This window comes from Caballeronia sp. Lep1P3 (assembly GCF_022879595.1).
GTDB lineage: Bacteria > Pseudomonadota > Gammaproteobacteria > Burkholderiales > Burkholderiaceae > Caballeronia.
In genome coordinates, this window is sequence record NZ_CP084268.1 from 1 (window position 1) to 56,314 (window position 56,314).

51 protein-coding genes and 3 pseudogenes (1 of these 54 cut by a window edge) are annotated in these 56,314 nt (G+C 64.7%); 34 read left to right on the forward strand and 20 right to left on the reverse strand.

Going from position 1 to position 56,314, the window contains the following annotated elements; genetic code table 11:
• Window positions 1–180: 180 nt before the first annotated feature.
• A complete protein-coding gene (locus LDZ27_RS24330; protein ID WP_244818250.1) occupies window positions 181–636 on the forward strand; it encodes a ribonuclease in 456 nt (151 codons plus the stop codon).
• Between the two features lie 160 nt (window positions 637–796).
• Here LDZ27_RS24330 and LDZ27_RS24335 read toward each other — a convergent pair whose 3' ends face one another.
• Window positions 797–1,114: a hypothetical protein gene (locus LDZ27_RS24335; protein WP_244818251.1), complete on the reverse strand. Its 318-nt coding sequence runs from the start codon at window positions 1,112–1,114 to the stop codon at window positions 797–799.
• Between the two features lie 394 nt (window positions 1,115–1,508).
• Window positions 1,509–2,426: a LysR substrate-binding domain-containing protein gene (locus LDZ27_RS24340; protein ID WP_244818252.1), complete on the reverse strand. Its 918-nt coding sequence runs from the start codon at window positions 2,424–2,426 to the stop codon at window positions 1,509–1,511.
• A 100-nt stretch (window positions 2,427–2,526) separates the two neighbouring features.
• Between LDZ27_RS24340 and LDZ27_RS24345 the strand changes: the two genes are divergently transcribed.
• From LDZ27_RS24345 to LDZ27_RS24365, 5 genes are all read left to right on the forward strand, one after another.
• Window positions 2,527–3,672, forward strand: coding sequence for an FAD-binding oxidoreductase (locus LDZ27_RS24345; RefSeq protein WP_244818253.1), 1,146 nt, complete (start codon window positions 2,527–2,529; stop codon window positions 3,670–3,672).
• Entirely contained in the window at window positions 3,656–3,958 is a 303-nt protein-coding gene (locus LDZ27_RS24350) for a (2Fe-2S)-binding protein (RefSeq protein WP_244818254.1), read from the forward strand. The genes LDZ27_RS24345 and LDZ27_RS24350 overlap by 17 nt, the downstream gene beginning before the upstream one ends.
• Entirely contained in the window at window positions 3,955–5,412 is a 1,458-nt protein-coding gene (locus LDZ27_RS24355; RefSeq protein ID WP_244818255.1) for an NAD(P)/FAD-dependent oxidoreductase, read from the forward strand. The genes LDZ27_RS24350 and LDZ27_RS24355 overlap by 4 nt, the downstream gene beginning before the upstream one ends.
• Window positions 5,413–5,464: 52 nt before the next feature.
• The gene (locus LDZ27_RS24360; protein ID WP_244818256.1) at window positions 5,465–6,259 is read left to right on the forward strand and encodes an ABC transporter substrate-binding protein; all 795 of its coding nucleotides are present in this window, start codon (window positions 5,465–5,467) and stop codon (window positions 6,257–6,259) included.
• 200 nt (window positions 6,260–6,459) lie between these two features.
• Complete coding sequence (locus LDZ27_RS24365) at window positions 6,460–7,371, forward strand: LysR family transcriptional regulator (RefSeq protein WP_244818257.1); 912 nt, start codon at window positions 6,460–6,462, stop codon at window positions 7,369–7,371.
• Window positions 7,372–7,380: 9 nt separating this feature from the next.
• On the opposite strand, the gene LDZ27_RS24370 is transcribed toward LDZ27_RS24365, so the two are convergent.
• Complete coding sequence (locus LDZ27_RS24370) at window positions 7,381–8,685, reverse strand: MFS transporter (protein WP_244818258.1); 1,305 nt, start codon at window positions 8,683–8,685, stop codon at window positions 7,381–7,383.
• Window positions 8,686–8,784: 99 nt separating this feature from the next.
• Window positions 8,785–9,594, reverse strand: a complete 810-nt coding sequence (locus tag LDZ27_RS24375) for a class II aldolase/adducin family protein (protein WP_244818259.1) — start codon at window positions 9,592–9,594, stop codon at window positions 8,785–8,787.
• A 224-nt stretch (window positions 9,595–9,818) separates the two neighbouring features.
• On the opposite strand from LDZ27_RS24375, the pseudogene LDZ27_RS24380 reads away from it, so the two are divergent.
• A pseudogene (locus LDZ27_RS24380) lies at window positions 9,819–9,986 on the forward strand (permease DsdX); the annotation flags it as partial.
• Window positions 9,987–10,272: 286 nt separating this feature from the next.
• Here the strand turns inward: LDZ27_RS24380 and LDZ27_RS24385 are convergent.
• Together LDZ27_RS24385 and LDZ27_RS24390 are read right to left on the reverse strand one after the other, a co-directional pair.
• Window positions 10,273–11,388, reverse strand: coding sequence for a PHB depolymerase family esterase (locus LDZ27_RS24385; protein WP_244818260.1), 1,116 nt, complete (start codon window positions 11,386–11,388; stop codon window positions 10,273–10,275).
• A 34-nt stretch (window positions 11,389–11,422) separates the two neighbouring features.
• Window positions 11,423–11,839: a CopG family transcriptional regulator gene (locus LDZ27_RS24390; RefSeq protein ID WP_244818261.1), complete on the reverse strand. Its 417-nt coding sequence runs from the start codon at window positions 11,837–11,839 to the stop codon at window positions 11,423–11,425.
• A gap of 452 nt (window positions 11,840–12,291) precedes the next feature.
• On the opposite strand from LDZ27_RS24390, the pseudogene LDZ27_RS24395 reads away from it, so the two are divergent.
• The 4 genes and pseudogenes from LDZ27_RS24395 to LDZ27_RS24410 form a co-directional block, all read left to right on the forward strand.
• Window positions 12,292–12,667, forward strand: a pseudogene (locus LDZ27_RS24395) (hypothetical protein); the annotation flags it as partial.
• Window positions 12,668–12,806: 139 nt separating this feature from the next.
• Window positions 12,807–13,604 (forward strand): SH3 domain-containing protein, encoded by a 798-nt coding sequence (locus tag LDZ27_RS24400; RefSeq protein WP_244818262.1) that lies wholly within the window; start codon window positions 12,807–12,809, stop codon window positions 13,602–13,604.
• A gap of 327 nt (window positions 13,605–13,931) precedes the next feature.
• Window positions 13,932–14,384 (forward strand): universal stress protein, encoded by a 453-nt coding sequence (locus tag LDZ27_RS24405; protein ID WP_244818263.1) that lies wholly within the window; start codon window positions 13,932–13,934, stop codon window positions 14,382–14,384.
• Window positions 14,385–14,436: 52 nt separating this feature from the next.
• Window positions 14,437–14,757 carry a DUF1840 domain-containing protein gene (locus LDZ27_RS24410; RefSeq protein ID WP_244818264.1) on the forward strand — a complete coding sequence of 107 codons (321 nt, stop codon included), beginning with the start codon at window positions 14,437–14,439 and terminating at the stop codon, window positions 14,755–14,757.
• A gap of 261 nt (window positions 14,758–15,018) precedes the next feature.
• Here the strand turns inward: LDZ27_RS24410 and LDZ27_RS24415 are convergent, their stop codons facing one another.
• From LDZ27_RS24415 to LDZ27_RS24430, 4 genes are all read right to left on the reverse strand, one after another.
• Window positions 15,019–16,503 (reverse strand): NAD-dependent succinate-semialdehyde dehydrogenase, encoded by a 1,485-nt coding sequence (locus tag LDZ27_RS24415; protein WP_244818265.1) that lies wholly within the window; start codon window positions 16,501–16,503, stop codon window positions 15,019–15,021.
• A 25-nt stretch (window positions 16,504–16,528) separates the two neighbouring features.
• Window positions 16,529–17,593 (reverse strand): tartrate dehydrogenase, encoded by a 1,065-nt coding sequence (locus LDZ27_RS24420; RefSeq protein ID WP_244818266.1) that lies wholly within the window; start codon window positions 17,591–17,593, stop codon window positions 16,529–16,531.
• 98 nt (window positions 17,594–17,691) lie between these two features.
• Complete coding sequence (locus LDZ27_RS24425) at window positions 17,692–18,189, reverse strand: Lrp/AsnC family transcriptional regulator (RefSeq protein ID WP_244818267.1); 498 nt, start codon at window positions 18,187–18,189, stop codon at window positions 17,692–17,694.
• A 43-nt stretch (window positions 18,190–18,232) separates the two neighbouring features.
• A complete protein-coding gene (locus tag LDZ27_RS24430) occupies window positions 18,233–19,636 on the reverse strand; it encodes an aspartate aminotransferase family protein (RefSeq protein WP_244818268.1) in 1,404 nt (467 codons plus the stop codon).
• Between the two features lie 410 nt (window positions 19,637–20,046).
• Here LDZ27_RS24430 and LDZ27_RS24435 point away from each other — a divergent pair, with 410 nt between their 5' ends.
• Window positions 20,047–21,375 carry an FAD-binding oxidoreductase gene (locus tag LDZ27_RS24435; RefSeq protein ID WP_244818269.1) on the forward strand — a complete coding sequence of 443 codons (1,329 nt, stop codon included), beginning with the start codon at window positions 20,047–20,049 and terminating at the stop codon, window positions 21,373–21,375.
• 36 nt (window positions 21,376–21,411) lie between these two features.
• Here the strand turns inward: LDZ27_RS24435 and LDZ27_RS24440 are convergent, their stop codons facing one another.
• The 4 genes from LDZ27_RS24440 to LDZ27_RS24455 are packed head-to-tail and all read right to left on the reverse strand — an operon-like array spanning window position 21,412 to window position 24,602.
• The gene (locus LDZ27_RS24440; protein WP_244818270.1) at window positions 21,412–21,756 is read right to left on the reverse strand and encodes a cupin domain-containing protein; all 345 of its coding nucleotides are present in this window, start codon (window positions 21,754–21,756) and stop codon (window positions 21,412–21,414) included.
• Window positions 21,757–21,770: 14 nt separating this feature from the next.
• Entirely contained in the window at window positions 21,771–22,754 is a 984-nt protein-coding gene (locus LDZ27_RS24445; RefSeq protein WP_244818271.1) for a M14 family metallopeptidase, read from the reverse strand.
• Window positions 22,755–22,787: 33 nt separating this feature from the next.
• Complete coding sequence (locus LDZ27_RS24450; protein WP_244818272.1) at window positions 22,788–23,711, reverse strand: glyoxylate/hydroxypyruvate reductase A; 924 nt, start codon at window positions 23,709–23,711, stop codon at window positions 22,788–22,790.
• A gap of 6 nt (window positions 23,712–23,717) precedes the next feature.
• On the reverse strand, window positions 23,718–24,602 hold the full coding sequence (locus LDZ27_RS24455; protein WP_244818273.1) for a GNAT family N-acetyltransferase: 885 nt from the start codon (window positions 24,600–24,602) through the stop codon (window positions 23,718–23,720).
• Window positions 24,603–24,830: 228 nt separating this feature from the next.
• On the opposite strand from LDZ27_RS24455, the gene LDZ27_RS24460 reads away from it, so the two are divergent.
• From LDZ27_RS24460 to LDZ27_RS24495, 8 genes are all read left to right on the forward strand, one after another.
• Window positions 24,831–25,445, forward strand: a complete 615-nt coding sequence (locus tag LDZ27_RS24460; RefSeq protein WP_244818274.1) for a cupin domain-containing protein — start codon at window positions 24,831–24,833, stop codon at window positions 25,443–25,445.
• A 352-nt stretch (window positions 25,446–25,797) separates the two neighbouring features.
• A complete protein-coding gene (locus LDZ27_RS24465) occupies window positions 25,798–27,291 on the forward strand; it encodes an aldehyde dehydrogenase (RefSeq protein WP_244818275.1) in 1,494 nt (497 codons plus the stop codon).
• Window positions 27,292–27,368: 77 nt separating this feature from the next.
• Window positions 27,369–28,037, forward strand: a complete 669-nt coding sequence (locus tag LDZ27_RS24470) for a haloacid dehalogenase type II (protein WP_244818458.1) — start codon at window positions 27,369–27,371, stop codon at window positions 28,035–28,037.
• Window positions 28,038–28,086: 49 nt separating this feature from the next.
• Window positions 28,087–29,364 carry an FAD-binding oxidoreductase gene (locus LDZ27_RS24475; protein ID WP_244818276.1) on the forward strand — a complete coding sequence of 426 codons (1,278 nt, stop codon included), beginning with the start codon at window positions 28,087–28,089 and terminating at the stop codon, window positions 29,362–29,364.
• Between the two features lie 92 nt (window positions 29,365–29,456).
• On the forward strand, window positions 29,457–30,275 hold the full coding sequence (locus LDZ27_RS24480; protein WP_244818277.1) for an ABC transporter substrate-binding protein: 819 nt from the start codon (window positions 29,457–29,459) through the stop codon (window positions 30,273–30,275).
• Between the two features lie 96 nt (window positions 30,276–30,371).
• Window positions 30,372–31,028, forward strand: coding sequence for an amino acid ABC transporter permease (locus LDZ27_RS24485; protein WP_244818278.1), 657 nt, complete (start codon window positions 30,372–30,374; stop codon window positions 31,026–31,028).
• Between the two features lie 58 nt (window positions 31,029–31,086).
• Window positions 31,087–31,863 carry an amino acid ABC transporter ATP-binding protein gene (locus LDZ27_RS24490; protein WP_244818279.1) on the forward strand — a complete coding sequence of 259 codons (777 nt, stop codon included), beginning with the start codon at window positions 31,087–31,089 and terminating at the stop codon, window positions 31,861–31,863.
• A 13-nt stretch (window positions 31,864–31,876) separates the two neighbouring features.
• Window positions 31,877–32,323: a helix-turn-helix domain-containing protein gene (locus LDZ27_RS24495; RefSeq protein WP_244818280.1), complete on the forward strand. Its 447-nt coding sequence runs from the start codon at window positions 31,877–31,879 to the stop codon at window positions 32,321–32,323.
• On the opposite strand, the gene LDZ27_RS24500 is transcribed toward LDZ27_RS24495, so the two are convergent.
• Complete coding sequence (locus LDZ27_RS24500; protein WP_244818281.1) at window positions 32,274–32,771, reverse strand: Lrp/AsnC family transcriptional regulator; 498 nt, start codon at window positions 32,769–32,771, stop codon at window positions 32,274–32,276. The genes LDZ27_RS24495 and LDZ27_RS24500 overlap by 50 nt on opposite strands.
• A gap of 460 nt (window positions 32,772–33,231) precedes the next feature.
• On the opposite strand from LDZ27_RS24500, the gene LDZ27_RS24505 reads away from it, so the two are divergent.
• The 6 genes from LDZ27_RS24505 (at window position 33,232) to LDZ27_RS24530 (ending at window position 40,968) form a co-directional block, all read left to right on the forward strand.
• Entirely contained in the window at window positions 33,232–34,812 is a 1,581-nt protein-coding gene (locus tag LDZ27_RS24505) for an ABC transporter substrate-binding protein (RefSeq protein ID WP_244818282.1), read from the forward strand.
• 66 nt (window positions 34,813–34,878) lie between these two features.
• Window positions 34,879–35,832, forward strand: a complete 954-nt coding sequence (locus LDZ27_RS24510; protein WP_244818283.1) for an ABC transporter permease — start codon at window positions 34,879–34,881, stop codon at window positions 35,830–35,832.
• Window positions 35,829–36,821, forward strand: coding sequence for an ABC transporter permease (locus LDZ27_RS24515; RefSeq protein WP_244818284.1), 993 nt, complete (start codon window positions 35,829–35,831; stop codon window positions 36,819–36,821). The genes LDZ27_RS24510 and LDZ27_RS24515 overlap by 4 nt, the downstream gene beginning before the upstream one ends.
• Window positions 36,821–38,740: an ABC transporter ATP-binding protein gene (locus LDZ27_RS24520; RefSeq protein ID WP_244818285.1), complete on the forward strand. Its 1,920-nt coding sequence runs from the start codon at window positions 36,821–36,823 to the stop codon at window positions 38,738–38,740. Before LDZ27_RS24515 ends, LDZ27_RS24520 begins: the two co-directional genes overlap by 1 nt.
• A 36-nt stretch (window positions 38,741–38,776) precedes the next feature.
• Entirely contained in the window at window positions 38,777–40,144 is a 1,368-nt protein-coding gene (locus LDZ27_RS24525; protein WP_244818286.1) for an aminotransferase, read from the forward strand.
• Window positions 40,141–40,968, forward strand: a complete 828-nt coding sequence (locus LDZ27_RS24530; RefSeq protein WP_244818287.1) for an aldo/keto reductase — start codon at window positions 40,141–40,143, stop codon at window positions 40,966–40,968. The genes LDZ27_RS24525 and LDZ27_RS24530 overlap by 4 nt, the downstream gene beginning before the upstream one ends.
• A 55-nt stretch (window positions 40,969–41,023) precedes the next feature.
• Here LDZ27_RS24530 and LDZ27_RS24535 read toward each other — a convergent pair whose 3' ends face one another.
• Both LDZ27_RS24535 and LDZ27_RS24540 read right to left on the reverse strand, forming a co-directional pair.
• A complete protein-coding gene (locus LDZ27_RS24535; RefSeq protein WP_244818288.1) occupies window positions 41,024–43,033 on the reverse strand; it encodes a hydantoinase B/oxoprolinase family protein in 2,010 nt (669 codons plus the stop codon).
• Between the two features lie 20 nt (window positions 43,034–43,053).
• Window positions 43,054–45,093, reverse strand: coding sequence for a hydantoinase/oxoprolinase family protein (locus LDZ27_RS24540; RefSeq protein ID WP_244818289.1), 2,040 nt, complete (start codon window positions 45,091–45,093; stop codon window positions 43,054–43,056).
• Between the two features lie 129 nt (window positions 45,094–45,222).
• Between LDZ27_RS24540 and LDZ27_RS24545 the strand changes: the two genes are divergently transcribed.
• Complete coding sequence (locus tag LDZ27_RS24545) at window positions 45,223–45,969, forward strand: IclR family transcriptional regulator (protein WP_244818290.1); 747 nt, start codon at window positions 45,223–45,225, stop codon at window positions 45,967–45,969.
• 137 nt (window positions 45,970–46,106) lie between these two features.
• On the opposite strand, the gene LDZ27_RS24550 is transcribed toward LDZ27_RS24545, so the two are convergent.
• A complete protein-coding gene (locus LDZ27_RS24550; protein ID WP_244818291.1) occupies window positions 46,107–46,991 on the reverse strand; it encodes a LysR substrate-binding domain-containing protein in 885 nt (294 codons plus the stop codon).
• A 183-nt stretch (window positions 46,992–47,174) separates the two neighbouring features.
• Here LDZ27_RS24550 and LDZ27_RS24555 point away from each other — a divergent pair, with 183 nt between their 5' ends.
• From LDZ27_RS24555 to LDZ27_RS24575, 5 genes are read left to right on the forward strand one after another with little or no spacing between them, the layout of a single operon-like run.
• Window positions 47,175–47,843, forward strand: coding sequence for a haloacid dehalogenase type II (locus LDZ27_RS24555; RefSeq protein ID WP_244818292.1), 669 nt, complete (start codon window positions 47,175–47,177; stop codon window positions 47,841–47,843).
• The gene (locus LDZ27_RS24560) at window positions 47,840–49,114 is read left to right on the forward strand and encodes an FAD-binding oxidoreductase (RefSeq protein ID WP_244818293.1); all 1,275 of its coding nucleotides are present in this window, start codon (window positions 47,840–47,842) and stop codon (window positions 49,112–49,114) included. Before LDZ27_RS24555 ends, LDZ27_RS24560 begins: the two co-directional genes overlap by 4 nt.
• 27 nt (window positions 49,115–49,141) lie before the next feature.
• Complete coding sequence (locus LDZ27_RS24565; RefSeq protein ID WP_244818294.1) at window positions 49,142–50,092, forward strand: ABC transporter permease; 951 nt, start codon at window positions 49,142–49,144, stop codon at window positions 50,090–50,092.
• A gap of 2 nt (window positions 50,093–50,094) precedes the next feature.
• Window positions 50,095–50,949 (forward strand): ABC transporter permease, encoded by an 855-nt coding sequence (locus LDZ27_RS24570; protein ID WP_244818295.1) that lies wholly within the window; start codon window positions 50,095–50,097, stop codon window positions 50,947–50,949.
• 3 nt (window positions 50,950–50,952) lie between these two features.
• Window positions 50,953–52,599 (forward strand): ABC transporter ATP-binding protein, encoded by a 1,647-nt coding sequence (locus tag LDZ27_RS24575; RefSeq protein ID WP_244818296.1) that lies wholly within the window; start codon window positions 50,953–50,955, stop codon window positions 52,597–52,599.
• A gap of 142 nt (window positions 52,600–52,741) precedes the next feature.
• On the opposite strand, the gene LDZ27_RS24580 is transcribed toward LDZ27_RS24575, so the two are convergent.
• Window positions 52,742–54,268, reverse strand: a complete 1,527-nt coding sequence (locus LDZ27_RS24580; protein ID WP_244818297.1) for an ABC transporter substrate-binding protein — start codon at window positions 54,266–54,268, stop codon at window positions 52,742–52,744.
• Between the two features lie 316 nt (window positions 54,269–54,584).
• Here LDZ27_RS24580 and LDZ27_RS24585 point away from each other — a divergent pair, with 316 nt between their 5' ends.
• Entirely contained in the window at window positions 54,585–55,916 is a 1,332-nt protein-coding gene (locus LDZ27_RS24585; protein ID WP_244818298.1) for an FAD-binding oxidoreductase, read from the forward strand.
• A 195-nt stretch (window positions 55,917–56,111) separates the two neighbouring features.
• Here LDZ27_RS24585 and LDZ27_RS29135 read toward each other — a convergent pair.
• A pseudogene (locus LDZ27_RS29135) lies at window positions 56,112–56,216 on the reverse strand (LysR family transcriptional regulator); the annotation flags it as partial.
• A 95-nt stretch (window positions 56,217–56,311) separates the two neighbouring features.
• Here LDZ27_RS29135 and LDZ27_RS24590 point away from each other — a divergent pair.
• Window positions 56,312–56,314: the start of an FAD-dependent oxidoreductase gene (locus tag LDZ27_RS24590; protein WP_255751469.1), read on the forward strand. It continues 2,022 nt past the right edge of the window; the window shows 3 of its 2,025 coding nt (coding positions 1–3); the start codon lies at window positions 56,312–56,314; the stop codon falls past the right edge of the window.

Consider the following 56,314-nt stretch of genomic DNA (forward strand, 5'->3'; position numbering starts at 1 on the left):
GAAGCAAGGTTATCTTCTTATGATCTTGATGTAAATAACCGTTTCCGTAATTTCTTCTAGACAATTCGCCGGTCAGAAAAAATTGCCTGACGGTGCTTTGCGTTGATTCGCCTTGCCGTTAGCGATACCCTTAAAACGTTCTTCATCGTCGGATGCTGGTCAACCCGGAGACAACGTTCCGTGAAGCGCGCCTGGGCTTTCTCCTGCTTCGTCGTCTTAAGCGCGGTCCTCGCCGGATGCGGCAAGGATGGATCGCGAAACCCAACGCAGGACGCCAGTGCATCGGCGAGTCAGGCGCCGGGGCAGGCGGGATCGGCTGCAAGCGGCGCGCTTGCGGCATCGGGGGCGTTAGGAACTGTCGCCACGGCGCAATTACCGGGGGAAGCGGCGGAAACGCTGCGTCTGATCAAAGCGGGCGGTCCATTCCCTTTCGGCGAGGACGGCGTCCTATTTCGCAACAGCGCCGTGTTGCTTCCGCAGCATCCGCGCGGTTATTACCGCGCATATACGGTCAGAACGCCCGGCTCGACGGATCGCGGCCAGCGGCGCATCGTCTGCGGTGGACCGCGCAGGCAGACAGGCGACTGCTATTACACCGACGATTACTACGTCACGTTCAAGCGCATCGCGGGGTGAGGAACGCGCGGCATTCTCTCCGCGAAGAATCCGCTATTCGATTTCTGATTAAGCGGTGATCACGCTTGCAGACACCTGAAGAAATTACGCGCTCTAGCCGCTAGCGAACATCGCCCGGTCGCAATGATGCTTGCGATCGGGCGATCGAACGCAAGCCGCGTTATTGACCGGCTGCGGGCGAAACCACGCTAGGCGTTGCGAGCGTGTTGTTGCTCTTCGGAGCGCTCGTTGCCGAGCTGGAAGTGCTATTCGTGCTACTGGGCAGGCCGGTGTTCGGCGATCTTGCGCCCATGCCGCTCTCCGAATTGGTCGTGCCCGGCGTGCCGTAGCCGCCGGTCGCACCGTTCACCTGATTGGCCGGGCTGGCCGTGCTGCCGGTGGAACCGCCGCCGTTCGAACCGCCGGCCTGTGCATAAGCGCCGCCCGATAGCGTGACTGCGGCAATGGCTGCGATCAATGCCCTAGTTGCCTTGCTCATGACTCGTCCCTCCTTGATCGGAATGGAAGATGGAAGCAGACGGTCGCCGCCTGCTTGGTCATAGCCGTTGCAAACGCCGTGCCGCGTGTCGATGAAACCATCGCATGTAATTCAATCGGGCAAGCGAATTTGCTGCGGTGTCCTTTCGATTCGTCGATACCTTAGCGTTGGCTTCCTTTATAAGCGGTGAGTCGATGCTTGAGAATGGCAGCGGCGTCATGTTTCTTGAGCGTCAATTCGAAAAAGCCGCTTCTCCGTCAGCATCACGGGCGAGCGATCTTTGAGGGTTTCAATGTGGCGACTCACAGAAATAACTTCGCCTTGGTTCGGCTTACGGCGGCGCTATGATCGATCGCATTCAGATAACCCTAGGCGTGTCAGCGACAGCCACGTATCAGCCCCGGGGTTCGGCGCCGACGAGCTTCACAAACGCTTCTCTGACATCCGCGCAGAAAGTCTCGGCGACCACGGGCATCGGCTGCGCCGCGTTAGTTACGATGTAGAAGTGGTCCTGCACCGCGGGTGCGAAGCGCTTCACGGCTACGCGCTCGCGTGCATAGGCCGCGGTGACAGGATCGATCAGTGCGACACCCGCTCCGTTTGCCACGAGCGATACGATTGCCTGCGATAACTGCGCCTCGATCACGAGATCGCGCGAGACGCCCGCCTCGACGAACACGCGGTCGATCGCGCTGCGTGCGTCGAAGCTCTGCGGATACGAGACGAAGCGTTCGCCGCGCAAATCGGCGGGACGCAAGGACGCGCGGCGCGCGAGACGATGCTTGCGCGGCACGATACACCGCATCGCTGCATTCGCGAGCCGTTCGCTCTTCACCGCTGGATGAGGAATCGGCTCGGCGATCAGCCCGACATCGCACTGGCCGGATGCGACCTTCTCGACGACCGTCGTCGCGCTATGTGCCAGCAGACTCACGTCGATGCCCTTGTGATGCTCGACGAAGCGTGCGATCACGCTCGGCAACAAGTCCAGCGCGACGGCAGGCGAACCCGCGACGCGCAGCGAGCCGCGCCGCATCGCGCGAATCTGCTGCGCCGCGAGTGCAATGCGATCCATCCCGACGAACGCGCGCTCGACTTCCTCGAAAAGTACACGCGCTTCGGCGGTCGGCAGAAGCCTGCCCTGCTGGCGGTCGAACAGCACGAAGTCGACGCGCGCCTCCAGGTCGGCGATAAGTCTGCTCACGGCGGGTTGTGAAATATGAAGCGATTCGGCGGCGCCCGTCACCGTGTGGCGCAACATCACCGCGCGAAAGGCTTCGATCTGGCGAATCTTGAGTCCGTTCGTGTCCATAACATTGGATTATAGGGGACGCACGATTTGGCATTTGACGCCGAATTTTGCCTTGCGCAAAGTCGCTTATCGATCTTCAGAGACGCGGGAAACGCTTTCGATGCAGGCTACTCAGGCCCATAACACGGCGGGCCACTTCGACGTCGTGGTGGCAGGCGGCGGACTCGTCGGCACCGCCATCGCCTACGGGATCGCGCGCGCAGGCAAGCGCGTGGCCATGTGCGACGGCGCCGACTCGGCGCATCGCGCTGCACGCGGCAACTTCGGGCTCGTGTGGGTACAGGGCAAAGGCGGACGCTGCCTGCCTTACGCGCTATGGTCGCGCGAGTCGTCGGAGCGCTGGGGCGCATTCGCGGCGCAGTTGCGGCGCGATACCGGTGTCGATGCCGGCTTCGAGAGGCCCGGCGGCGTCGAACTGTGCGAGACCGCGGAACAGCTGGATGCCGGGCGTCGACTGCTCGAATCGATCCGCGCGCAGGACGCGTCGCTCACCTATGAAGTGCTCGACATGAAGGCGCTCAAGGCGCGCGTGCCGAGCGCATCGGACGCGCTGGCCGGGGCGCTGTATTCGCCGCATGACGGCCACGCGAGCCCGCTTTACACGCTGCGCGCCATGCAGCAGGCCTTCCAGCTTCACGGCGGCGCGTATCTGCCGAACAACGAAGTCAAGGAGATTCGACCGCGTGCGGGCCGCTTCGAGATCGACACCGCGAGCGGCACGCTCGAAGCAGAACGCGTCGTGCTCGCCGCGGGTCTCGACAACGCGCGCCTTGCGCCGATGGTCGGCATGCACGCGCCCATCACGCCGTTGCGCGGTCAGATCATGGTGACCGAGCGGCTCGCGCCGTTTCTCGACTACCCGACGCTCGTCGTGCGTCAGACGCCCGAGGGCTCGGTGCTCCTCGGCGATTCGGCGGAACAGGTCGGCTTCGACGACGGCCAGACGCGCGCCGTGATGAGCGATATTGCGCGCCGCGCCCGCACCGCTTTCCCGCTGCTGGCTCATGCGCGCATCGTGCGGTCGTGGGGCGCGCTGCGCATCATGACGCCCGACGGCCTGCCGGTCTACGAGGAATCGTCGGCGCATCCGGGGGCGTTCATCGCAATCTGCCATAGCGGCGTGACCCTCGCCGCGGCTCACGCGGACGTCATCGCGCCGTGGATCGCGGGCGGCGACAAGCCCGCCATTCTTCATCCTTTCGTCGCGACACGCTTTTCGAATCCGACCGATGCCCACGCTCTTTGAACCACTTCGCACCTTGCCGGCGCGCACGATCCGCATCGACATCGACGGTCGTGAGCGGCAGGTGCCGACGCATTACTCGATCGCCGCCGCGCTGCTCGAAAGCGGCGCAGCCGCGTGCCGCACGACGCCCGTTAGCAACGCGCCGCGCGGCCCGTTCTGCATGATGGGCGTGTGCTTCGACTGCCTCGTCGAAGTCGATGGCGTGCCGAACGTGCAAGCGTGCATGACGCGCGTGCGCGACGGCATGCGCGTTCGCGCGATGGCCGGCAAGGCGAGGCTCGAATGACGCACAGCCCGACGCAAGCGAAGTGCGATCTTCTGATCGTCGGCGCGGGCCCGGCGGGCATGTCGGCGGCCATCGAGGCGCGCGCCGCGGGTCTCGATGTCGTCGTGGCCGACGAAGGCGAAGCGCCCGGCGGCCAGATCTATCGCGCGGCTGCGCAATCGCCGCTCACCGATGCGCGCGTCCTCGGTGACGACTATCTCGCGGGGCGCGCGCTCATCGAGCGTTTCAGCGCGAGCGGCGCGAAGCATCTCGCGCAATCCGTGGTCTGGCAGATCGCGTTCGAAAGCGGCGATATCGTCGCGATGCTGACGCGCCGTCCACAGGACGGCCACGGGGGTACGTTGCAGGTGACGGCGCGTGCCGTGCTCGTCGCGACCGGCGCGCAGGAACGTCCGTGGCCCGTGCGCGGATGGACGCTGCCGGGCGTGCTGGGCGTCGGTGCGGCGCAGACGCTGCTCAAGTCCTCGGGGCTCGCGCCGTCTCAGGATGCGGTGCTCGCGGGCAGCGGGCCGTTGTTGTGGCTGTTCGCATCGCAGTTGCTGCAAGCGGGGCGCCGCGTGGCCGCAATCGTCGACACGACGCCCCGCGACGCGTGGCACGCCGCGATGCCGCACGCGTTGCCCGCGTTAGCCGGCGCGGACTATCTGCTGAAAGGCCTGCGCATGATACGCACGGTGAAGGGCGCCGGCATTGCCGTGCATGGCGGCGCGAGCGCGTTCTCGATCGAGGGCGATGGCCGTGCCGAACGCGTGCGTTTCGTCGATGCGAGCGGCGCACAGCGTGTGATCGAGACGCCGCTCGTGCTGCTTCATCAGGGCGTCATTCCATCGACGCAACTGCCGCGCTCGCTCGGCTGCGCGCACGAATGGGACAAGTCGTCGGCATGCTGGCGTCCTCGCACGGATGCGCGCGGGCGCGGCAGTGTCGAGCGCGTCTGGATTGCGGGCGATGGCGCGGGCATCGGCGGCGCGAAGGCCGCGGCGCACGCGGGCACGCTCGCGGCGCTCGATATCGCGCGTGAACTGGGCATGCTGGACGCCCCATCGCGCGATGCCCGCAGCCGCCCCGCGTTGCGCGCGATGAAGCGCCACCTCGCCGTGCGTCCGCTGCTCGATGCGCTCTACACGCCGCCCGCCGCGCTGCGCCGTCCTGATGACGAGGTCGTCGTCTGCCGGTGCGAAGAGATCAGCGCGGGCGAGATTCGCCGGATCGCGGCGCTCGGCTGTCAGGGACCGAATCAGATTAAGGCGTTTTCGCGCTGCGGCATGGGCCCGTGTCAGGGCCGATGGTGCGGCACCACGGTGAGCGAGTTGATCGCGCAGGTGCAGGAACGGCCTGTCGGCGATGTCGGCTATTACCGCATCCGCGCGCCGATCAAGCCTGTCACGGTGGACGAAATCGCCGATTCCATCACGCTCGACGACGACTTCACGCGCGGTGAATTCCCGAGCTGACGCCGCACGTCCACGAACGAACGAACGACCTCAACCACACACGGAGCCCAGCATGAAAGTCCCACGCGCGAAGATGATGTTGACCGGTGCCGCACTCGCCCTGATGGCGGTCAGCACGATGGCGGCGGCCAAGGAGTGGAACACGATCCGCGTAGGCGTCGATCCCACGTATCCGCCGTTCGAATCTGTCACGAAGGACGGCGCGGTGCAAGGCTTCGACGTCGATCTCGGCAATGCGCTGTGCGCGAAGCTCAACGCGAAGTGCGTGTGGGTGCAAAGCAGTTTCGACGGCCTCATTCCCGGCCTGCAGGCGCGCAAGTTCGACGTGATCCTGTCGTCGATGGCCGCAAGCGAAAAGCGTCGCCAGCAGATCGACTTCACGGAGCGGCTGTATCGTAATCAGACGCGCCTGATCGCGAAGGACAGCGCGCATCTGCTGCCGGATGCATCGAAACTTGCGGGCAAGCGCGTGGCGGTCGAGCAGGGCACGGTGCAGGAGACGTATGCACGTGAAAAGTGGGCGGCGTCGGGCGTGGACGTGGTCGCGTATCCGAGCTACGACCAGGCGTATGCGGATCTCACCGCGGGCCGCGTCGATCCCGTGTTGATGGATGCCGTGCAAGGCAAGCTCGGATTTCTGTCGACGCCGGCGGGCAAGGGCTTCGCGTTCGCGGGCGATGTCGTGTACGACGCGAAGATCATGGGCGACGGCGACGCGGCCGGCGTGCGCAAATCGGACCCCGAACTTCGCGATGCGCTCAACGGCGCGATCGCGGACATCCTGCGCGATGGAACGTATCGCAAGATCGAGGCGAAGTACTTCGATTTCGATATGTACGGGAAGTAAGGCGTGCGCGTCATGTCGTGACGAACGCGCTGATCGGGTTGGGCAAGCGGCGCTGGAATCCGGCGCATCCGCGTCGCGCGAAATCCTGCGGCGGCCGCGAGCGCTTTGCCCGATCGAAACCCGTGCAACCCCCGATTTAGCAGCGCGCACGCGCTGGCTATGATGCTGGGTCCAATATCGCTTGCGCCGCATTGCCGCACATGAAGGATGAACGCCTCGTCGAAATGAGGATTTTCAAGGCCGTCGCGGAAACGGGCGGCTTCACCGCTGCGGCGCTCATGCTCAACCTTCAGCAGCCGTATGTCAGCCGCGCGGTCTCGACGCTCGAAAAGCGCCTCGGCGTTGCGCTGCTCAGGCGCTCGACGCGCCGTCTTCAGGTGACACAGGAAGGCCATGAGTACCTCGCGCTCTGCAAGCGGATTCTCGACGAGATCGACGCGGCCGAAGCGCAGCTCTCGCGCGCGGGTCAGCACATGACCGGCAGCATCCGGGTGACGGTGGCCACGTCCTTCGGCATGGATCAGATCGTGCCGCTCATTCCGGGCTTTCTGGAGCGCTATCCAGGGCTTCGCGTGCGCCTGTCCCTATCGGACACGCTCGCGGACGTCATTGGCGAAGGATTCGATGTCGCGATCCGGATGGGCAGCCTGCAGGACTCGAATCTCGTCAGCCGCAAACTGTGTCATCTGCAACGCGTCGTGACCGCGTCGCCTTCGTATATCGCACGGCATGGCGTCCCCTCGGCGCCGGCGGATCTCGTCAACCACAATTGCCTGATGTGGGAGCCGCCGATGGATCATTTGAACCATTGGCCGTTCGTGATCGACGACGAGCTCACGTCCATGCTCATCAGCGGCAACTTCCAGACGAGCAGCGGTGTGAGTTCCGTGTACATGTGTCTTGCTGGCGTCGGCATCACGCGCATGGCGGAGCACATGGTGCTGCCGTCGATCCGCAGCAACATGCTGGTGCCGCTTTTGACCGATTTCCAGCCGAAAGACGAAACCGCGATCTATGCGCTCTATCCGCGCGATTCGTCGCTGCATCCACGCATTCGGGCCTTCATCGATTATGTTGCGGGAAAGCTCACGCGGCCGCCGTGGGCCGCCTGAGCAGTTTCTTTACTTGTCGTCGAGCGTCTTCGGCAGGAGCATGGTCATGCCCGCGCCGAGCACAAGGAAGCCGGAGATCACGTACATCCCGACTTGCGCGTGGCCGACCAGCACATTGAGCATGCCGACCAGATAGGGTGAAACGAAACCGGCGATATTCCCGACGGAATTGATGAATGCCAGTGCCGCCGCTACCGATGCGCCGACGAAAAGACTCGTCGGCAGCGCCCAGAAGAGCGCGACGCACGAATAGATGCCCGCCGCCGCAATGGACAGACATACCGTCGTCACGATCGGCCCTGCCGAAAGCCACATGCTCGTGGCAAGTCCCACCGCGCCGATCAGCATGAACAGCGCGAAGTGCGCGCGGCGTCCCCCGGTCCGGTCGGCGCTGCGATTCGACACGTAAAGCGCGATCGCTGCCACGATGTTTGGCACCGCCGAATACAGCCCGATAGAAAGCGGGTCCATCACGCCGCTTCGCTTGATGAGCGAGGGCATCCAGAAGCCGAGCGCGTAGAGGCCCATGATGAGACAGAAGAAGATCGCGCAAAACTCCCACAGCTTCCGGTTGGCGAGAAACGCGCGCACGCTCGGATGATCGATCTTGCCTGCGTTCTCCGCGCGGATCTCGGCCAATACGTTGTGGCGCTCGTCTTCGTTGATCCATCGCGAGTACGCGGGATCGTCGTCGAGAAACGCAAGCACGACGAACGCGAGCACGACGGCCGGAATCGCTTCGATCAGAAAGAGCCATTGCCAGGCGGCCAGGTGACCGTTGCCGGAGAACGCATGCAGGATATAGCCGGAGATCGGGCCGCCGACGACGAAGGCGAGCGGTGCGCCCATCACGTAGATGGACATCGCCCGGCCGCGATAGCGGGCCGGAAACCATAGCGTGAGCAGATACATGATCGCGGGCGCGAAGCCGGCTTCGGCCGCGCCGAGCAGGAAGCGCGCAACGTAGAACTGCATCGGCGTCTTTACGAAGATCATCGTCGCCGAGATCACGCCCCACGTCAGCATGATGCGCGCGATCCATTTACGCGCGCCAACCTTGCGCATGACGAGGTTGCTCGGCACCTCGAAGAAGAAATACCCCGCGAAAAAAATACCCGAGCCGAGACCGTAGATCGCGTCATCGAAACGCAGTGCGTCCAGCATCTGCAGTTTCGCAAAGCCGACGTTGACACGATCGAGATAGGCGACCAGATAACAGACTAGCAAGAGCGGCAAAAGTCGCCAGTAGGCTCGGTAGTAAGTGCGGCTCATGTCCGTCTGTCTGACGGCTTCTTCGCCATATAGCGCGTCCATGCATGTCTCCATATAGATATTCTCGAGCGCTTTCGTGCGGCATGCGCGGGTTCGTTCCGGTCCGCGCATGCCGCCGCCGTACTTCGGAACTCCGGTGCCTCAGTCCAGGTAATCGGGCTCCTGTTCGTTGATTTCGTAGAGCATGGTCTGAAAATGCAGCCAGCTGATGAACGAGTTGCCCAGATGCCGATGGGAATACTCCGCGAACTCCGGATCGATCTCGACCGGGCGCGACTCGGTGGCGTCCATCAGCAGTTGCATCTTGCAGCAATGATCCAGCGCGATGAATGTCCACACGGCATCGTCGATGCTGTGACGGCTCGCGGTCAGCAGCCCGTGATTCTGGTGAATGATGGCCTTGTTATCGTTGAAGGCGCGTGCGATCGGATTGCCCGAGTCGTTCGCCACCGGCACCTTGCCCGCGCCGTCGCGCACGACCGCATGGCTTCCGTAGAACATGCATGCGTCCTGCGTCACGTAATCGAGCGGCTTGCCCATCGCTGCCCAGGCATCGCCGTTCACGGTATGCGCGTGGCATGAGCCGATGATGTCGGGATTCTCGGCGTGAATCGCCGAATGCAGCACATAGCCCGCGCGATTCACCGCATATTTGCCTTCGATGACCGTGCCGGAATGATCGACTAGCACCAGTTGCGATGTCTTCGTGCGCGACCACGGCACGCACATCGGATTCGTCCAGAACAGCTCGGGATGCTCGGGATCGCGCACCGTCAGATGGCCGCCGAAGCCGAAGCTGAAGCCATGACGAGCGAAGATGCGGCACGCGGCTGCCAGATGCTCCTTGCGATAGCGGCGCTCCTCGGCGGAACTCGAGAACGTCGGTTCTTGCGGAAAGATCAGCTCGTCCTGTGTCGGGCTGTAAATCGAGTCCTTGGCGTCCATCAACATCGATGCGTCTCCTCGTTGAAAGTATGAAGCGCCAGTATAGGAGCGGACTTTCGGGGGATTCAGGGGCGCGCAGGAATAGGTTTTATGCAGGCGGACATACCGCAACGCAGGCCCGCAACCTGCATCGAACGGCGGCATCGACCGACCAACCGTCCGTCACGATGAAGCAGCATGCCGACGATTCGCAGGAGCAAGCAAGCTCGCGGCTCGCGGGCACGATCGGCATGGACCACAGCGCGAAGAGCACGGCGACGTATGTGTTCTTCCAGTCGCTCAAGGATCCGATCCTGTCGCTGCTCGCAACGGTGATCTTCGCGTTCTTCGCGCCAGGCATTGAAGGGCGTCACCGCCTCGACGATATGCAGAAGATGATCAACAAGGGCATCGCGCCGCTTTCCGCGATCCTGCTGGTTCTCTGCGCGGGTGGCGGATTCAAGCAGATGCTCACGTCGATTCATCGGGAGACGATCATCGTCTCGCACATGGCGAGCTGGTACGAAAGAGGCGACGTCGATGTCGGTTGCGCGCATGGAAAGCAGTCACAGACATCAGCGCACAACCATCGCGCGACAAAACTGCAACTGCTTGAAGCGACGCGTCGTCTCTCGGGCGATCATCGCGTCGCCGTCGGAGGTGATCGGAGGGACGTCGAGGCATCCATCAATGGCGCTCGCCGTGTCAACTGCTACGACGCGGATGCTCGAGAAAAAATCGCACCATCTCGGCACTGGCGTCGGGGCCGGATGGATCGGTATAGGTCCCGCTCGATGAACCTCCGGCCCATGCATGAGGCGCGCCGTGAATTACCCATAGTTCGGCATCGACTCCGGCTGCCGACGTCATGTATCGGACCGTATGCTTCCTCACCCGGCTATCGCTGCTTGGCGCGCGAACGGGCTTCGCTTCACGCGCGTCAAACTCGCGTATCAATTCGTTGGCATTGGCGGGATGCACGGTTGCATCGGCATCGCCGTGAAAGACGATGAGCGGGCATGGCGACGCCTGCGCGCAGTGAGCATCCGCTCGCATGGATTTCTGCGCTTTGGACCTGACCTTGCCGCCGCGCATGGCCGCCAGCGCGGACGGCAGGTCGTGCGCGCATCCGACCGGCAGGCCGGAATGTACACCTGCTGCTGCGTACAGATCGGGATAGGTTTGCGCCATGATTGCCGCCATCGCACCGCCGGCCGAAAGGCCAGCAACGAAGACGCGTTTGGGATCGACGTTGTAATCCGCCATGACCTCTCTCGTGATGCCCGCGATCAACGACGGCTCGCCCCGGTCGCGCTGCTGATCGGCAGGTCTGAACCAGTTCCAGCATTTCGAGCTATTCGCGCTCTGCGGCTGGGTCGGATAAGCGACGATGAAGCCTTGCGTTTCGGCAAGCGCGTTCATTCGCGTACCGGCTGCGAAATCGTCGGCGTTCTGGGTGCAGCCATGCAGCATGACGATCAGAGGCAGGGTTTCACCGCGGTAATGACCGGGAACGTAGACCTTGTAATCACGCTGACCAGCGGCGTCGACGTAGCGCCGCACGCTGAAGTGCCCGCAATCCTGCACGTCCACTTCGGCTCGCGGCGTAGGGATGTGACGCCGGGGTTGCAGGAGGTCGGCGAGGCGCGTTGTCGTTGTGTCCGTCGTGTCGTCATGCGAGTGTGCGTGCGCAGTTGTCACGTCCGCCGGTTCGCCACGCATGGCGCGCTTGACGATCTCTGCGGCCGCAGCGGGATCGTTCCTGCGAAAGAGTGCGAATGCCTCTTTCATCGAATCCAGAAATCCTTCGTTGAGTTTCATGTTTCTTCCGTTAGCGGGAAAGGAGTCAGGCGCATTAGCGAATTCGATCCGCCAATGCGGCCTTGACCGCCGGTGATGCATGGAGCGCGCCCCGGACGACAATCGAGTCGATCGCTGCCTGCGCCAGTTCGGGTGAGACGTCCGTGGCGATGCTCGCCAGCCCTAGCACTTGAATCCTTAGACGCTGATTGGCCGCGCACGCCGCCTCGAGGTCTTGTTTCGAAAAATGCTGAAGGCCCAAGACAAGTTCACGGCGCGTCACTGTGTCTTTGACGGCCGGAGCATGAATCGACAGCTGATTGCGTATGGCCGTGCGGATGAGGTCCGTCCGATTCGAGTAAAAGCCCTCTTCGACTAGCAGATCAATCTGGCCCAAGTCGATCGGACCAAGATTAATGGTGATTTTTTCGGTTTCGCTACCTCGTGAGCGATCTGGCACTTCTTTAGCCATCTGCCTCTATCCTCCTCTTACCATCCAATGGGATGGTTATAGGCTGATTTTTCGACGACGTCAACGCTAATTCGATGGCGAGCGCGGTTACGAGGCGCTTGCTCGCCGTTCCGATGCCACCGTCCAGAACCGTCACGCGGTCGCTAGTCAATGCGCAGCCAGCGACGCTATTCGGGGCGCCAGCCTGATCCTTCTGCGAGCTGCAGCGACGCCGCGCCGTTGATAGCGAAGCCCCGCGACCGGCCATCGGCGCCATGTCGCAACCGGCAAGCGCCACGGGCATTCGCAGGACGCCTGTCCCGTCGGACACGGTTAGCACGCAGCGCCTGTGGTTCGGACAGCGCAGATTCGAAGTCATCCTGTGACGCCTCAAATGACGTGCCTGTGTTTGCTGAGAATCGCGCAGCACCGGAGCGCGTTAGAGGGCGCTTACGGTACTCGGTATGGATGGCGGTTGCCCCACTAATCCAAACGGGACGGCGGTGCGCGTGGAAATGACGCGCAAGCGCGCCATCGATGCGAAGGGCTCGCCCTCCAACGTGTGAGGGCAGACGCGTCGCGTCACCACGTGTACGACCATGCGGAGCCGGTCGAAGTCGTTCACGTCATGTTCTTCGCGAACTGTCTCGCGAACCACCAACGCTTCTACGAGGCGCGTCTCCGCTTCCAAATGTCCGACCGGTATCGGGAACGCGGCGCTTTTTCGAGCCAAGTCCGACCGTGTACGCCGAATGGGCGGTGGATGCCGGCGTCGACGGCGTGACGCGCCATCAGAAGAACGCGAGCGCGCCGGCGAGTATGTTCATGACGGAGCAGAAGCAGGGGTGACTGCGAGCGACTGGCTGCCCGCAAGGGAGGTCGCATCGGCACGGCACTCAAATTGCGGAGGGTTCGAAGCAGCGCTGTAGCCTCTTCGAAAGACGAGGTTCCCGGCGAAATGCTTTCGAGATCTTCAAGCGGGGATGCGATGGCCGAACGGTTCTTTCATGCGGCGGTATTGGGCGCGATTGCGGTGTGGGTCGTGCCTGCGACGGCGTTGGCGCAGTCGGTCGCCTATACGAGCGCGCCACTGGTGGTCTACGCGGGCCCCGGTGACGATTACCCTACCGTCGCGCAACTGCCCGCCGGCGTGACGGTAACGGTGATGGGTTGTGTCGACGGATACACCTGGTGCGACGTGGCTGCATCCGATTTGCGCGGCTGGGCCTATGGCGGGAGCCTCGCGTACGCCTATCAGGGCAGCAGCGTCCCGGTCTTGACCTACGGCACCGTGATCGGCGTGCCCATCGTCACCTTCGCAATCGGCAATTACTGGGGAAGCTACTACCGAAATCGCTCATGGTATCGGGATGAGCCACGCTGGGCGCAACATCCGCCGCCCCCGCGCGGTGCTCCGCCGCCGGAGGGCGGCCGGCCGCCGCGCGGTGAAATACCGCCTTCCCGAGGCGCAGGCCCGGCGCCGATGCAGGGCAGGCCGCCGCAGGAGCGCGGTGAACCCCATCCGCACCCCGGCGCCGTGCCGATTTATGGAGGTCCTCCGCCGCAAGCCGGCGGTGCGCCGATGCACGCCGGGCCGTCTCCGCAGCCCGGCGCCGTGCCGATGCATGGTGGACCACCGCCGCAAGCCGGCGGTGCGCCGATGCAAGGTAGACCACCGCCGCAGCGGGAAGAGCCGCCACCGCAGCGTGGCGGCGCACTGCCACAGCGGCAAGGTCCGCCGCCCCAGCATGGCGGTCCGCCGCACGGCGGTGAGTCCGAGCACTAGACACCGACTACCGGCCGGACGCGATGACGCCAGGCGAGGGCGCTCATCTAGCTGTCAGCGCGTCTAACGCCACTGCGGATTGTTGGTCCGGTCGGTCCGCTTATATCGACACTGATTGCAAAGCGCAGCAAAGGTCGCTTTATTCTGGCGACCCGGATTCATGGCACTGAGTTGCACGCTAGGAGGGCCGCGCAACCATTTCCGATTCCATTGTTCAGCCAATCTTGTTCAGGCATGGCCCGCACTGTATGCGCTACGCCTGCCAATGCGCTCCCGACAAATTACATCACAATGTGATACATTCAAGCTGGTGAGACGGAGGTATCCATGACCAGCTATCGTCGGATCCTGTTGTGTTACAACGCCACTGCTCAGGGCCGCTGCGCCCTTCGTCTCGGCGCTCATCTTGCCCGTCAGCTGCATGCAGAGACGCATCTTCTCGCCGTGCTCGACGACACCGAGTGGACGCGAGGCCTCGATGTCGTTGCCGCAGTCTCCTTTGAGCTCGAGCATGAGACCGCGAAGGAGGTGCTGCGCGAAGGCGTGGACCGGCTCGCGAATCTCGGCGTCGTCGCGCAGGGCCATCTGGCGATCGGCAACCCGATGATGCAGATTCCTTCGTTTGCAAAAGCGCTCGACATCGATCTCATTGTCGTCGGGCATCACCCGAGCGGTTTTCTCTCCCGTTGGTGGTCCGGTCAGGACGATGGCCGGTTGCTGGATCGCGTCTCCTGCAGCGTCCTCGTGGCGATGGAACCGCAAGAGCCGAAAACGCGATAAGAATAGGCCGCGTCGTTTGCAGGAGCTTAAGCGCGCGTCAAGGAGTACAGAAATGCTAGTCAAATTCCATTCGAACGCCACGCCCGATGTCGTTATGTTGCGCGACCTCGCGGGCTATCTTCTGGGCATCATCGGTAAGCGTATCGGGTCCAGAGGCGTCATCGTGCATAGCGAGGTCGACAAGGCGATCGATCGCATCGAGACGGTTCTCAAAGAAGACGCACGGATCACTTACGAGCACGGTGCGATCTATCATCCGCTCTCGCGTACCGCTGAGCCTGCCAGAATGGGGCTCGAGTCCCGCGCGCTTCCTTTCCTCGATATGTTGCGGGAAGCCAGGCGCAGAGACGCCGACATCATCTGGAGCGCGTAGAAGGAAGGGCCAGCGGCGCTCCGTGCGGAACGGCCATGACGCCCTGGCACGCTCAGGTGCCAGGGCATCTTTGCCAAGCGAAACCGCTACAAAACAAGGCGCACCGCTTCGATCGGCGCAAGACCAACCAGTGCGCCCAGCACTGCGCTCACCAGCCGGGGATGCCAACGCTCGCGATGCAACGCCGCGAATAGCGTTCCCACGAAGAGCGTTGCGGGACACCGCTGGCCGTTCGGCCTGCATCGAACGCAGGGTGTCCGCTTACTCCAGTCCGCCCTGGCAGAGGTACTTGAGTGACAGATAGTCGTCGAGTCCATACTTCGAGCCTTCGCGTCCATAGCCCGATTCCTTCACGCCGCCGAAAGGCGCGGCCTCGCTCGCGAGCGCGCCTTCATTGATGCCGACGATACCTGCTTCGAGCAGACGCGAAACCCGGTCGATACGCCGCACATCCCGGCTATAGAAGTACGACGCGAGACCGAACGGCGTGTCGTTGGCGACGCGGATCGCTTCGGCTTCGTCGTTGAATCGGAAGAGCGGCACCACGGGGCCGAAGGTTTCCTCGCAACTCAGTTGCATCTCGGGCGTCGCATCGGCGAGCACGGTAGGCGCGTACCAGTTCTGCCCGAGTTCGGCGAGGCGTTTGCCGCCCGTGAGCACGCGGGCGCCGCGCGCGACGGCGTCATCGACGTGGCGCGCGATCTTCTCGACAGCGCGCGCGTTGATCATCGGACCGATCTGGGCGGACGGATCGGTGGCGGGCGCGACCTTCAACGCGGCGACGCGCGTCGTCAGGATATCCGCGAACTTCTCGTAGACCGACGACTGCACGTACACGCGGTTCGGGCACACGCAGGTCTGCCCGCCGTTGCGAAACTTGGCGGCCATCAGACCGGCGGCGGCGGCTTCGAGATCGGCGTCGTCGAACACGATGAAGGGCGCATTGCCGCCGAGTTCGAGCGAGAGCTTCTTGAGCGTGCCCGCCGACTCGCGCGCGAGATACTTGCCCACCGGCGTCGATCCCGTGAAGGTGATCTTGCGCACGCGGTTGTCGTCGAGCCAGTCCTTCACGGCTTCGACCGCATGCTCGCGCGATGCGCTGACGAGATTCAGCGCGCCCGGCGGCACGCCGGCCTCGTGCGCGAGCATCGCCAGCGCGAGCGCCGTGAGCGGCGTGTCTTCCGCCGGCTTGCCCACGACCGTGCAGCCGGCCGCGAGCGCGGGCGCGATCTTGCGCGCGATCATCGCGAGTGGAAAGTTCCACGGCGTGATCGCGGCCACGATGCCCACCGGTTCCTTGATCGCGCTCATGCGCTTGCCGCGCTGCTGCTGCGGAATGATGTCGCCGTAGATGCGCGTCGCTTCGTCGGCGAACCATGCGACATACGACGCGCCGTACATGACTTCGCCGCGTCCTTCGGCGAACGGCTTGCCCTGTTCGAGCGAGATGAGACGGCCAAGCGCGTCCGCGTTCTCGACGATCAGCGCGTGCCAGCGATGCAGCACCGCCGCGCGATCTTTCGGGAGCGTGTCGCGCCAGCCCGGAAAGGCGCGGGCGGCGGCATCGGTGGCGGCGCGGAAATCGGCCGCGCCGCTGTCGGCCACTTGCGCGATGACCTCGCCCGTCGCCGGATCGGTGACCTGAAAGCGTTGGCCGCTTGCGGCGGCGGTCCATTTGCCGTCGATGAAATTGTCGGCGCGGATGAGATCGCGTAATTCATAGCGCTGAAGCGTCGGTTGCGTCATGCCGGTCTCCCGAGAGTGTCGTTCGTCAAGCAATCAGATGCGCGATGGCCGCGCCCACTTCGGCGGTGTTCGCGCGGCCGCCGAGATCGCCGGTATGCGGGCCGTCCTTCAGGACGGCGGTGATCGCATCCAGAATGGCATCGTGTGCTTCCCGTTCGCCGAGGAAGTCGAGCATCATCGCGGCGGACCAGATCATCGCCACGGGATTGGCTATGCCCTTGCCCGCGATATCCGGCGCGGAACCGTGCACCGGCTCGAACAGCGACGGGAAATTGCGCTCGGGATTCATATTGGCCGAAGGCGCAATGCCGATGGTCCCCGTACACGCCGGGCCGAGGTCCGAAAGAATGTCGCCGAAGAGATTGGTCGCGACGACTACATCGAAGCGATCCGGGCTCAGCACGAAGCGCGCGCTGAGAATGTCGATGTGCTGCTTGTCCCACGTCACGTCCGGATACTGCTCTGCCATTTCCGCGGCGCGGGCGTCCCACCACGGCATGCTGATCGAAATGCCGTTGCTCTTGGTCGCGACCGTCAGCTTTTTCTCGCGCCGTTGCGCCAGATCGAACGCGAACCTGAGCACGCGCTCGGCGCCCTTGCGCGTGAAGATCGACGTTTGCGAGACGAACTCGCGCTCGGTGCCTTCGAACGATACGCCGCCGACCGACGAATACTCGCCTTCGGTGTTCTCGCGCACGATCATGAAGTCGATATCACCCGCCTTGCGATTCGCGAGCGGCGAGGGCACGCCCTCGAAAAGACGCGCGGGACGCAGATTGATGTATTGATCGAACTCGCGACGGAACTTGAGCAGCGAGCCCCACAGCGAGATATGGTCGGGCACCGTCGCGGGCCAGCCGGCCGCGCCGAAAAGAATGGCGTCTGCCTTCTGCACCTGTTCTTTCCAGTCGTCGGGCATCATCTGGCCGTGTTGCGCGTAGTAGTCGCAACTGGCCCATTCGATAGGATCGTATTCGAGCGCGATGCCGAAGCGCTTGCTCACGGCGTCGAGCGCACGCAAGGCTTCGGGCATCACTTCCTTGCCGATGCCGTCGCCCGGAATCACCGCGATGCGGTACGGTCTGGACATGTCTTGCTCCGTCTAGCGATTGTGCGATTGAGAAAAAGCGCGCACGCCGGCGCGGGCCGTCCGGCGGCCCACGCGCACTGGCGACCCGCGCCGCGCGCTCAGTATTGGCTCTTGGAGAACAGCGATTCGAGCGGATAGCTCGTCTTGACGAACGCCGTCTTGATGATGATGTAGCTGAAGTACTTCTCGATACCGATATTGCGCTCGAGCAGCCCCTCGACGATGCTTTGGTAATGGCTGACGCTGCGCGTGACGAACTTGAGCAGATAGTCGTATCCGCCGCTCGCCAGATGACATTCGACGATTTCGTCGACTTCCTTCACCGCGTCCACGAAGCGGATGAAGTCCTCGCGGCGATGATCCGCGAGCGTGACTTCGGTGAAAACCACTTGCAGGTCGCCGAGCTTTTCCAGTTGAATCTGCGCCCCGTAGCCGACGATGAAGCCCGCTTTCTCCAGCCGCTTCACGCGAATCAGACAGGGGCTCGGCGAGAGGCCGACCGCTTCCGCGAGCTCGACGTTCGTGATGCGTCCGCGCTTCTGTAGTTGCGAAAGGATACGCAGATCGATCCGGTCCAGCTTGACGTCGTTGCTCATTGCGGAAGGTCGGGTATTGCATGTCGGCGATCGCCCGATGTTATCACGCAGCCGCGCGGGAATTCGCGCTGGAGGCGCCGAGCGCCGCGCGCACTTCGCGTTCGTCGAGCACGTCGTCGAGCGTCTTTTTCAGGCGCTCGAACATCAGCTCGAATTCGGCTTGCGTGTAGCAGAGCGCGGGCGCGAAGCCCAGGATGTTGTCGCCGAACGCGCGGAACACGAGGCCGTTGCGATACGCCGCCGCCGAGATGCGGTCCGGCAGCTTGAGCGACGCATCGAAGCCGCGCTTGCTGTCCTTGTCGGCGACGAGTTCGAGCGCCCCGAGCAGGCCGCGATGACGCGAATCGCCGACGAGCGGATGCTCGAGCAGCGCATCGAGGCCCTGCGCGAACTGCGGCGCACGCGCCTCGCCATTCGCGAGCAGGCCGCCTTCGTGATAGAGCCGCATCACTTCGAGGCCGATCGCCGCGCTCACCGGATGCGCGGAGTACGTGTGGCCATGTCCGACGGGCGCGGCCGCGTCGCCGTCCGCGATGCCCTGATACACGGCATCGGACATCAGCACCGCGCCCATCGGCGCATAACCGGCGGTCAGGCCCTTCGCGACCGTCATCAGATCCGGTTCGACGCCCTCCGCCTGACACGCGAAGAGCGGGCCGGTGCGTCCGAACCCGGTGATGACCTCGTCGGCGACGAACAGGATGTCGAGCTTGCGGCACGCGTCGCGCATCGCTTTCAGCCACCCGAAGGGCGGCACGATCACGCCGCCGGAACCTTGAATCGGCTCGCAGAAGAACGCGGCGACGTTGTCCGCGCCCAGCGCCGCGACCTTCGCTTCGAGCGCGGCGACCGACGCGGCGATGAGGGCCGCGTCATCGGCGTGATCGCTGCGGTAGGCGTAAGGCGACGCAATGTGATGCTGCGTCGAAAGCGGCAGATCGAAGTTGCGATGGAACGCGGGCAGCGCGGTCATGCCCGCGCCGATCGACGACGATCCGTGATAGCCGCGTTGCAGCGCGATGAAGTGCTTCTTCGACGGGCGGCCGGTCGCGTTGTAGTAGTGCGTGATGAAGCGCAGCGCGGAATCGACGGCATCGGAACCGCCGAGCGTGAAGTAGACGTGATCGAGCGTTGCCGGCGCGAGTTCCACGAGCTTCGCCGCGAGTTCGATGGCGGGCGCGGAGCCGAAATGAAAATAGCCGGTGGCGTAGGGCAGCTTCGCCATCTGCTTCGCGGCGGCTTCGACGATGCTCGCGTGGCCATAGCCCGTGTTGACGCACCACAGCCCGGAGAAGGCATCGAGCAGTTCGTTCCCTTCGATGTCCTTCAGGTACACGCCATGCGCGGAATCGAGCACGGTCACGCCGCGCGCTTCGTGAGCGCGATAGTTGATGACGGGATGAATCAGATGCTGACGGTCGGACTCGACCAGCGGGTGGCTCGGCATGATGCGGCTCTCTCTTGTCCTGGAACGGGATGTGGGATCGGGCTGTGAAATCGGGCTGTGAATCAGGGCTGTGAATCCAGGGCTGTGAATCGGCTATGAAGCGCAACCTCGAGACGGCTCGTGACCGTCCCATACTATCGTCAGCGCCGCGTCCGTTGCATCGTCAAAAAAAGCCCGAAAAAGCGCGATCGTCGCGTTTTGCAAGGGCCGCGCAGCATTTTGTGCTGCGCGAATCGGGCGGGTCCCTTGCGGCGTGAAACGAAGCTCGCGCCATGCCGGGCGAGCGCAGAAAGAACGTCCTATTCAACGCGATGGCTGCGTGCCACATTCCTCTCTACATTCGAAACCCATCCCGGCGATACGCCGCGACCCGATCGCGCCAGAGCCGGGAAACATATGATCGGCCAAACATGCTCAGGATCGACGAAGTCATCAATAGCGAAGCATTCCCGGATCGATGCGATGTCGTGGTCATAGGCGGCGGCATCGTCGGGGTCAGCACGGCTTACGAACTCGCGCGACGCGGCGTATCCGTGGCGCTCGTCGAGAAGGGGATCATCGGCGGGGAGCAGTCCGGACGGAACTGGGGCTGGGTACGTCAGCAGAATCGCGATCTATACGAACTGCCGCTCGCGATGCAAAGCCTCAAGCGCTGGAACGAACTGAGCGAAGAACTGGGCGAGGACATCGGCTTTCGCCGCAGCGGGATTCTGTATGGCACGGAGCAGCAGGCCGATGTCGCGCGATGGGAAGCGTGGCTCGCTCGGGCGCGGGAAGTCGGCTTCAACAGCGAGATTCTGACGGCGCGAGAGCTCGAGGCGCGGATTCCATCGGCGAAGGCGCGCTGGGCCGGCGGGTTGTGGTCGGTGACGGACGGCCGCGCGGAGCCGTCGAAGGCCGCGCCCGCGATCGCGCGCGGCGCGCAGAAGCTCGGCGCCCGCGTGATTCAGAACTGTGCCGCGCGCGGTCTCGACATGAGCGGCGGACGGGTGTCCGGCGTGTGGACGGAACGCGGGCGCATCGCCGCGAACACGGTGGTGCTCGCGGGCGGCGCGTGGAGCGCGCTCTTCTGCCAGCGCCACGGCATCGATCTGCCCGCGATCAACGTGATGGGCACGGCCTTGCGGACCGCCGAAGCGCCCGGCGTCATCGACGGCTGCTTCTCGGCGCCCAACTTCGCCCTGAGGCGCCGGCTGGACGGCGGCTACACGATCGCGGTTCCCGGCTATGGACGCGTCGAACTCGCGCCGCAGAACCTTCGCCATTCGGTGAAATTCCGCACGATGTTCCGCAGCAAGCTGAAGAAAAAGCTGAAGATCCGTGTCGGTTCGAGCTTCTTCCACGGACCGGAGGCGAGCGCCGCATGGAACGACGGCGACGTCACGCCGTTCGAGAAAACCCGCATTCTCGATCCCCGGCCGGATACCGAATGGCTCGCGCGCGCCGTTCAGAACGTGGCTCGCGTGTTTCCCGACCTGGCCGGCATGCGGATCGCCCATGCGTGGGCCGGCGCGATCGACACGACGCCCGATCTGGTCCCGGTCATCTCGAAGGTCGAGACGAAACCGGGTCTCGTGATCGCCTCCGGTTTCAGCGGACATGGCTTCGGCCTGGGGCCGGGCGCGGGCATGCTGGTGAGCCAGCTCGTGATGGACGACGCGCCGCAGTTCGAGCTTCGTCCGTATCGGCTGGAGCGGTTCAGCGACGGCACCGTGCTGAATAGCCCCGACATGATGTAAGCCGATGCCGCGGGTTCCAGCCCGCGGCATCGCGATTCAGAAGATCACGTAGACCTTGCGCATCGTCTGCGCGACTTGCCACAGTCCTTCGGTGTTGGCCTCGAAGAACAGCGTGTCGCCGCTTTCGAAGTGGATCGTGTCTTCGCCGTCGGGGGTGAACGTCCCCGCGCCCGCGATGAAGTGCATCACTTCCGCCTGCTTCACCGAGCGCCGGTAGGTGCCGGGCGAACATTCGAACACGCCGGTGTCGACCGGTTCGCTGCCGGGAATCACCACTTGCCGTCCCGACACCCGCGCGGGCTGCGTGCCCGGCAATCCGGCGGTGCCCCAGTCTTCGAGTCCGCCGAGCCGCACCGCCTGTTTGATCTGCTGAACTTTCACGTCGTCTGTTCCTTTTATCGTGGTTGGCGTTCCGATGAGTCGATGCGGCGCTCGATCCGGCCGAGCCGCACGACGGTGACGCCGGGCCGCAACTGCCGCAGCGACGGCATCACGAGCATGCAGTCGTCGTAGGGCGTCGTGACCGGCTCGCCTTCGTTCCAGCCGATCACCGCGCCCGCCTTGTCGAACACTTCGAGGCCCGTGTACGGACCCGCGAAGCGGAAATCCGTGCTCTTCGCGACGACCGGCTCGGTCACGCTCACGATGCGCATTTCACCGGGCAGCGGACGCAGCCATCCGGCGGGCAGATCGCTTTCGTCCACGATCCCCGCGAGCAGCAGAAAGCGCGCAGTGCAGTCGCGCGCGACGACGACGGCGTTGGCTTCCCAATGCTGTCCGCACTCCACGAGCAGCGCGTTCTTCCCGCTCGCTTCATCTCCGAAACCGGCGTAGTCGCGCATGCGACGGCCTTCCGGATGGCCTTCGTCGCGGATCACCGTGGCCGGCGCGCCCAGTTGCACCGCCAGCTCCGCACCTTTCGCGAGCGGCCCGGCGACGATCAGCGGCAAGCTCTTTTCGTGCATCGAATGCAGGTCGAGCAGAAGGTCCACCGTGTCGATGACCGGCCGCATCGCGCGGGCGCGGTCGAGTTCGGACGAGCGCGTGGCGGTGTCGTCGAGCTTTGCGGCGGTCCACACGCGGTTGAAGTCCTGATCGACGAAGCGCGCCTTGTCGGGCGCGGCGGCGTCGAAACGCGCGTAGGCATCGACGTTGGCGAACGAAAGCGTCAGCGTCCCGCGCGTCGGGCGCAATGGCGCGCGCAGAAGTTCATCGACGACGATCGCGCCGCACACCTCGTTGCCGTGCGTGAGCGCGTTGATCATCACGTGCGGGCCGGGCGCGCCGGACTCGAACGTATGCACGTAGGCGATGCCCGTGTTGCCCGGCGCGTGCGCCCGGATATCGGGAAACTCGACTTCGATGGGATAGGCGTCCATGTTTCCTGCTTGCCTCGTGAGACGGAAGGTCGTTCAGTAGCCGCGCGCGCGGTCGATTTCGCCGATCATCGGTTCGCCCGCGCGCCGCCGCCGCAGGTTGTCCAGCACGGCGTCCGCACCGGATTCGGGTCGCGTCGCGCTTGCGATATGCGGCGTGATGCGCACGCGCGGCTGCGTCCAGAGCGGATGATCGGCGGGCAGCGGCTCGGGATCGGTCACGTCGAGCACGGCGCTATGCAGGTGGTCGCGCTGGAGCGCGTCGAGCAGATCGGCCGCGACGAGTTGCGGTCCGCGCCCGACATGCACGAGCGATGCGCCCGCCGGCAGCTTCGCGAAAAGTTGCGCGTCGAGCAGGCCGCGCGTGGCGTCGGTGAGCGGCAACAGGCAGACGAGCACGTCGGTGCGCGCGAGGAAGGCATCGAGCGCGTCCCGGCCGGCGAAACAGTCGACGCCGTCGATCGTGCGCGCCGAGCGGTTCCAGCCCGCGCACGCAAAGCCGAAGAGACGCAGGCGTTCGAGCACCGCCGTGCCCAGCATCCCGAGCCCGAGCACCCCGATGCGGCGTGACGCCGCAGGCCGCAACGGCATCGCGCGCCAGACCCGCGCCTGTTGCTGCTGCGCGTAATCGAAGAGATCGCGATGGATCGCGAGCACGGCTTCGGTGACGTATTCGACCATGCCGTCGACGATGCCCGGCTCGATCATCCGCACCACCGGCAAATGCGGGGGAATGCGCGCGAGATCGAGCTGATCGACGCCTGCGCCCACGGAAAACAGCACGTCGAGATTGGGCAGCGTGGTGACGAGATCGCCCGGCTCCCATGCGACCAGATAGCGGATCGACGCGGGATCGCCGATGTCCGGCCAGATGCGCAACGGCGTGTCCGGCGCGACTTCGGCGAAGCGCTCGGCCCAGATCGCGCCGCGCGCGGGGTCCGCTTTGTAGAGGACGGTCATGTGTTCTTACGCCATCGCCTGATTGATCATGCCGAACCCGCGATACGTCTCGTCGGGCGGCCCGCTGTGGTCGCTCGCGGGCGCGTTTCGCACCATCTTCACGACCGAGCTGACATGCTTGAGGCCGGCGCTCGTCAGCCAGTCGTTGATCCCGGTGCCCGCGGGCACGTCCATGCGCACGAAGGCACCGGTCCGCTTCGCCAGCCAATACGTGATGAGCGATTTCGCGCGCACGGCGTCCGGCGAATCCGTCGCGACCACCGGCCCGATCACGAGGCCCCTGCCGAAGTCGCGCAGCAGCGAAAAGCCGAGCATGTCGCCGTCGCGCTCCAGCACGACGCCTTGCGCCGATGCGAGCAGCGCGGGCATCAAGTCGCTGCGATCGAAGCCGCTCGCACGCGATGCCAGTTCGGTGATCTTCGCGGCATCGGCGGCCGTCATCGGGCGAAGTCGCTCCCCGGCGGGCGGCGCGATAGCGGGCACGTCCGCGACCGGGCCCTGGTGCTGATCGATCGACCCGCAATCCGCGAAGCCGAGCTTTTCGTAAAGCGGCTTGCCCGCTTCCGTCGCATGCAGAAAAGTGATGCGGCTGCCGAGCTCTTCGAGCACCAGTTCCATCAGCCTGCGCCCGATGCCTCGCCCCTGTTGTTCCGGCGACACGATCACGAGACCGAGCGTGCCGCGATCCGCGCCGAACTTCCAGCACAACGCGGTGCCGATCACCGCGCCGTCGTCCTGCGCGACGAAGCCGGTGCCGGCGTCGAACATGTCGCGCCAGTCTTCGGCGCGATGCGGCCACTGCACGGCCACCGAGAGGCCGTGCGCGGCGGGGATGTCATCGGCGGTGAAAGGGCGATAGATGAGGCTGTCGGCGGCGAATGAGTCTGACACTTCGTTCTCCTGCGGGCGGCATGACGAGATATCACTCTCCCACGCGGCTCCATTCGGTTGATAGGACGATCTTATTGTCGGGGTGCGGCGCACGGCTGCTTCAATTTTTCACTGCTGTCCGCGCCGTTTTATTCAATATAATGATCGAATTGGCGCGGATGTTCAACGCGCGAGATCCCGAAAGCGGGCCGTCGACTGCCCGCATCGTCACTGGATGGAAAAAAGTCTATGCCGCGCACACAACTCAACAAGCGAGACACGACCGCGTCGAGCCATGCGGATGTCGGGGCGCGACTGAAGGCGCAGCGCCTCGCGCACGGCTTGTCGGTCAACGAACTGGCGATCCGTGCCGGCGTGTCCGTCGGCACCATCAGTCAGGTGGAGCGCAACAAGGCCAATCCATCGGTGCGCATCCTCGAAAAGCTGCGTCAGGCATTGGAAGTGCCGCTCAGCGCCTTGCTGGAGGAAGACGACGCAGTCTCCGATCCCGTCACCGGCGATTTCGTGCGCAAGGCCGCCGAGCGTCCGCTCTTCGAAGTCGGCAAGAACGGCATGCAAAAGGAGCTGCTGTCGCCGCACGGCGATCACGACTTGCAGATGATGATCATCATGCTGCCAGCGGGCTCCGGCTCCGAAGAAGTGCTGGTCGGCATCGGCGAGAAGGCGGGCCTCGTGCTGGAAGGCGCGGTCGTGCTGTACGTGGGCGAGCGCCGCTGCGAACTGCGCGCGGGAGACAGTTTTCAGTTCAAGAGCACCGTGCCGCATAGCGTGCACAACGAAAGCAAGAAAGCCGCGCGTCTCTTGTGGATCATGAACACGCAGCCGCCCGTCATTCATCTCTGAGTCTGCGCGTTTGTCTCTGCGCAGTCCGTCGATGACGGCGGCTGCGCCTCCTCGCTTCGCTTCCTCGCTTCGTCGGTTCCCCGCTTCCCCGCCTTGCTGAATGCAACGGTCGTTCGTTTCCGACGCCTCCTTCGCGGCGTCTCTTCCACGACGTTTCCTGACTGACGCACCCTCCGCAGACTTTTTCGGATGATTATTTTTGACCACTAGGAATTCATTTTTTGTTCACTATAATGAATTCCATTCGATGCTGTTCATTCCGGTGCAAACCGATGAACGGACAGAAGCAACGCCCAGGTGCGCGCCGCGAGGCGCATCCGGAACTCTATTCCGCTAACCGAACAGGCAGAGCATGTCCACCCCGTCACTCGATTTCGATCCGTCAGCAGTTCAGTTGCCTCAGGGACATTTCATCGGCGGTGCTTACCGCCAGACCGATGAGGCGCAGATCGCGGTTCTCAGGCCTTCGGACGGCAAGCTGCTCGGCCATGTACCGGACGCATCCGCCGGCACGGTCGACTTCGCGGTGAGCAACGCGCATGAGGCGTGGAAGACGAGCGGCTGGGCCACGCGCTCGCCGCGCGAGCGGGCGAAGGTTCTGACGCGCTGGGCGGAGCTCATCGATCACCACGCGGTCAGCCTCGCCCAGCTCGAAGCCGTCAGCTCGACGCGTCCCGTCGCGCAAGCGTATGCGTCGGATGTGCCGTTCACGGCGGAGGCCATCCGCTTCTTCGCGGAACTCGCCGACAAGCTCGGCGGCGACATCGCGGCGACGCGGCGCGACAGTCTCGGCTTCGTCGCGTCGGAGCCGTATGGCGTGATCGGCGCAATCACGCCGTGGAATTTCCCCCTGTCGATGTGTTCGTGGAAGTGCGGCCCCGCGCTCGCGGCGGGTAACGCCGTCGTGCTGAAACCGTCCGAGATGACGCCTTTCTCGACGATGCGTCTCGCCGAACTGGCGGTCGAAGCGGGCATGCCGGCGGGCATCTTCAACGTCGTCAACGGCCGGGGCGCAACGACGGGCGCGGCGCTCACGCGTCATCCCGACATTTCCAAGATCAGCTTCACCGGCTCGACGCGCACGGGCGCCGTCATCATGAGCGACGCCGCGATGCACGGCACCAAGCCGGTCACGCTCGAACTCGGCGGCAAGAGTCCGCAACTCGTGTTCGAGCGCGTGACGAATCTGGAGCACACCGCGCGATGCATCGCAAGCGGGTTCATCGCGAACGGCGGTCAGGCGTGCGTGGCCGGCACGCGGCTCATCGTTCATCGGGGCATCGCGGATGCGCTCGTCGACGCGATCAAGGCTCAGCTTCGCAACGTCGCGGCAGGACCGCTGTGGCGCAGCACGACGGCGTATTCGCCGATCATCAGCCGCGCGCAGGCCGAACGGATCGACCGGCTGGTGGAGGAGAGCCGCGCATCGGGCGCCGAAGTGCTCTTCGGCGGCGGCTATTTCGAAGACACGGACGAGGGCTTCTTTCATCGTCCGGCGCTGCTCGGCAACGTCACCTCCGACACGCCCGCCGTGCGCGAAGAACTGTTCGGCCCGGTACTCACCGTGCAGACCTTCGATGACGAAGACGAAGGCATCGCGCTCGCGGGACATCCGATCTATGGCCTCGCCGCGGGCATTCATTCGAGCGACATCGGCCAGGCGTTGCGCGCGATGCGCCGGATTGCGGCGGGCACCGTCTGGATCAATCGATACGGCCGAAGCGGCGACATGATCATCCCGACCGGCGGCTTCAAGCAGTCGGGCATCGGTAAGGATCTCGGCCGCCAGGCGCTCGAAGCAAGCATGCGCCATAAGAGCGTGCTGATCGACTTCGACGCGATGTAAGCGCGACATCACCGTTCACCCTGAAACACCCCCCGAACCTGAATCCACGGATTCGCCACGACGACAGGATGCTGACCATGATCGATTTCGAGCCGAAGTACATCACGTTCGACTGCTACGGCACGCTCACCAACTTCCAGATGGGCGAGACGGCACGCCAGCTTTACGGCGACAAGCTCGATCCCGCGAAGATGGACGAATTCGCCGAATTCTTCCGCGGCTACCGGCTCGACGAAGTGCTGGGCGCGTGGAAGCCGTATCGCGACGTCGTGGTGAATTCGGTGCGGCGCACCTGCGAGCGCACCGGCGTGCCGTTCGATATCGCCGCCGCGCAGAAGATCTATGAAGCGGTGCCGAGCTGGGGCCCGCATGCGGACGTCCCGGAAGGGCTGTCGCGTCTCGCGAAGAAGTACAAGCTCGTGATTCTGTCGAACGCATCCGACGATCAGATCCAGAGCAACGTCGACAAGCTCGGCGCGCCGTTTCACAAGGTCTACACCGCGCAGCAGGCGCAGGCGTACAAGCCGCTGCAGAAGGCGTTCGAATACATGTTCTCGCAGCTCGATTGCAATCCGGAAGACGTGCTGCATGTGTCGTCGAGCTTCCGTTACGACCTGATGACCGCATACGACATGGGCATCAAGAACAAGGCGTTCGTCAATCGTCGCCATGAACCGGTGAATCCGTACTACGGCGTGAACGAAGTCTCGGACATCGGGCAGCTCGCGTCGCTGCTCGGCCTCTGAACGCATCGTTCGTTCGTCTCCGCTAACGCTCGACAGGACACGCAAGCGCATGAAGCTCGATTCCTACTGGCTCGACACCGCGCCACGCTTTTCGAAGCCCGATCAGGGACCGCTTCCCGCGCGGGTCGACGTGGCGGTGGTGGGCGGCGGCTTCACGGGCCTATCGGCGGCGCTCGAACTGGCGAAGCGCGGCGTGTCGGTCGTCGTCCTCGAAGCCGGACGGCTCGCCGCGCAGGCGTCGGGGCGCAACGGCGGACACTGCAATACCGGCGTCGCGCAGGACTATGCGTCGTTGTCGGCGCGCATCGGGCGCGAGCGCGCGTCGGAGTTCTACCGCGCATACGCGCTCGCCGTGGAGACGGTACGCTCGATCATCGTCGAAGAGGGCATCGACTGCGATCTGCGGGACAGCGGCAAGATCAAGCTGGCCGCGAAGCCGCAGCATTTCGCGTCGCTCGCGAAGTCCTACGAAGTGCTCAAACGCGAGGTCGATCCCGATGTCGAACTCGTGCCGCCCGAGCGCATGCGCGACGAGATCGCGTCCGACCGCTTCTTCGGTGGCCTCGTGCAACGCCGCGGCATGCAGATGCACATGGGCAAGTTCGGCGTCGGACTCGCCGAAGCGGCGGCGCGTCGCGGCGCGCGCATCTTCGAGGACACGCCCGTGACCGGCCTGAAGCCGCTCGGCGGCAGCGCGTTCGAAGTGCAAAGCGCGCGCGGCGCACTGCGCGCGGATCGCGTGCTGATCGCGACGGGCGCATCCGAAACGGGACCGCTGCAATGGTTTCGCAGACGCATCGCGCCGGTGGGCAGTTTCATCGTCGCGACGGAACCGCTCGGCCGCGCGAAGCTCGACGCGCTCTTGCCGACGCGCCGTTCCTACGTGACGACGCGTCATATCGGCAACTACTTTCGCGCGACGCCCGACGAGCGTCTTTTGTTCGGCGGCCGTGCGCGTTTCGCGATGTCCAATCCGCGCTCGGACGAGAAGAGCGGGCGCATTCTGCAGGCGGGCATCGCGCAGTACTTCCCGCAACTGGCCGATGTGTGCATCGACTACTGCTGGGGCGGTCTCGTCGATATGACCGCAGACCGCCTGCCGCGCGCGGGCGAGCATGAAGGACTGTTCTATTCGATGGGCTATAGCGGCCACGGTGTGCAGATGTCGGTGCACATGGGCCGCGTGATGGCCGACGTGATGTTCGGCGCGAACGCCCGCAATCCGTGGCGCACGCTCGACTGGCCCGCGATTCCGGGGCATTTCGGACGCGCGTGGTTCCTGCCGCTCGTCGGCGCGTATTACCGCTTGCAGGACGTGTTGCACTGAACCGAAGTTTGAAGCGTTGAATAGCGAGCCGTGCCGGTGAACGGCGCGAGCCGCAGACCCGATTCACGACCACTGTCTACCGAGGATCTTCCATGTCGCGTTCCACGTTCGAGATTGCTTCCCCGCTTGCTTCCTTTTTCGGCCTGCGCGCCGTTCGCCGCATGGCGTTCGGCGCGGGCGTCGCGCTCTCGATGACCCTGGGCGCGGCCGCCCACGCCGCCGATGCCCCGACGCTCAGCGCGGGCTCGCCGCCGTCGAGCGCGCCGACCACGTATCTCAACGTGAAGACGCAGAAGATCGAGGGCCTCATGCCCGATGTCGTGCGCGAAATCGGCAAGCGCGAGGGTTTCGCCGTGGACTACAACGCGGTGCCGTTCGCCGCGCTCATTCAGTCGGTGGTGTCGGGCAAGATCGACATCATCGTCGCGGGCATGACGCCCACGCCCAAGCGCGCCGAAGTGGTCGATTTCTCGCAGCCGGTCACGGCCTTCGGCGAAGGCATCATCGTGAAGGATTCCGACAAGAACCAGTATCACTCGGCGCAGGACTTCAAGGGCATGTCGATCGGCGCGCCGACCGGCACGGACTACGCCGCGCAGCTCCAGGCGCTCGGCATCTTCAAGGAAGTGAAGATGTACGACAGTCCCGCCGACATGACGCGCGACGTAGCGCTCGGGCGTATCGTCGCGGGCTTCAACGACTATCCGATCCTGAAGGCGCAGGAAATCGCGGGCGCGAACTCGGGCACGCGCGTGGACGACAGCTACGTGCCGATGCGCAAGTTCCCGATCGCCATCGCCGTGAAAAAGGGCAACGACGCGCTGCTCGCGAAAATCAACGAAGCGTTGACCAAGATGAAGGCCGACGGAAGCCTCGACGCGATTCTCAAGAAGTGGCACTTCTCGGGCTGACGCGCCCGACGGACGGGGCGTCCCGCCTCGACGCGAACAATCGGACAGCGCGGCGGGACGAAGAACTGCAACGAGCGATAAGAAACAAGGCGTGAAATGCATTGGCACGATATAGCCGACTTTGTACCGATTCTGCTGGAAGGCGCGGTGATGAGCGTCGTCATCACGCTGGGCGCGCTCGTGATGAGCACGGCGCTCGGTCTCGTATGGGCACTGCTCAAGATGTCGCGCTATCCGGGCGTGGTGCGCGCGGTGAGCACGCTCATCAACGTGGTGCGCGGCCTGCCGATGATCGTGCTGCTGTTCTACATCTACTTCGTGCTGCCGGACATTCACGTTCAGGTGACGGCTTTCCAGGCGAGCATCCTGGGTCTGGGCTTCGGCTATTCGACCTACGTCGCCGAGATCATCCGCTCGGGCATCGAAGCGGTCGATCCCGGCCAGTTCGAAGCGGCGCAATCCATCGGCATGGGCCGCGTCAAGACGATGGTGCGCGTGATCCTGCCGCAGGCCATCAAGGTGGCGCTGCCGCCCTACAGCAACACGCTCGTGATGATGCTGAAGGACTCCTCGCTCGCATCGACTATCACGGTCGCCGAGATGACGCGCGAAGGCCAGCTCATCGCGGCATCGACGTTTCAGAACATGACGGTGTACACGCTCGTGGCGCTCGGCTATCTCGCGATGAGCCTGCCGCTCATGAGCATGACGCGTTCGCTCGAGCGGCGCTTCGGCCGGCACAAGGCGAAATGAGCGCGGCGGGCTTGGGCACGCGCGAGAACACGGAATAACGCAGGGCAACGAGGTCGAGATGATCGAAATCACGGACGTGCACAAGAGCTTCGGCGCCGTGCCGGTGCTCAAGGGCATCAGCCTGAAGATCGAGCAGGGCGAGGTGGTGTGTCTGATCGGCGCGTCGGGCTCGGGAAAGTCGACGCTCCTGCGCTGCATCAACGCGCTCGAATCCTATGACGCCGGCGAGATCAGGCTGATGGATCAGCGCGTCGAACAGCGCTCGCGCCACATCAACCAGTTGCGCACGCAAGTGGGCATGGTCTTTCAGCGGTTCAATCTGTTTCCGCATCGCACGGCGCTCGAAAACGTCATGGAAGGGCCCGTGCACGTCAAGCGCGTACCGCTCGCGCAAGCGCGCCGCGAGGCGGGCGAGCTGCTCGCGAAAGTGGGACTCGCAGAGAAGCTGCACGCGTATCCGCATCAACTGTCGGGCGGGCAGCAACAGCGCGTGGCGATCGCGAGATCGCTGGCGATGAAGCCGAAGGCGATTCTCTTCGATGAACCCACGTCCGCGCTCGATCCCGAACTCGTCGGCGAAGTGCTGGGCGTGATGCGCACGCTGGCCCGCGAAGGCATGACCATGCTCGTCGTCACGCACGAGATGGGCTTCGCGCGCGAAGTGGCCGACCGCGTGTGCTTCCTGCATGCGGGAATGATTATCGAAGAGGGGACGGCGCAGCAGGTTCTCGGTTCGCCGCGCGAGGCCCGCACGCGCGAATTCCTGCGCCATGTGCTGACGAGCCGCGTCGGGGAGCATCACGCAGAGGACGGCGCGGCGGGAGCGGTCGCATGAGTGGACGCGCGCCATGCTGAGTCTTATGTCATCGTCCGCTGCGGGTCCGAACGCGCACACGGCGCGCGCGACGCAGGCTGTTCAGCGCGCACTGGATTTCATCGAAACGTGTTTCGCGGAGCCGATCAGCCTGTCGGCGCTCGCGGGCATCGCGGGTCTGAGCATTTCGCGTTTCGCCGTGCGATTCAGCGCGGAGGTCGGCATCTCGCCGCAGCAGTACGTGCGGCTCGTGCGGGTGCGCGAGGCGCAATGCCTGTTGAGCCGCGGCTTGCCGCCGTCGGTCGTCGCGGCGGAAGTCGGCTTCTTCGACCAGAGTCATCTTTGCCGCCACTTCAAGCGCGTGCTCGGCGCGACGCCCGGCGAATGGCTGAGCGGCGGCGCGGGCGCGCACGTCGCCCAACGCAGGAATGTCACGCGGGCGGCTGCGGAAACAGCGATTCGAGCGGATACCCGGTCCTGACCAACGGCGTGCGGACGATCACATAGCTGAAGTGCCGGTCGATGCCGATGTCGCGCGCGATCAGCGCTTCGATCACGCGGTGATAGTGGCTGACGCTGCGGGTAATGAACTTGAGCAAGTAGTCGTACTCGCCGCTCGCGAGATGACATTCGACGATTTCTTCGACCGCGCCGATCGCCGCCTCGAACTTCGCGAAGTCTTCGCGTCGGCGGTCGGTCAGCGTGATTTCGGCGAAGACGGTCTGCACGTCGTCGAATGCGCGCAGATCCAGGCGCGCGCCGTAGCCCGCGATGTAGCCCGCCTGCTCCAGCCGCCCGACGCGCGCGAGGCACGACGCAGGCGAAAGACTCACCGCGTTCGCGAGTTCGTCGTTCGTCATGCGGCCTTGCTCCTGAAGTTGCGCCAGGATGTGCAGATCGATACGGTCCAGTTTCGCGTTGTCGTTCATCGTGGTGTGCGCCTAGAGTGCGTCGCCGCATCGGACATGAAGAGACGGCGCCGCGCGGTGTGATCCGATAGTACCGACTACCGACAGTACCGATGGTACCGACTGCGGCCCGCCCGACGCTTCGCCAAAAGCGCGCCAAAAGAGGGCATGCGCCGCGTTTTTCACCCGCCGCACAGCATTTTGTGCTGCGTGCATCGACGAGCGCCCGGGCGTTGGGAGCGCGCCGCCCGATGAATGCGCAGGCGCATGCATCAGGGTCTTTCCCGACGACGGCAAAACATGCTGTCCGGACCACGCAAAACCGTGATTTCGAATGGTCGGGTCCAGCGAAACGCGGTGAACGGCATTTTTTGCGGTGATTAAATCAGCTATCGGATTCATGCAGCAGGATTCACGCAGCAGCACGGCCTTCGTCAGTAATGCAATCCAACGTTCCACCCGTCAATGAGGAGCAGGTGTCATGTACGACGACGAAATCAGAAAAGGCGGCATGAGCCGCCGCGACATGCTGCGCGTGCTGGCAGCCGGCGGCATGGCAATGGCCGGCGCGGGCGGTCTTTTGGCCGGCGCCGCGCCCGCTTTTGCGGCGCCTGCGCCCAAGAAGGGCGGAAAGATCCGCGTCGCGTATGACGCGTCATCGACGGCCGACACGCTCGATCCCGCCAAGGGATCGTCGGGCTCGGACTACATCCGCTTTTTCATGTTCTACAGCAGCCTCACGCAGCTCGATGGATCGCTCACGCCGCGCATGGATCTCGCCGAATCGATCGACACGAGCGACGGCAAGACCTGGGTCATCAAGCTGCGCCGAGGCGTCACGTTCCACGACGGCAAGCCGCTCACCCCCGCCGATGTTGCCTACTCGCTCATGCGTCACAAGAACGCGGCGACGGCGTCGAAGGTGAAGACGCTCGCCGACCAGTTCGCCGACGCCAAGCAGACCGGCCCGAACGAAGTGACGCTGACGCTCGTTTCCGCGAACGCCGACTTGCCCGTGATCCTCGCCACGCCGCAGTTCGTGATCGTGAAGGACGGCACGACGGACTTCAGCACCGGCATCGGCACCGGCCCGTACAAGCTCAAGTCGTTCAAGCCGGGCGTCTCGACCGTCGGCGTGCGCAACGACAACTTCTGGAAGACGGGCGGCGGCCCGTACCTCGACCAGATCGAGCTGATCGGCATTGGCGACGACGCGGCTCGTATCAACGCGCTGCTCTCCGGCGACGTCCATCTCATCAACTCGGTCGACCCGCGTTCGACGCAGCGCATCGCATCGACGGACGGCTACGAAGTCAGGGAAACGAAATCCGGCCTGTACACCGATCTCATCATGCGCCGCGACAACCCGATGTCGGGCAACGCGGACTTCGTGCAGGGCATGAAGTATCTGTTCGACCGCGAGCAGGTGAAGACCGCGGTGTTTCGCGGCTATGCGGTGATCGGCAACGATCAGCCGATTCCGCCGGAGCATCGCTACTTCAACGCGTCGCTGCCGCAGCGCCCGCACGACCCGGACAAGGCGAAGTTCTACTTCCAGAAGGCGGGCGCCATCGGCACGACGCTCCCGCCGATCTACGCCACCACCGACGCGAACGGTTCCGTCGAAATGGGCGTGCTGTTGCAGCAGTCAGCGGCCAAGATCGGCGTGAATCTGACGATCAACCGCGTCCCGGCCGACGGCTACTGGTCGCAGCACTGGATGAAGCATCCGCTCGGCTTCGGCAGCGTCAATCCGCGTTCGAGCGCCGATGTGCTGTTCACGCAGTTCTTCAAGTCGGATGCGCCGTGGAACGAGTCCGGCTGGAACAACCCGAAGTTCGACCAGCTGCTCTCCGCCGCGCGCTCGGAAACCGACGACGCCAAGCGCAAGCAGATGTACGGCGACATGCAGGCGATCGTGTCGGAGCAGGGCGGCATCGGCATCCCCGCCTTCCTGAGCCTGCTCGACGCGAACGACAAGCGCCTGCAGGGTCTCAAGCCGATTCCGACCGGCGCGATGATGGGCTTTTCGTTCGCCGAGCACGTCTGGTGGAACGCGTGACGATGTGACACGACTCAAGCGGCGGCCGCGCGCCGCCGCGTTGCCCACTCACAGGAGGGCTGACAGATGAACCGGAACATCGTCGGGCTGATCGGCCGGCGCATCGCGGTGACCGCGCTGACGCTGGTGATCGTCTCGATCATCATTTTCCTGATCACGAACCTGCTGCCCGGCGACGCCGCGCAAGCCGCGCTCGGTCAGGAAGCCACGCCGGAGACGGTCGCAGCGCTGCGCCAGCAGTTCGGGCTGGATCAGGCGCCGTGGCTGCGCTATCTGCACTGGCTCGTCGGGCTCTTCCACGGCGACTTCGGCCAGTCGCTCTCGAGCAGCCTGCCGGTGACGGAAATGATCGCGGGGCGCCTGCCCAAGTCGCTCACGCTCGCCGCGATCACGACGGCGGTTTCCGTGCCGGTGGCGGTCTCGGCGGGCATTTTGGCGGCCGTGAACCGCGAGTCGATCATCGACCGCATCGTGAGTCTCGGCACGCTGTCGCTCGTCGCGACCCCGGAGTTCCTGATCGCGACGATCGCGGTGCTGGTGCTCGCGGTGAAGCTGCACTGGCTGTCGGCGCTTTCGTATGGCGGCGAGATCGAGAGCGTGCACGATTTCCTGCGCGCCTACGCGATGCCGGTCGTCACGCTCTGCGCCGTCGTCATTGCGCAGATGGCCCGCATGACGCGCGCGGCGGTGATCGAGCAGCTCAGTTCGTCCTACGTCGAAATGGCGATGCTCAAGGGTGCGAGCCCCGCGCGCGTGGTGCTGCGTCATGCGCTGCCCAACGCCATCGGTCCCATCGCGAACGCCATTGCGCTGAGCCTGTCGTATCTGCTGGGCGGCGTGATCGTCGTCGAGACCATCTTCAACTATCCGGGTCTCGCCAAGCTGATGGTCGACGCCGTCAGTAACCGCGACTTCCCGCTCGTGCAGGCCTGCACGCTGTTGTTCTGTCTCGGTTATCTGGTGCTCGTGCTGCTGGCCGACCTGTGCGCCATCATCTCCAACCCGAGGCTGCGGACATGACGACTCATGGAATCCCTTCGAGCCAACTCGATCCCGCCGATCCGCTCAAGCGCAGCACGATGATGCCGGGCGGCGGCGAACCCATGCGTTCGCCGGGCGGCGGCGCGCCGGCACCCTCCGCGCGGCCGGTCCGCCGCCGCAGCCTCGCGCAGCGCATGGGGCTCTCGACGGGCGGCTGGATCGGTCTCGGAATGGTGTCCCTGGCGCTCTTCGTCGCGGTGTTCGCGCCGTGGCTCGCGCCGCATCAGGTCGGCAGCATCGTGACGACCGACGTGTTCGCCGGCATGAGCGCGAAGCTGCCGCTCGGCTCCGACTATCTCGGCCGCGACATGCTCACGCGCATCATCTACGGCACGCGGCTGACCGTCGTGCTCGCGCTTGCCGCGGCATTGCTGGCCGCACTCGCCGGCACGACGCTCGGCTTGCTCGCAGCCGTGGCGGGCCGGCGCGTCGACGAGACCATGAGCCGCCTGCTCGACGCGATCACGTCGATTCCGTCGAAAATGTTCGCGCTGATGATCGTGGCCGCGTTCGGCTCGTCGCTCACGCTGCTGATCCTGACAGCGGCGTTCGCTTACATGCCCGGCTCGTACCGCATCGCGCGTTCGCTCGCCGTCAACATCGGCACGCTCGAATACGTGCAGGTGGCGCGGGCACGCGGCGAAAGCGCGCTCTATATCGCGTGCTTCGAGATGCTGCCGAACATGCTGCATCCGATGCTCGCCGACACGGGCCTGCGCTTCACGTTCGTCGTGCTGCTGTTGAGCAGCCTGAGCTTCCTCGGACTCGGCGTGCAGCCGCCTTACGCGGACTTGGGCTCGCTCGTGCGCGAGAACATCGCGGGCCTCGGCGAAGGCACGCCGGTGGTGATCCTGCCTGCCATCGCCATCGCGGTGCTGACCGTCGGCGTGAATTTGCTGATCGACGGCTTGCCGCATCGGGGCCGCCGACGCAAGCAGGCGGCCGCTGTTGACGACGGAGGACACTAATGGGCGCCGAACTTTTTCATCGCGCGGCGGATGCCGCCAACGACGCATCGAGCCGTCTTGTCGAAGTGCGCGGCCTGCGCGTGGTCGGCAGCCGGCCGGGGGAGCCGGACACGACCATCGTTCACGATGTCGACTTCGAGATCGCGCGCGGCGAAGTGCTCGCGCTCATCGGCGAGTCGGGATCGGGCAAGACGACGATCGCGCTGTCGCTGATGGGCCACGCGCGCAGCGGCTGCCGCATCACCGGCGGCTCGATCCGCATCGGCGACACGGACGTGCGCGCGCTCTCCGCTAAGGGCCTGGCCGCGCTGCGCGGACGCCGCGTCGCGTACATCGCGCAGAGCGCGGCGGCGGCGTTCAATCCGGCGCGCGCGATCATGGATCAGGTGATCGAAAGCGCGATGATCCACGGCTCGCTCGGCAAGCGCGAAGCGCAGGCGAAGGCGGTCGAACTGTTTCGCGCGCTCGCGCTGCCGGAGCCGGAGACGATCGGGCGGCGTTATCCGCATCAGGTCTCGGGCGGGCAACTGCAACGTCTGATGGCGGCCATGGCGCTCATCACCGATCCCGAACTCGTGATTCTCGACGAGCCGACCACCGCGCTCGACGTCACGACGCAGATCGACGTGTTGCAGGCGTTCAAGCGCGTGATCCGCCAGTACGGGATGACCGCGGTCTACGTGTCGCACGATCTGGCCGTGGTCGCGCAAATGGCGGACCGCATCGTCGTGTTGAGCGACGGCCAGATTCGCGAAGTCGGCGCGACCGAACAGATCCTGCATGCGCCGGCGCATCCTTATACGCAAAGCCTCGTGGCGGCGGTGCAGCCCGTCTTGCCGACGCATCCGGCGCCGCCGGCGTCCAGCGAGACGCCGCTGCTCGAAGTGCGGCGCATGACGGCCGGCTACGGACGCAAGGACGCGAAAGGCGCGCCCGCGAAGATCATCCTCGACGACGTCGATCTGACGATCCGGCGCGGCCAGACGGTCGGCGTGATCGGCGAATCGGGCTCGGGCAAGACGACGCTCGCGAAGGTCATCGCGGGGCTGATGCCGATGGCGGGCGGCGAGTTGCTGCTCGACGGCGCACCGCTTTCCGGCAATCTGCGCCGCCGCACGCGCGAGCAGTTCCGGCGCATCCAGATCGTGTTCCAGAACGCCGATACCGCGCTGAACCCGATGCATACCGTGGAGCGCACGCTTGCACGGCCGCTCAAGTTCTATCACGGCATGAAAGGCGACAAGGCGCGCCGCCGCGTCGCCGAACTGCTCGAACTCGTGCGGCTGCCCGCGTCGTGCGCGCAACGCAGCACGGGCGAGCTGTCGGGCGGGCAGAAGCAGCGCGTCAATCTCGCGCGGGCGCTCGCCGCCGAACCGGACCTGATTCTTTGCGACGAAGTGACGTCCGCGCTCGATACGGTCGTGGGCGCCGCGATTCTCGACTTGCTGCGCGAACTGCAGCAGAAGCTCGGCGTGTCGTATCTCTTCATCACGCACGACATCGCGAAGGTGCGCGCGATCAGCGACGACATCGTCGTGATGTATGCGGGGCATCGCGTGGAAACGGGCGATCGGGCGGCGCTTTGCGCACCGCCGTTCCATCCGTATTCGCATCTGCTCGTGTCGTCCGCGCCGGAGTTGCGCGCGGGCTGGCTCGACGAAGCCAGCGAGCGATGTCATCAGACGCTGGAGCCGATCGGAGCCGCCGACGGCAACGCCGCACTCTGCACGTTCCTTTCGCGCTGTCCGATGCGTATCGACGGCGTGTGCAATCGCACGGCGCCCGCGTTGCGCACGCTCGGCAACGGCGCGCGGGTGCTGTGTCATCGCAGTGAGGAAGAACTCGAGCGCTTTCAGACGCTGCCGCCGGAAGCCGACGCGTCCGCACGCGCCGCTGCCGCGCGCGCGCCCGTCATCTAGACCCTCATCGACCTCGATATTCAGCCAGGACCTTCGATGGAATCATTGGAGCAGGCCGACCGGCGTCACTTCTTTCATCCGGGCACGCACGCCTTCGACCACGCGACCGGTTCGCTCGAAGGCTTTATCGTCAGCGAGGGGCACGGCATCCATCTGACGGACGTGGCCGGGCGCGAGTACATCGACGGCTTCTCGGGGCTTTACTGCGTGAACGTCGGCTATGGCCGCGACGAGATCGCGGATCGCATGGCCGAGCAATGCCGGCGGCTGTCCTACTACCACACGTATGTCGGCAGCGGCAACGCGCCGGCCATCGAACTGTCGCAGCGGCTCATCGAGCAATGGGCGCCGCCGGGCATGATGAAGGTGTTCTACGGCATGTCCGGCTCGGACGCCAACGAGACGCAGATCAAGCTCGTCTGGTACTACAACAACGTTCTCGGCCGCAAGGATAAGAAGAAGATCATCGCGCGCGACCGGGCGTATCACGGCTCGGGCATCGTCACGGGCGCGCTCACCGGTCTGCCGGTCTATCACGCGAACTTCGATTCGCCGTTCGACCGCGTGTTGCGCACGCTGTGTCCCGACTACTATCGCAACGCCGCGCCCGGCATGAGCGAGGCCGCGTTCACGGCGCATTGCGTCGCCGAACTCGAGGCGCTCATCGAGCGCGAAGGCGCCGAGACGATCGCCGCGTTCATCGCCGAGCCGATGAACGGCACCGGCGGCATCGTCCCGCCGCCGGACGGCTACTGGCCCGCGATACAGGCCGTGCTCCGCCGTCACGACATCCTGCTGATCGCGGACGAAGTCGTCTGCGGCTTCGGCCGTCTCGGTGCGCGAACCGGTTGCGAGCGCTTCGACATCCGTCCGGACCTCGTGACGTTCGCGAAGGGCCTGACGAGCGCCTACGCGCCGCTGTCGGCGGTCGTGGTCGGCGAGGCGTTCTGGGATGTGCTGATGAGCGGGTCGCGCGAGCACGGCATGATGGGGCACGGCTGGACCTACTCGGGGCATCCGCTGGGCGCGGTGGCGGCGCTGGCGAATCTCGACATCATGGAGCGCGAGAATCTCGTCGGCAATGCGGAGCGCGTCGGCGGCTATCTGCTCGCGTGCCTGCGCGCGGCTTTCGGCGCGCATCCGCATGTCGGCGACATTCGCGGCATCGGCATGCTGATGGCGATCCAACTGATGCTCGACCCCGCGACGCGCACGCCTTTCCCGGCGCAGCATCGCATCAACGCGAAGGTCGTGGCCGCCGCGCGCGAACACGGACTGCTGGTTCGCGCGCTCGGTACGGATATCGTCGGCTTCGCGCCGCCCTTGATTACGACGCGGGAAGACGCCGACGAAATCGTGCGGCGCATTCGAGCCGCTTTCGACGACACGCTGAGGACCGCATGACGGCGACGGACATCGCGGCGCTGCATCTGCCCGCCATCGGCCTCGGGACGTGGCAGTCGCAGCACGACGAAGGCGTGCGAGCCGTGCGCACGGCGATCGAGAAGGGGTATCGCCATATCGACACGGCAGCGCGTTACCAGAACGAAGCGGCGGTCGGCGAGGGCATCCGCGAAAGCGGCATTGCGCGCGACGACGTGTTCGTCACGACGAAGGTCTGGTGGACCGAACTGCACGCGAGCGCGTTTCGCCGCTCGGTCGAACGCAGTCTCTCGGAACTGAAGTTCGACTACGTCGATTTGCTGCTGATCCATTGGCCCAATCCCGACGTGCCGCTCGAAGAAACGCTCGGCGCATTGGCCGACGCGCACCGGCAAGGCCTCGCGCGCAAGATCGGCGTCTCGAATTTTCCGGTGGCGTGGCTGGAGCGCGCGGTGGCGTTGTCGCCGGTGCCGCTGTCGGTGAATCAGTGCGAGTATCACCCGTACCTGAATCAGCGCAAGGTGCTCGACGCCTGCGCGAAACACGGCCTGAGCTTCGTCGCGCACACGCCGCTCGGCAGCGGCCGGCTGATCGGCGATCCGATGATCGCGGGTATCGCCGCACGCCACGGCAAGACGAGCGCGCAAGTGCTGCTGCGCTGGCTCGTGCAGCAGCCGGGCGTCGCCGCGCTGCCGAAGTCCACGCATGCACGGCGCATCGGCGAGAACATCGACGTGTTCGACTTCGCGCTCGATGACGGCGAAATGCGCCGCATCGCCGCGCTCGCGACGCCCGGCGGACGCATCAGCAAGGTTGCCTGGGCGCCCGAGTGGGATACGGCGTAGTCCAGCGTGCCCGACGTCGCGAAGGCGCCCGATCGGGCGCCTTCTTCTGCACTGCTCAAGCCGCGCGCCGGTTCTCCAGCATCTGCGGATACTGCTTCGACACTTCCGCGAAAATCTCGCGCACGGCGCCCGCGCCTTCCGTGAGCTTGCCCGCGGTCTCCCATGCGTCGAGTGCGTCGAAGATCTTGTGCTTCAGGAAGTGACGCCAGATGACCGGCGCCGACGCGAGAATCTCCGTGAGCACGGCATAGCGCGCAGGCGTCCAGCGCGCTTCGTAGGCCGTGCGCGCCTCGCCGTAGTCGAAATGCGCGTGCGGCGTGCGTGGCGCGTCGACGGCGAGTTCGGCGCGGCGCCGCGCGGTCGCGTGTTCGTCGGCTTCGCCGGAGCGCACGACGACGCCGTAGAGCGCGAGCGCCTCCGCTTCGGTCAGATAGCCGCGCTTCACATCGGTGGCGACGTGCTGCGGATCGCGCTCGCAGGGGTCGCCGTAGCCGCCGCCGCCGCAACCTTCGAGGCGGATCACATCGCCGGGGCCGCACACGACGAGATCGGAGACGCCGAGGTTTTCTTCGCCCGCCGTGCCCGGATTACGTGTGAAGCGCGAATTCGCGCCCGCCTTGCCGCCCAGCACGCCCCACGACGCGAAGCGCGAGCGGTCGCGGTTGCGCGCCGTCACGAGCGTGCCCGGCGAGAACACGCGGAATTCCATGACGGTCCCGAGGCCGCCGCGATACCGTCCCGCCCCCGCGCTGCCCGGCACGAGTCCGTATTTGAGGATGCGGATGGGCACTTCCGCCTCGTTGATCTCGACCGGCGTGTTGCGCAGGAACGCGTTGTTCGCGCCCGATGCGTCCGAGCCGTCGCCGCTCGCCATGCCGCCCGCGCCGCCGCCGACCGGACCGATCGCCGCGATGACGGTCTGCCCGTCGCTGCCCACGGTGCGCACGTTGAGAATCGACATGCCGCCGGCGGGGCAGGCGGGCAAACGGTCCGGACACACCATCGAAAACGCGCCGAAGGTGACCATCTGCGCGACCTTGCAGGTGAGACTGCGCATGCCGACGGCGGCGGGCGGCACGCAATTCATGATCGTGCCTTCGGGCAGGATGCAGCGCGCGACCTTCAGCATCCCCGCGTTCAACAGCAGATCGGGATGCAGCGAGTACAGCACGTAGTTCAGGCCGACGAGCGCGAGGACGTGACGCTCCTTGCCGCCGGTCGGCATGTTGAGCGACGAGTTCAGTTGCGGATCGCTGCCCGTGAAGTCGAGCACGAGGGAGTCGCCCTGCACCTTCAGGTTCAACGCAACGCGAAGCGGCTTGCCGTTGGGCGAATCTTCATCGGCGAACTCGCAGAAGAAGTATTCGCCGTCGGGCATCGCAGAGACGAGCGCGCGCGCCTGTTCTTCCGAATAGTCGATCATCGCGTGCATGCCGGCCTTGAATTCGTCGATGCCGAAGCGCTCGATGATCTCCAGCACGCGCCGCTCGCCGGTCATCAGCATGGCGATCTGCGCCTTCAGATCGCCGCGATTCTGCTCGGGCGCGCGCACGTTGATGGCCATGTGGTCGAGCAGCGTTTCGTCCAGCACGCCGGCGCGCACGATTTTCGTGGGCGACCAGCGGATGCCTTCCTGATAGATCTCGGTGAGCGTGCGCGACAGCGAAGCGGGCACCGCGCCGCCCATGTCCGTGTTGTGGATGTGGCCGCCCACGTAGCAGACGATCTCGCCTTCGTGGAAGACCGGCTTCCACATCATCACGTCCGGCGTGTGCGTGGCGACGTAGCCGCTGTACGCGTCGTTGGTCATGCCGATATCGCCGGGCTCGTAATGATCGATCGCATCGATCACGGAACGGAAGTCGAGCCCCGGATACCACGTCGCGCCGAGCGTTTTCGGCGACGCGAACGTGAGACCCTCGGGCGTCATGATGGTGCAGGAGAAGTCCTCGGTTTCCTTCACGAAGGCCGAATGGGCGGTGCGCATGAGCGTATGAGCCATGCTTTCGGCCGCCGCCACGCAGTAGTTCGAGAAAATCTGAAGGACGGATCGGTTGAACGTCATGTCGGGTTCCTCGTGTGTTTTCACTGCGCGCTGAGCAGCAGATTGCCGTATTCGTCGACGACGCAGGCGAAGCCCGGCAGCACGCACGTCGTCGTGTCGTCCTGCGTGACGATTGCCGGACCCTCGAAACGATGCCCTGCGAGCAGCGACGTGCGCCGGTACATCGGCACCGTGCGCCATGCGTCGTCCAGATAGACGTCGATCATCGCTTCCACTCGCGGCTCGCCTTCGCCGCGCGCGATCTTCGGCATCTCGGGCTTGGGCGTCGGCAGGCTGATGACCAGCCGCAGCGCCACGACCTGCACCGCCGATCCCGCATCGCTGTGGCCGTAGAGACGCTGATGCTCGCGATGGAACGCATCGGCGATGCGCGCCATGTCCCGCTCGCGGATGGCTCGCGCGTCGAGCGGCGTATCGACCTCGAACGACTGCCCGCGATAACGCATGTCCGCCGAAATCGTCATTTCAGCGCCCGCATCCGTTCCGGTCTCGCCGACGATCCACTCCCGCGCCTGGCGCTCCAGCATCGCGAGATCGCCGGCCAGCTTGCCAAGGGACTCGGCGTCGAGCGGGTAGTAGGTCGTGCGCACGAAGTCGTTCTTGGTGTCCGCGATGAGGCCGCCCAGCGCGCTCAGCACGCCCGGCGTCGTCGGCACGACGATATGGCGCATGTTCAGCGCGCGCGCGAGAAAGCCGCCGAGCATCGGGCCGGCGCCGCCGAACGGCATGAGCCAGAACGCGCGCGGATCGATGCCGAAGCGCGACACGATGCGGCTCACGCCGCCGTACATGCCCGACACCGATACGTCGATGATCGCCGCCGCCGTCCGATGCACGTCCATGCCGAGACGTTGCGCGAGCGGCTCGATGGCGCGGCGGCTCGCGTCGACATCGACCTGGACCGCGTTGTAGCCGAGCGATGCGCGCCCGAGCACGCCGATGACCGCGAACGCATCGGTGATGGTCGGGCGGGTGCCGCCGCGTCCGTAGCAGACCGGTCCCGGATTGGAGCCGGCGCTTTCGGGGCCGACCTTCAGCACGCCGAAATCGTCGACCCAGGCGATGGAGCCGCCGCCGTCGCCGATCGACGATACGGAGACCGACGGGATATGAATCTGGAAGTCGCCGATATATTCGCCGGTCGCGTATTGCGGCTTGCCGTCGACGATCAGCGCGACATCCGCCGTGGTGCCGCCGATGTCGAGGCTCATGCAGTCCTTGATGCTGCACATGTTCGCAAGGTACGACGCGCCGATCACGCCCGCCGCCGTGCCCGAGAGGATCATCTGCACGCAATTGCTCTTGCCGTTCTCGGCGCTCATCACGCCGCCGTTCGACTTCGTGACCTTCAGGTCCGCGCCGACGCCGCTCTCGGCGAGCGCGGCCTGCAGGCGTGTCAGATATTGCGACACGCGCGGCTGCACGTATCCGCCGATGGCCGCCGTCACCGTGCGCTCGTATTCGCGGATGATCGGCCACACTTCATGCGAGCACGACACGAAAAAGCCCGGCGCCGCCTTTTCGATGATCGCCTTCACCTGCAATTCGTGCGCAGGATTGCGGTATGCATGCAGCAGCGAAACCACCACGCCTTGGCACTGCGCGGCCTTGAGCGCATCGAGCGCGGCGAGGACGCTGGATTCATCGATTGGCGCTTCCTCGATGCCGTCGGGGCGCATGCGGCCATCGACGCCGAACACGCGATCGCGCGTGATGAGCGGCTCCGGACGGCGCGACATCAGGTGGTACATGTCGGGGATCTTCAACCGCGCGATGTCGAGCACGTCCTCGAAGTTGCGCGTAGTGATGAGCGCGAGCCGCAGGCCCTTGCGCTGCACGACCGCGTTCACGCCGACCGTCGTGCCGTGCGTGAAATACACGACGTCGCGCGGATCGATGCCGAAGCGTTCGCGCAAGCCCTGCATGCCGTCGATGACTTCGCTGCCGGGGCTATCCGGCCGCGAAAACACCTTGAGCGTGCGGGTGGTCCGCGTCTCGTCGTCCAGCACCGCGAAGTCGGCGAACGATCCGCCGATGTCCACTCCGATTCTCAGCCCCATTGCAATGTCCCTGTCTGGTTTGTAGCCCGTGTGTTGCCCGTTGCCCTTGATGTGTGCCACAATACGGCACGACGTTTAACATCGTGGTACAACTTAGCATGCCGGTCCGCCGGCGTGCAAGACATCAAAATGAACAGTCTTCTGAAAAGCATCGAAATCATCGAGGCGGTGTCGGAGAATCAGCCGGTCGGCGTGGGCGAACTTGCGAAGCTGCTCGACATGCCGAAATCCAGCGTGCAGCGCGTGCTCATGACGTTTCAGGAAGCGGGCTGGCTGCGTCAGGCGGGCGGCGAACTCACGCGCTGGGAGATCAGCCCGCGTGTCATCGGCGTGCGTCCCAATGCGTTGAAGGGCGGCGCGCTGCAGAAAGCCGCGCGCGAACCGATGCAGGCGCTCTGCAACGCCGTGAACGAAACTGCGCATCTGTCGATTCCCGATGGCACGAACGCGATGGTTCTCGTCGAAGAAGTCGAGTGCAAGCAGTTCGTGCGCACCGCGTACAAGATCGGCGACGTATCGCCGTTCCACGCGACGGCCAACGGTCTCGCGTTGCTCGCGTTCATGAACGCGAGCCAGGTGGCGACCATCCTCAATCGCGATCTGAAGAAGTACGGCGACAAGACCATCAACGATCCCGCGCTGATCCGCGAGGAACTCGCGCGCATCCGCGAGCGCGGCTATTCGGTCAATTTCGGGCAATATCGTCACGCCATTTACGCCATCGGCGCGCCGATTTTCGACAGCAGCGGCATTGCGGTGGCGAGCGTGTGCATCTCGATGCCGGAATCGCGTTTCGACGAAGGCCGCATCGAGGAATGGGCGCGCGCGGTGACGGGCGCGGCGTCGCAGATCAGCCGCGGGCGCGCCGGCGCGTGAGGCTCACTGCGCCGATACGGGGCGCTCGGCAAGGATCGACATGAATCTCCGGCGCAGAAGAGCGTCACGTTTTCGGCCGGATGCCGATGTGCGCCGTCGAATACGCATTGAATCGACGGCAATGCCGTTTCGAAGCGTCAGTCTGTGCTTTCGCGGAACGCCTCGCCGAACGCCTTCGCGAGCATGTTCATCGGGAGATTCAGCGGATAGACGAGGTAGGTCGAAAACTCGATGCGCGGCGCGAACGGCAAGATCGCGAGCTGCCCGGCGTATTCGCGCGCGACGAGCGGATTCGATACGCTCACGCCCATGCCGCGCGACACCATCCGGCAGATGGCCGCCGCGAAGTGCGATTCATACGCGAGAATGCGCTTCTCCTCGCCGTCGATCTGGCACGCATCGTCGATGCGTTTTCTCATGACGTCGCTCGATTTCAGCGAGAGGAAGCGCTCGCCCGCGAGGTCTTGCGGCGTGATGGCGTCGCGGCGGCTCGCGAGCCGGTGATCCGGCGGCGTGATGCACACGCCTCGGCTTCTGCATGCTTCTTCGTGCGCGACGCTCGTGGCATTGAAAATCTCCGACGCGATTCCGATGTCCGCGTAGCCCGTGGCGAGCCATTGGCAGACCGTCAGCGAATCCGCGACGTGGAGCGTCACATCGACGTCCGGATAACGCTGCGCGAAGAAATGAATGGCGTCCGGCACCGCGACGATCGCCATGGACGGCACCGCCGCCACGCGCAACCGCCCGCTGCCGCGCTTGCGGATGACCTCCGCCTTTTCCTCCAGACCTCGCAGGCTTGCGAACGTGTGTTCGACATCGCGAAAGAAGACCTGACCTTCGAGCGTCGGCATGAGCTTTCCGATCTGACGCTCGAACAGCTTGATGCCGATGCGCCGCTCGAGTTGTCCGATCACCCGGCTGATGTTCGACTGCGACGTATGCAGGTCCTTGGCCGCCTGCGTCATCGAACCCGACAGCATCACCGCGCGGAACGCCTGCACTTCGCGAAAATTGAGCATCGGAAGGGGGTATATCAAAAAGGCATGGCCCCTGATTATATGCGCATTTGTCAAAGAAAAATGACGTTCATACACTCGTCTCAAGCTGATCCATCGCTGCGGCGAAGCCCATGAGAGAGTCTTCTCCGGCGCCTGCGCAAGCGGCTTTCACCCATCATGCTGCGCCACTCACGAGGAGACTCGATGCCGCTGTTCAGACCCAAATTCATTACCTTCGATTGCTACGGCACGCTCATCTACTTCGAAATGGCGAACGCGGCGCGCGCGCTCTATGAGGACCGCGTGAATGCGGAGCAGATGCGCGCGTTCACCGATGCATTCGCGGCGTACCGGCTCGACGAAGTGCTGGGCGCATGGAAGCCTTACGAGCAAGTCGTCGATAGCGCGATCCGCCGCACCTGCAAGCGCTTCGGCACGCCGTATCGCGAAGGCGATGGCCGCGCCATCTACGATCAGGTTCCGACCTGGGGCCCGCATCCCGATACGACCGCCGGCCTCGCGAAGGTTGCGAAGGAATTCCCGCTCGTCGCGCTGACCAATGCGTCGAACGCGCAGATTCCGCACAACATCGAAAGGATCGGCGTGCCGTTCCATGCCGTCTTCACGGCGGAAGAGGCGCAGGCCTACAAGCCGCAGATGAAGGCGTTCGAGTTCATGCTCGATCAATTGAACTGCGGCCCGGAAGACATCCTGCACGTATCGTCGAGCTTTCGTTACGACCTGATGACGGCGCACGATCTCGGCATCAGGAACAAGGTGTTCGTCGCGCGCGGGCACGAGCCGGCGAACCCGTATTACGGCTACACGGAAATCAGGGATATCGGCGGCCTCGCGGCCGTCGTCGGACTATGAAACTCGAACCGTACTGGCTCGGCACTGCGCCCGCTTTCACGGCCGGCGCGACCGGACCGCTGCCCGCACGCGCCGATGTGGTCGTCGTCGGTGGCGGATTCACGGGGCTGTCGGCCGCGTTGTCGCTCGCGCGCAAGGGCGTGGACGTGGTGCTGCTCGAAGCGGGGCGCATTCACGGCGAAGCGTCGGGCCGCAACGGGGGGCATTGCAGTCCGGGCACCGCGCAAGGACTCGCGGATCTGATCGACCGATACGGCCTCGACACGGCGAAGCATCACTATCAGGTCTATACCGATGCGGTCGATTACGTCGAGCGTCTCATCGCCGATGAAAAGATCGATCGCGATTTCACGCGGCGCGGCAAGATCAAGCTCGCGAGCAAGCCGACGCACCTCGCCGGCATGCAGCGCAGCTACGACGCATTGCGCAGGCATCTCGATGCACCCGTCGAATGGCTCTCGGCATTGGATGTGAAGCGTGAGATCGCATCGGACGCGTTTCACGGCGGCCTGTTCGATCCACGCGGCGGCCAGATGCACATGGGCAAGTTCGGCACCGGTCTCGCGACGACGGCGGCGCGCTACGGCGCGCGCATCTTCGAACACGCGGCCGTGACGCAACTGACGAACATCGGCGGCGACCGTCACCGCGTGGCGACGGCGAAGGGCACGATCGAAGCAGGACGCGTGCTGCTCGCGACGGGATGCTCGAATCACGGTCCGTTTCGCTGGTGGCAGCGGCGCATCGTGCCGGTGGGCAGCTTCGTCATCGTCACCGAGCCGATAGGCGCGTTGCTGGACCGCGCGTTGCCGCAGCGTCGCAATTACGTGACGAGCCTCAACTTCGGGAACTACTTTCGCGTGACGGCGGACGATCGCCTCGTCTGGGGCGGCCGGGCGCGGTTCGCGCGCAGCAATCCCGCGTCGGATCGGAAGAGCGGGAGGATCCTGAAGGCATCGCTCGACGCGCTGCTGCCGAGCCTGAAAGACGCGCGCATCGACTATTGCTGGGGCGGGCTCGTCGAGGCGACCGCGGACCGGCTGCCCTCGGCGGGCAAGCACGAAGGGCTGTATTACTCGATGGCCTACAGCGGACACGGCACGCAGATGTCCACCTATATGGGCGATGTGATGGCCGACATCGTGATGGGCGGCGCGCGCGCCAATCCGTGGGCGCGCACGCAATGGAAAGCACTGCCGGGCTATGCCGGACGCGAATGGTTTCTGCCGCTCGTGGGCGCGTATTTCCGGTTCAAGGACGCGGTGTCCTGAGCGCAGGGTGACAGGCGAGGAAAGCTCATGAATCATGTCGTGATGCGCATGGTGGCCCGGCGCTTCGCCATCGGCGCGCTGACGCTCTTGCTCGTATCGGCGCTCGTGTTTTTCATGGCGAGCCTGCTGCCGGGCGATGCGGCGCAAATGGCGCTCGGGCAATACGCGACGCCCGAAACCGTCGCGATGCTGCGCAAGCAGTTGGGCCTCGACGAACCGCTCGTGCTGCGCTTCTTCACATGGCTCGGCGGCCTGCTGAGCGGCAACTTCGGCCTCTCGTATGCCGCGAACGTGCCGGTCAGGAGCATCGTGATGACGCGCATTCCCAACACGATGATGCTCGCGGGCGCGGCGACGGCGGCATCGGTGCCGATCGCGCTCGTGCTCGGCATCGTCGCGGCGATGGCGCGCGGCTCGCTGCTCGATCGCGTGATCGGCGTGCTGACGATGTCGGTCGTCGCGGTGCCGGAGTTCCTGCTCGCCACGCTCGCCGTGCTGCTCTTCGCGGTGAAGCTGCACTGGGTGTCGGCGGTATCGGTGAATGCGGACACGTCGAGCTTCGGCGCGTTCCTCAAGTCGTATAGCCTGCCGGTGCTCGTGCTGTGCTGCGTCGTCGTCGCGCAGATGGCGCGCATGACGCGCGCGGCGCTGATTAACCAGCTCGACGCGCCTTACGCCGAAATGACCGTGCTCAAAGGCCTGCATCCGGCGCGCACGGTGCTGCGTCATGCGCTGCCCAACGCGGTGGGGCCGATCGTCAACGCAATGGCGCTCAGTCTTTCGTATTTGCTGGGCGGCGTCATCATCGTCGAGGCGATCTTCTCGTATCCGGGCCTCGCGAGCACGCTCGTCGACGCCGTGAGCAATCGCGATCTGCCCATCGTGCAGTTTTGCGTGCTCTTCTTCAGCACCTGCTATCTGCTTCTTCTTCTCGTCGCCGATGTCGTGACGATCGTCTTCAATCCCAGGCTGCGCTGACCATGAAACACGTCCTCTCTTCGCCGCGCGCAGTGGGGCGCTTCTTCGTCTCGCTGCCGGTGCTCGGGCGCATCGGGCTATGCGTGTCGATCGTCTGGGTCTTCGTCGCGATGTTCGGGTCGCTGATCGCGCCTTACGGCATGATGGACATGAGCGGCGGCAAGGTCTTCGCGTCGAGCAGTCTCGCGTATCCGCTCGGCACGGATTTTCTCGGTCGCGATCTGTTGAGCCGCATTCTCTTCGGCGCACGCTATTCGATCGGCCTCGCGCTCGCGGCCACGCTGATTGCGAGCGTGAGCGGCACGTTCCTCGCGCTCGTGTCGACTGTCATCGGCGGCTGGTTCGACGAAATCGTCTGCCGCATCGTGGATGCGCTGCTCGTCACGCCGAGCAAGATTCTCGCGCTGCTGGTGATTGCGATCTTCGGCTCGGACCTGAACGTGCTCGTGCTGATGGCGGGCGTCATCTACATGCCCGGCGCGTTTCGCATCGCGCATTCGCAGGCCGTCGGACTGAACGCGATGGAATACGTCACCGTCGCGCGTCTGAACGGCGAAAGCACGTTGCATATCGCCTGCCGCGAGATATTGCCGAACATGATCCATCCGATGATGGCCGATTTCGGCCTGCGCTTCGTCTATAACGTGCTGATGCTGAGCGGCCTCAGTTTTCTCGGCCTCGGCGTGCAGCCGCCGTATGCGGACTGGGGTTCGCTCGTGCGCGAGAACCTGTCGGGCTTGTCCTCGGGCGCGGCGGCGGTCATCATGCCCGCGCTCGCCATCGCGACGCTGACCATCGGCGTGAATCTGCTGATCGACAGTCTCGCCGCGCGCGGGCATACGCATGCGAAGGGGTGAAACATGAGCCGCACTCTCGTGAACGTGTCGGACCTGCGTATCGTCGCGCAGGGCGACGGCGGCAAGGAAACGCCCATCGTCGAGAACGTGAGCTTTTCGATCGCGCGAGGCGAAGTGCTTGCGCTGATCGGCGAATCCGGCTCGGGCAAGACGACCATCGCGCTCTCGTTGCTCGGCTACGCGCGGCGCGGTTGCCGCATCGCCGGCGGACGCGTCGAGGTCGGCGGCACCGATGTCCTCGCCGCGTCGCCGTCGGAACTGCGCGGCTTGCGCGGAAGACGCGTCGCCTATGTCGCGCAGAGCGCGTCGGCGTCGTTCAATCCGGCGCTGCGCATCCTCGATCAGGTGATCGAAGGCGTGTGCGTGCGCCGGATCATGAGCCGCAAGGCGGCGCGCGCCAAGGCCGTCGCGCTGTTTCGCGCGCTCGCGCTGCCGTCGCCGGAGAGCATCGGCGAGCGTTATCCGCATCAGGTGTCGGGCGGCCAGTTGCAGCGTCTGATGGCGGCGATGGCATTGATGTCCGATCCCGAAGTCGTCGTGTTCGACGAACCGACCACGGCCCTCGACGTGACGACGCAAATCGAAGTGCTGCGTGCGTTCAAGCGGGCGATCGCGCAGTTCCAGATCAGCGCGGTCTACGTGTCGCACGATCTAGCGGTCGTCGCGCAGATTGCCGATCGCGTGCTCGTCTTGCGTCATGGAACGGTTCAGGAGGAGGGCGCGCTCGGACAGATCATCGGCGCGCCGTCGCATCCCTATACGCAGAGCCTGATCGCGGCTGCCGCGCCCGTGCCGCGCCTCACGCAACGCGACGCCGAGCACGCCTGCACGCGGCCTGCCCTGCTCGAGATCGACAATCTCACCGCGGGTTACGGCGAACGCGATCGTGCGGGCATGCCGGCAGTGCGCGTGCTCGACGGCGTGAATCTGATCCTGCGGCGCGGTACGACGCTCGGCGTGATCGGCGAATCGGGATCGGGCAAGTCGACGCTGGCCCACGTGATCGCCGGATTGCTCGCGCCCGCGAAGGGCAGCATCCGCTTCATGGGCAAGCCGCTCGCGGGCCTGCATGCCGATCGCGACCGCGATCTTTACCGGCGCATCCAGTTGGTGTTCCAGAACGCGGACAAGGTGCTGAATCCGTCGCAGGACGTGGGCGCGATTCTCGCGCGGCCGCTGAAGCTGTTCGACCGATGCGCGTCGAGCGAGATTCCGGCGCGCGTCGCACGTCTGCTCGATCTCGTGAAGCTGCCGGCGTCCGTCGCGAGGCGCCGTCCGGGCGAATTGTCGGGCGGGCAAAAGCAGCGCATCAATTTGGCGCGCGCGCTCGCGGCCGAACCCGAATTGATCATCTGCGACGAGGTCACGTCCGCGCTCGATACCGTGGTGGGCGCGGCCATTCTCGATCTGCTCGTCGAACTGCGCCGCGAGCTGGACATGTCGTACCTGTTCATCAGCCACGACCTGTCGACGGTGCGCACGACTTGCGACGATATCGCCGTGCTCTTCAAGGGCCAAAAGGTCGATGCATGCGACCGCGATGCGTTGCTGAGCCAGCCGCGTCATCCCTATACGGAGAAGCTGATCGGATCGGTGCCGGAAATGCGCGTCGACTGGCTGGAGGAGACGGCGCTGCGCATGAAGGCTTGACGATACGATGCAACGCTTGCCGGCGATTCGTTGCGTCGCGATTGGCAGGCCGCCTTGCTTCTTTCGCCGGTCCGCGCGATGTTCGACGGCGAAAACCCACGTTTGGAGCGTGGGTTGGGCCGCACCGATGGATCGCCTGGATTCAAGTCCGCCACACCGCCTCGGCGAACCGGTATCCCATGTTCATGCCCGACGGATTCGACTTGTAGCCGCGCACCTTCTTCGACACACCGTCGAGGATCACGTCGAACACGGGAATGACCGTGCCCGCGTTGTCATGCACGAGCGTCTGCATGTCGCCGTAAATGGCCTTGCGCTTTTTGAAGTCGCCTTCCGCGCGCGCGGCGTCCAGCAACTGATCGAGCTTCGGGTCTTTCCAGCGCGCCTCGTTCGTCGGCGACTTCGAGGTATAGAACAGCTCGAAGATCATGCCCACGTTCGGACGGTTCGATATCGAGCCATACGTGATAGGGCGCTTGGTCCAGTAGTTCGACCAGTAGCCGTCGGTAGGAACCTGCTTGACGACGAAGTTGAAGCCCGCCTGCGCGCCGAAACTCTGCATGAACTGCGCGCCTTCCACCGACGACGCAATGCCCGGCTGACAAAAGATCTCGATCGACTGACCCGCGAGGCCGCTCTTCTTGAGATGGAACTTCGCCTTGTCGATATCGAAGGAGCGTTGCGGCAGCCCTTCGAGATAGTAAGGGTCCCACGGCGCCACGGGATGATCGTTCGCGACGACGCCGTAGGTCTGCATGACGTCGTCGACCATGCGCTTGCGATCCTGCAGATAGCGCACCGCCGACACGAAATCGGCGTTGCCGGCAATCGGGCTGTCCTGCCGCAAGATCAGGTCCGTGTAGATGCCGAGCTTGTTGAGCACGAGCTGCACGTTCTGATTGCCCTTCACCTGCGCGGCATAACGATGATCGACCAGCGAGCAGATATCGACGTCGCCCGCGAGCACCGCATTCACGCGCGCGGCGTTGTCCGGCACGCCGATGATCTCCACCGTGTCGAGGTAGGGCAGGCCGGGCTTCCAGTAGTTCGGGTTTCGCTTCGCCGCGAACTTGGCTCCAGGCGTGAACGTGTCGATGACGAACGGACCGGTACCGACGGGCTTCGAGAAGTCCTTCGCGCCGTTACGCACGATCAGGAAGTAGCTGCTGCCGAGCACCGACGGAAGATCGAAGTTCGGCTTGTCGATGACGAGCGTCGCTTCGTACTTGCCGACGGCCTTGATTTCTTTGAAGCCGCTTGCAATCGCGAAGGCTTTCGACGTCGTCGCCGGGTCCTTGTGCCGTGCGAGCGAGTAGACGACGTCATCAGCCGTGAGTTCGGCGCCGTCGTGGAAATGCACGCCTTTCCTGATCGCGATGCGCCATGTGAGGCCATCGGCGCTTTCGAGCTTGTCGGCGAGCGCGAGCGAAGGCGTCAGCGAATCGTTGAACTCCATCAGCGCGTTGAAGACGCAGAACTGCTTGGTCCAGTCGCCCGAATGCGCGCCTTTGGCCGGGTCGAGCGTGTCGGATACCGAGCCGTTCTGAACCGCCATGCGGACGTTGCCGCCGCGCCTGGGCGCTTCGTCGGCCATCGCGTAAGTGGACAGGCCGCTCGCCATGCCCGCCGCGGCGCATATCGAGAGGAAATCTCTTCGGCTAGTTTTCATCGGTGTCCCCTGGTGTTGGAGTGATCGGCGTGGCAAGAGCGGATGCGGCGTTCACGTTCATCGAAACGCGGACATGCCCGCCTGACGGACCATTCTAGGAACGGATGCGCCGCATGTTCAAATTCGCCATTTTTGACCCCCCATCCGTTTTTGATATGCGGACGCGATGGACGGCCCGCCGTTTGGTCGAGGCTTGCGCGATGTATCGCGGGTCCATATCAGGAAAGCATGCCCTCCCAATACCTTCGCATTTGTCAACGCGGGGATCGCTTCTTACACTCCGGCTCACCTGGCTCCTCTCTGGAACGACGCGAACGTGAGACATCCACTGCTGCACATCGAGACCGATGCGACCTTGCCCACGCATGTGGATGTCGCGGTGATCGGCGGCGGCGCCGCTGGCGTCGCGACGGCGTATGAACTCAATCGGCTGGGCAAGCGTGTCGCCGTGTTCGAGAAGGGACGCATTGCCGCCGAACAAAGCAGCAGAAACTGGGGCTGGTGCCGCACGCTGGGCCGCGATCTGCGCGAACTCGGCATGGCGAAGCTGAGCGTGCAGCGCTGGTCGGAGTTGTCCTCCGAGATCGGCGCCGATGTGGGATTCCGCGAGACCGGCATCACCTTCGTCACGCGCAGCGAGGAGGAGCTTGCGGGCTGGCAGGACTGGTTTGCCTTCGCGAGGCGTTCGGGCGTCGCGGCGCAAATGCTTTCGCGAGAACAGGCGAACGCGCTCTATTCGGGCCACGGCGCGCCGTGGATCGGTGGCGTGCGCACGTTCCACGACGGCTACGCCGATCCCGCCTGCGCCATTCCGCTGCTCGCTCGTCATGCGCGCGCGCAAGGCGTGACGATTCTTCAGCGCTGCGCGGTCAACGATCTGTACATCGAAGCAGGGCGGCTGGCGGGGATCGAGACCGAACGTGGACGGGTACGCGCCGATGCGGTCGTCATCGCGGCCGGAGCGTGGTCGTCGCTCTTCTGTCTCAAGCAGAAAGTGGTGCTGCCGGTGTTGAACGTGCATTCGTCAGCATCGAAGTCGAAGGGCGACATCCGGCTCTCCTTCGAAGGGCCGCTCAAAGCGCCTGAGTTTTCATTGCGCGAACGGGCGGACGGCGGCTACACGCTCGCGAAGAGCGGGCGCGGCACTGTCCATGTCGTGCCGAACAGCCTGCGCTACGCGAACCGCTTCAAGGGACTCTATGCGAGCCGCCGGGCGAGCATCAAGGTCAAGTTCGGCGCAGAGTTCTTCCGCCAGCTCTGGGACGAGTTCGGCTACTTGCATCTGGGCCGCTCGCCGTTCGAACGCACGCGCATCCTCGATCCCGAGCCGGACATTTCGCTTGTCCACTCGGCTTACGATGCCGCGGGCAAGATCTTTCCGCAGTTCGACCCCTCCGCCGTCGATCTCGCGTGGGGCGGTGCGATCGACAACACGCCGGATGGCATTCCCGTCGTATCCGAATGCAGCGGACAGCCTGGGCTCTACTTGTGCACCGGATTCAGCGGACACGGCTTCAGCAGTGCGCTCGGAGCAGGACGGATGCTTGCCGGACTGATCGCGACCGGGCGCATGACGCAGGAGTTGGAGCATTTGTCGCATAGCCGATTCCTGAACGGGCAGGCACTCGCGCCGAACATCATTTATTAGGTCTTTAAGCTCGCGTCCGATGTTGTCCGGCGCGATGGTTGTCGAATATCGGACTCGCCTTGCTCTTCGACCCTCGCGAGCCGCGGTCAGGCGTTTCGCGTCGCTCGGCTTGGTCGATCAGCCAGTCCTCGAAGGCGCGCAGCAAGCGCGTGTTCTGCTTGCGCTCCGGCGGGAGATCGAAGGGCTTGACCAGTTCGCCCGCGCCACGTTCAGCTCGCCTGCCGCTTTCGTGAAGCTCAACATCCGCGCCGACGTTTCGAATGCGAGCAGCGCCCGTAGCGAGGAAAGTGGAAGACGCATACGACCCCATGTTATGGGGGATGCATCGATTTGTAATTTGACGGCGGGAATTGGCCTCGTTACCTTGAACCCGACGTCCACTTCATTCTCCGGCCATG

What these genes read in the sequence shown, in the direction of transcription:
- LDZ27_RS24335 (WP_244818251.1), bottom strand. Translation starts at nt 1,114, where the DNA reads ATGAGCAAGGCAACTAGGGCATTGATCGCAGCCATTGCCGCAGTCACG.
- LDZ27_RS24340 (WP_244818252.1), bottom strand. Translation starts at nt 2,426, where the DNA reads ATGGACACGAACGGACTCAAGATTCGCCAGATCGAAGCCTTTCGCGCG.
- LDZ27_RS24345 (WP_244818253.1), top strand. Translation starts at nt 2,527, where the DNA reads ATGCAGGCTACTCAGGCCCATAACACGGCGGGCCACTTCGACGTCGTG.
- LDZ27_RS24350 (WP_244818254.1), top strand. Translation starts at nt 3,656, where the DNA reads ATGCCCACGCTCTTTGAACCACTTCGCACCTTGCCGGCGCGCACGATC.
- LDZ27_RS24355 (WP_244818255.1), top strand. Translation starts at nt 3,955, where the DNA reads ATGACGCACAGCCCGACGCAAGCGAAGTGCGATCTTCTGATCGTCGGC.
- LDZ27_RS24360 (WP_244818256.1), top strand. Translation starts at nt 5,465, where the DNA reads ATGAAAGTCCCACGCGCGAAGATGATGTTGACCGGTGCCGCACTCGCC.
- LDZ27_RS24365 (WP_244818257.1), top strand. Translation starts at nt 6,460, where the DNA reads ATGAAGGATGAACGCCTCGTCGAAATGAGGATTTTCAAGGCCGTCGCG.
- LDZ27_RS24370 (WP_244818258.1), bottom strand. Translation starts at nt 8,685, where the DNA reads ATGGACGCGCTATATGGCGAAGAAGCCGTCAGACAGACGGACATGAGC.
- LDZ27_RS24375 (WP_244818259.1), bottom strand. Translation starts at nt 9,594, where the DNA reads ATGTTGATGGACGCCAAGGACTCGATTTACAGCCCGACACAGGACGAG.
- LDZ27_RS24385 (WP_244818260.1), bottom strand. Translation starts at nt 11,388, where the DNA reads ATGAAACTCAACGAAGGATTTCTGGATTCGATGAAAGAGGCATTCGCA.
- LDZ27_RS24390 (WP_244818261.1), bottom strand. Translation starts at nt 11,839, where the DNA reads ATGGCTAAAGAAGTGCCAGATCGCTCACGAGGTAGCGAAACCGAAAAA.
- LDZ27_RS24400 (WP_244818262.1), top strand. Translation starts at nt 12,807, where the DNA reads ATGGCCGAACGGTTCTTTCATGCGGCGGTATTGGGCGCGATTGCGGTG.
- LDZ27_RS24405 (WP_244818263.1), top strand. Translation starts at nt 13,932, where the DNA reads ATGACCAGCTATCGTCGGATCCTGTTGTGTTACAACGCCACTGCTCAG.
- LDZ27_RS24410 (WP_244818264.1), top strand. Translation starts at nt 14,437, where the DNA reads ATGCTAGTCAAATTCCATTCGAACGCCACGCCCGATGTCGTTATGTTG.
- LDZ27_RS24415 (WP_244818265.1), bottom strand. Translation starts at nt 16,503, where the DNA reads ATGACGCAACCGACGCTTCAGCGCTATGAATTACGCGATCTCATCCGC.
- LDZ27_RS24420 (WP_244818266.1), bottom strand. Translation starts at nt 17,593, where the DNA reads ATGTCCAGACCGTACCGCATCGCGGTGATTCCGGGCGACGGCATCGGC.
- LDZ27_RS24425 (WP_244818267.1), bottom strand. Translation starts at nt 18,189, where the DNA reads ATGAGCAACGACGTCAAGCTGGACCGGATCGATCTGCGTATCCTTTCG.
- LDZ27_RS24430 (WP_244818268.1), bottom strand. Translation starts at nt 19,636, where the DNA reads ATGCCGAGCCACCCGCTGGTCGAGTCCGACCGTCAGCATCTGATTCAT.
- LDZ27_RS24435 (WP_244818269.1), top strand. Translation starts at nt 20,047, where the DNA reads ATGCTCAGGATCGACGAAGTCATCAATAGCGAAGCATTCCCGGATCGA.
- LDZ27_RS24445 (WP_244818271.1), bottom strand. Translation starts at nt 22,754, where the DNA reads ATGGACGCCTATCCCATCGAAGTCGAGTTTCCCGATATCCGGGCGCAC.
- LDZ27_RS24450 (WP_244818272.1), bottom strand. Translation starts at nt 23,711, where the DNA reads ATGACCGTCCTCTACAAAGCGGACCCCGCGCGCGGCGCGATCTGGGCC.
- LDZ27_RS24460 (WP_244818274.1), top strand. Translation starts at nt 24,831, where the DNA reads ATGCCGCGCACACAACTCAACAAGCGAGACACGACCGCGTCGAGCCAT.
- LDZ27_RS24465 (WP_244818275.1), top strand. Translation starts at nt 25,798, where the DNA reads ATGTCCACCCCGTCACTCGATTTCGATCCGTCAGCAGTTCAGTTGCCT.
- LDZ27_RS24470 (WP_244818458.1), top strand. Translation starts at nt 27,369, where the DNA reads ATGATCGATTTCGAGCCGAAGTACATCACGTTCGACTGCTACGGCACG.
- LDZ27_RS24475 (WP_244818276.1), top strand. Translation starts at nt 28,087, where the DNA reads ATGAAGCTCGATTCCTACTGGCTCGACACCGCGCCACGCTTTTCGAAG.
- LDZ27_RS24480 (WP_244818277.1), top strand. Translation starts at nt 29,457, where the DNA reads ATGTCGCGTTCCACGTTCGAGATTGCTTCCCCGCTTGCTTCCTTTTTC.
- LDZ27_RS24485 (WP_244818278.1), top strand. Translation starts at nt 30,372, where the DNA reads ATGCATTGGCACGATATAGCCGACTTTGTACCGATTCTGCTGGAAGGC.
- LDZ27_RS24490 (WP_244818279.1), top strand. Translation starts at nt 31,087, where the DNA reads ATGATCGAAATCACGGACGTGCACAAGAGCTTCGGCGCCGTGCCGGTG.
- LDZ27_RS24495 (WP_244818280.1), top strand. Translation starts at nt 31,877, where the DNA reads ATGCTGAGTCTTATGTCATCGTCCGCTGCGGGTCCGAACGCGCACACG.
- LDZ27_RS24500 (WP_244818281.1), bottom strand. Translation starts at nt 32,771, where the DNA reads ATGAACGACAACGCGAAACTGGACCGTATCGATCTGCACATCCTGGCG.
- LDZ27_RS24505 (WP_244818282.1), top strand. Translation starts at nt 33,232, where the DNA reads ATGTACGACGACGAAATCAGAAAAGGCGGCATGAGCCGCCGCGACATG.
- LDZ27_RS24510 (WP_244818283.1), top strand. Translation starts at nt 34,879, where the DNA reads ATGAACCGGAACATCGTCGGGCTGATCGGCCGGCGCATCGCGGTGACC.
- LDZ27_RS24515 (WP_244818284.1), top strand. Translation starts at nt 35,829, where the DNA reads ATGACGACTCATGGAATCCCTTCGAGCCAACTCGATCCCGCCGATCCG.
- LDZ27_RS24520 (WP_244818285.1), top strand. Translation starts at nt 36,821, where the DNA reads ATGGGCGCCGAACTTTTTCATCGCGCGGCGGATGCCGCCAACGACGCA.
- LDZ27_RS24525 (WP_244818286.1), top strand. Translation starts at nt 38,777, where the DNA reads ATGGAATCATTGGAGCAGGCCGACCGGCGTCACTTCTTTCATCCGGGC.
- LDZ27_RS24530 (WP_244818287.1), top strand. Translation starts at nt 40,141, where the DNA reads ATGACGGCGACGGACATCGCGGCGCTGCATCTGCCCGCCATCGGCCTC.
- LDZ27_RS24535 (WP_244818288.1), bottom strand. Translation starts at nt 43,033, where the DNA reads ATGACGTTCAACCGATCCGTCCTTCAGATTTTCTCGAACTACTGCGTG.
- LDZ27_RS24540 (WP_244818289.1), bottom strand. Translation starts at nt 45,093, where the DNA reads ATGGGGCTGAGAATCGGAGTGGACATCGGCGGATCGTTCGCCGACTTC.
- LDZ27_RS24545 (WP_244818290.1), top strand. Translation starts at nt 45,223, where the DNA reads ATGAACAGTCTTCTGAAAAGCATCGAAATCATCGAGGCGGTGTCGGAG.
- LDZ27_RS24550 (WP_244818291.1), bottom strand. Translation starts at nt 46,991, where the DNA reads ATGCTCAATTTTCGCGAAGTGCAGGCGTTCCGCGCGGTGATGCTGTCG.
- LDZ27_RS24555 (WP_244818292.1), top strand. Translation starts at nt 47,175, where the DNA reads ATGCCGCTGTTCAGACCCAAATTCATTACCTTCGATTGCTACGGCACG.
- LDZ27_RS24560 (WP_244818293.1), top strand. Translation starts at nt 47,840, where the DNA reads ATGAAACTCGAACCGTACTGGCTCGGCACTGCGCCCGCTTTCACGGCC.
- LDZ27_RS24565 (WP_244818294.1), top strand. Translation starts at nt 49,142, where the DNA reads ATGAATCATGTCGTGATGCGCATGGTGGCCCGGCGCTTCGCCATCGGC.
- LDZ27_RS24570 (WP_244818295.1), top strand. Translation starts at nt 50,095, where the DNA reads ATGAAACACGTCCTCTCTTCGCCGCGCGCAGTGGGGCGCTTCTTCGTC.
- LDZ27_RS24575 (WP_244818296.1), top strand. Translation starts at nt 50,953, where the DNA reads ATGAGCCGCACTCTCGTGAACGTGTCGGACCTGCGTATCGTCGCGCAG.
- LDZ27_RS24580 (WP_244818297.1), bottom strand. Translation starts at nt 54,268, where the DNA reads ATGAAAACTAGCCGAAGAGATTTCCTCTCGATATGCGCCGCGGCGGGC.